Raw genomic sequence first — 43038 nt, 5'->3', positions numbered from 1 at the left:
GTGAGCCTCGGCGTGCTCCTCGTGGCGCTCGTGCACACGATCCTTCACTGGGACTGGACGACAGATACCCTCAGACGCTTCGCCGGCAGGCTCTCGGTGGCCTCCCGCTGGAACCTGGTCATCGACGGCGTCCTCTTCGTCTCGCTCATGGTCTGCATGCTCTCCGGGATCATGGTGTCTCGGCATGTGCTCATCGCCTTCGGCCTCTTCGCACCGGGCTACTTCGTGTGGAACCCTCTGCATTCCATCTCGGCGACGGTTCTGCTGGCGGCAGTGATCGTGCACCTCGCTATGCACTGGAAGTGGATCGCTGTGGCGGTGAGGAGCCGGGTGATCGATCCGATCCGGGGAAGAGTCGGGACGGATGCGGGGGAGGCGAGCGAGGATACGGTGCGCGAGGCGTCGTGACCGTATCATTTTCCTCCCCATGGCGCGTCAAGTTGGAGTGTTATTCGCTGATCCGGTACTAAATAGAGTGGCGTGATATGCGAATTTCGTGAACCCGCTCATACTGGTGACAGGACCTCTGACTTCGAGGAAGGGATGAGCTGCGGCTTGAGTAGTGTATTCGCCCCAATGGGAGTGCAAGATCTCGTGCTAAACCCGTCCCGCTGCTTGAATCAGCGCAGAGCCGATTCAAGTTGTCGTTATTGTCAACACGTATGCCCAAATGGGGCAATCCGTTTCGTAGGACAGGATGTCGTTCTCCAGCGTTCGAAGTGCATAGGTTGTGGCGTATGTATCGCTGCTTGTCCGATGGAGGCCTTTTCCTCTCGAAGTTGGTCCGAACATGAGCTGGTGGAAGCGGTCAGAAAGCGTTCCGGTATATCCGTAGAGATAACCTGTCCTAGGTTTGAGGCTGAGTACGGACCGCTTCCGGGGGCGGAAAGAACCACGGTCTGTCTGCGTGCATACTCTCCGGGCGCCCTCTTTGAGGCCGCGCTTAACTATAGCGTCATACTCAGAGTTGATGCCTGCAAGATTTGCGATTGCGTAAAAGGAAGGTCTCTTCTGAAAACCAATGTCCGCTTGGCGGATACTTGGATTGAGGCGTTGACAAGTCGCAGGGGACGTATCTCGTGCAGTGAAGGAACGGCAGCGGATTCCCTCAACGTGGGGGGCTCAGATTCCGCGCAAGAACCACCTGTGGATCTGCGTGCCCATGGTCGCGATTTCCGCGTAGGATTTGCTCGGCAGGGATCACTTCTGTTTTCGGCATTTCGTGAGGTTGAGCGTCGGTCGCACACGGCGAACCGGTCGGTCAGGCAGCGCCTTACGGCACAGCATGTACCGAAATGGAAACAGCGTTTGCGCACGACATGGCTGGGCGACAGGAGAACCGCAGGGGTTAGCACAGTCTGGCCTGCGCTCAAGGTCAATACATCTGCGTGTCTCGCTTGCGGGGTCTGCCGCCAGTTTTGTCCCACCGGAGCGATTGAACAACGTATTGAGGACGGAGAATTCAAGACCTTCTATACGCCAGGGTTGTGCGCGGATTGCGGCCTCTGTGCGATGTCCTGTACGGGACAGGCAATCGTGCGTGAATATGGCATAACGGCGGATCCATTTGAGGAGCGGGCCATCCTGAGCGAACCCGCAATCGTGTGCGAACGGTGTGGAGCCCCCACCTTTGCACGCGATGGAAGCCTTTGCCATTGGTGTGCCAGTGAGCCTAGGATCGGCGAACTGATGGAGTCGGTCAAACAGATAATGCGTGAGAGCAAAGAGAAGAAGAGTTGTGAACGATAAGCAGGGCCACGACATACAAAGCAGCGAGCTCGCTCTCTATTTCTCGCAGCAGGCCGTGGAACGTGCCAGGAGCTACCACCAATTGGCAAACATGTTGGTCTATCCGGACGACGTCATTAGGCGCTCGTTCGTCGAAGGCTCGCTTCGGGAGCAGTGTGTGCTTACGGCCCAAGAGTCGAGTGATGAGTCTCTTGCTTCATATGTCTTTCGTGCGGGAGACGTCGAGGATATTTCGAGCGAAGACCGGCGCTTTCATGAGCTGCGTGTCGAATACACCCGGCTGTTTTGCCAGACCCCTCTTGTAGTCAGCCCCTACGGTGCCGACTACGCGGAGTATCAGGGTGAAGAGCTTGCAGTACAACGCTGCTACAAACAGCTAGGTCTCGTCAGCCGCTCTGATTTTCGGGAGCGTGCTGACCATATTGCTTCCGAGTTCGACTTTCTCTTCTATCTTGCGCACGCTGAGGCACTTGCTTGGGGACAAGGCGACCACGAAGAGGCACGCGAGTGGCAGAACCTCGAACGTGATTTCCATTCAAGCCATTTGGGAGAGTTTGCAGCGAGTTTCTCCGATGCCCTCGAGTGTGCGACGTCGGTTGACTACTACGTCTTTGTTGCACATCTCATCCGCGCCGCAATTGCCGACCCGTTCTTCTTGTGACTAGCTGAAGTGTCGTGTACCGCGGCGCAGCAATGAACAGATGCTTGTGAGGGCCGCAGCCGACTCCTCGTCAAGGTGAATGCCCCTCTCGAGCAACGCCTCCGCAAGGCGCGCTTTGAGTTCTGCACACAGCGGCATCCCGCGAGAGGTCAATATCAGCAGAAGTGAGCGACTTTCAGGGCTAGCGTCCTCGTGGGCGACAAGATCATGCTTCTCCAGCAATTCAAGGGTCGGCAAGGCGATTGTCTGCGACACGCCAAGATTCGATGGTATTTCGGCGAAATCCGCTTGTTGGTCATTGGCATCATCGAGCAGTAGAAGGATGGCGACTTCGGCGACCGTGAGGTCAAGGCTCATTGCAGCGTGAAAACAAGAGCTGGCGAAGAGGTGAACAGCGCAGACTGTGCGGTAGAACCGATGCTCTTCGGCGGCTGAAGCCAGACTGTCTGGAACCGCCGCAAGGTTGGCTAGCGTGTGGATGATTCCTTCGAACGTCGATTCCGGCAGAGTTGACCACAGCGCTCGCAGCCGAAGGTGAAGTGACCCAGCGATCAGGTCGTACCGTTCGATTCCTCGGTCGGTAGGAGACAGGGAAAATGCACGGCGATCACTTCGATCGCGGGTTCGCACCGCAAGGCCGGAACGTTCGAATTGACTGCATTTCGCGGCCACCACATCGACCGGCAGATCAAACTCACCTGACATGTGGCGCATCGGCGCGCCTGCAGGAGTCAGGGTCGCCCTTGACAGGATCAGATAGTCGGCAAGGCTCATATCGCCCACTCCACGCGTTTCGTAGTCCAGCGCACGATGCACCGTGAGCATGCCGGCGAAGATTGTGGATCGGATCAGTCGTTCTGAGGCTTCCACAGAGTAGTCCCATCAGTGGAGATCCTGGCATCAGTTCCGCAAAGCATAGCAGTACGAACTCGCCGCTGGAGCGGGCGTGCGCGCTTTCGAAAACGGCAGCTGCCCATATTTTCCCTCTCAAGTCTCCTTCATGACTCGCCGATACAAGGAGAGCGAACGTGATTGGAGCGCGTACGACAACGCGTCGCACCGCCAGAGCGTCATGAAAGGCGTGGGGAGCCATGAGGACAACAGAGAGCTTGAAGGAGCGTCAGGAGACCTACAACGTTTTCTTCTTCGAGCGTGGCGAGGAGTACGGTCCATATATCGTCAAGGCGGACAGCAGGCAGCTTGCCCTTCGCATCGCGTCGACACTGTTCGGCGGAGAGTATGTGACCCGCAATCCCAACGCGTATCCGCCGCGCTACGAACAGGTGCGCCTCGTTCCCATGCGGACGGCATCCTAGAGTACGAGTGAAGGTTTGCTTGAAGTCGCGGGGGAGACAACGCGACCCAGATCCTGTAGCTTCGCTACAATGAACGTCGCAGGTCAGAAGGGCCTGCGACGTTCATTGCGTTTTCTAGGAGGCAGTTCCATGCGCACCATCAAAGTCGGCCTCATCGGACTGGGTACCGTAGGCTCGGGGGTCGTTGAGATCCTGCGGCGCCACAGAGCAGATTTTGGACGTCGCGCAGGCGTCGACATCGAACTTGTTCGCTGTGCGGATCGCAACACGGCGCGTTTCGAAGGTCTCGGCTTGGCTGAGGGCGCTTGCACGACTGATGCGACGGACGTGATCAACGACCCGGAAGTCGACATCGTGATCGAGCTCATCGGCGGAACGGGTGTTGCCCGCGAGATCGTGCTGGCCGCGCTTGCTGCCGGCAAGAGCGTCGTCACCGCGAATAAGGCGCTGCTTGCGAGCCACGGCGAGGAAGTCATGCATGCCGCCGAGGCCAACGGCGTCGAGATCCTCTTCGAGGCTTCCGTCGGCGGGGGCATCCCGATCATCGCGCCGCTCAAGCACTCGCTCACCTCAAACGAGATCCATACGGTCATGGGGATCGTCAACGGTACCACCAACTACATGCTCACCCGCATGGCGCAAAACGGGCTCGACTATGAGGCGGCACTGGCTGAGGCTCAGGCAAAAGGCTTCGCCGAGGCCGATCCCAGCGCCGACGTCGACGGCCTGGACGCCGCGGCCAAGATCGCGATCCTCGCCTCCATCGCATTCAACAGCAGGGTCGTCCTGAGTCAGGTTTCGGCCGAGGGCATCCGCACGCTGGCCCCTCAGGACATCGCATACGCCAAGGAGATGGGTTACACCATCAAGCTGCTCGCCATCGCGCGGCGCACCGCCGAGGGCATCGACGTGCGCGTGCACCCGACCATGATCCGCTCGGATCACCCTCTGGCCGCGGTTAACGGTGTCTACAACGCCATCTATGTCGTGGGCGACGCAGTGGGCGAGACGATGTTCTTCGGCGAAGGCGCCGGTTCGCTTCCCGCCGCCTCGGCGGTTGTCGGCGACCTCATCGAGGAAGCGCGCCGCCTCCAGAGCGGCTGTGCACCGCTCGTGGGTTGCACCTGTACCGAGCACCTGCCTGTGCGCGACATCTCCGAGATCGCGACCGAATACTACGTCCGCCTCGAAGTCGCCGACAAGCCCGGCGTGCTCGCCGCAGTCGCCAAGGTGTTCGGGGACCACGAAGTCTCCATCGGCTCGGTTCTCCAGAAGCGTGCCGAGAACGGCGTCGCCGAGATCGTCTACGTGACGCACCTGGCTCTTGAGGCGGATCTGCGCGCCTCGCTGGCCGAGATCACCGCACTCGACATCGTGAGCAACATCGCTTCCGTGATCAGGGTCGAGGAACTCTAGGCCATGGGAGCCGCCGTCCTCGTCCCCGCCACTTCCGCCAACCTCGGCCCGGGGTTTGACTCGTTCGGCCTGGCGCTGGACCTGTCGAACCGGTTCGAGGCCGAACTGGCAGATGCGTGGAGCGTTGAGATCGAGGGCGAGGGCAAGGGCGTGCTGCGCCAAGACAGCGAGAACCGCATCGCTGTTGCGATGCGCCTCGTGTTCGAGGCGGTGGGTCGGCCGGGCCTGAAGGCGTCGATCGGCTGCCTGAACCGCATCCCGACCGGAAGTGGGCTGGGGTCGTCGTCGGCGGCCGTGGTGGGCGGGTTGCTCCTGGCTCAGGAACTCGTGGGCGAGGAGCTCGGGCAGCAGCGGCTGCTCGACATCGCGACCGAGCTTGAGGGACATCCCGACAACGTTGCCGCCGCATTCGTCGGCGGGTTCACGGTGTGCTGGACCGACTCGGGCGCACACCGTTTCGCCCGCTTCGAACCGGCGCGCGGCCTGGCGGCCGTCGTGATCGTGGGCCGCGGCGAGCTCGCGACGCGCGACGCCCGCGCGATGCTGCCGGACGCCGTCTCGCACGCCGACGCCGCCTTCAACGTCGCCCACGCCGGGCTGCTCGCGGCCTCGATCGCGACCGGACGCCCGGAGCTGCTCGGCTCGGCGCTTGCGGACCGCCTGCACGAGCCGTATCGCGCGGCAGCGGTTGCGGACCTGCAGGCCGTGCACGACATCCTTCGCGACTCGGGTGCCGCGGGAGTCGCGCTCTCGGGTTCGGGGCCGACGGTGATCGGCCTGGTCGCGGCCGGTACCGACGAGGAAGCGCACAGAATCGCCGAGGAGGTCGCAGACCGCGCCTCGTCGCGCATCGCGGAGCTGGGGACGCGCCGAGCACCTGTTGCGCTGCGCATCGACCGGACCGGCGCACGCGTGCTGTAGGCCGTTGACCGTTTTGCCTTCACAAGGGGAACATACCTCCTGATCCCAAGTCCGGCTGCATGACCCTTTCGACCTCATTTGGAGGCGAACACAAGGCGCCATGGGAGATTCAACGATAATCGCGCACATCTCCGATCTGCACTGCGGGTCGGTGTACCATATCCCCTCGCTTGCGTCTCGAGTGGTCGACGAGCTCAACGAACTCGATCCGGACGTGGTCGTGGTTACCGGCGATCTGACGGAGATGGGCTTTCGCGCCGAGTTCGAGCGGGCGCACCGTCTTATCGATCGTATCGAGTGCGAGAACAAGATGGTACTCATCGGCAACCACGATGCCCGCAATGTGGGAGACGTCCATTTCGAGGAACTGTTCGGGGCGAGGCGCGCCGAACTCACGCTGCCGCAGATGCGCATCATCGGCTTGGACTCGAGCGAGCCCGATCTTGACACCGGGCGGGTCGGCCGTGACGCCTACCACTGGATCGAGGAACGTCTCGGCATTGCCGAGAACGAGTTCAAGGTGGTCGCCATGCATCATCATCCGCTGCCGGTTCCGGGGACCGGGCGCGAACGCAACGTGGTAAACGATGCAGGCGATTTGCTCCGGGTCCTTTCAGAAAGTGGCGCCGATCTCGTTCTGTGCGGGCACAAACATGTGCCCAATGTCTGGCGTCTTGAGGACATGCTCATCGTCAACGCGGGAACCTGCTGCACGCATCGGCTGCGGGGGCGGGTGCGGCCCTGCTACCAGATCATCGAGGTTGTCGGCCGCAGCCAAGTACGCGTCTTTCAGAAGGAGCCGTTCGTCGACGCCGAGATCGTGGGCGAGTATGGCGGCATGCATGCGCGTGCGTGCGGGTGGCGCATGGAGGAGTTCGACGAGCCGGGGGAGGACGCATGAGCCGCGCGATCGCGCTCATCGATGGCGAGCACTACCCGCCGGTCGTCCGGTTCGCGCTCGACGAGCTTCGCCGAGAAGGCGAGGTGGTCGCGGCGGTGTTCGTTGGCGGCACGGAGAAGATCGACACGCAAGGCGCGGCAGCCGCGTACGGCGTGCCGGTCATCGGAGGGGGCAGCGCGCTGGAGGCTCTGGCTGCCGCGCTCGCGAGCACCGGCGCCGACGAGGTCGTCGACCTGTCCGATGAGCCGGTGCTCACGTCTGCCGACAGGTTCCGGTTCGCGTCGGTCGCCCTCGAGCACGGCGCGTCGTACCGCGGCGCCGATTTCGCCTTCACCGCCCCGCGTGAACAGGCCGTGACGCACACACCCACGCTGGCGGTGATCGGTACCGGCAAGAGAGTCGGCAAGACCGCAATCTCGGCCTACATCGCCCGGCAGCTGACCGCCGCGGGCACGGACCTCGCCGTCCTCGCGATGGGCCGGGGAGGTCCCGCCGAGCCGGAGCTGATCCACGGCGAGCGCGTACGCCTGACCACCACTGACTTGCTGGCGCTGGCGCATACGGGTGTGCATGCCGCGAGCGACAACTACGAAGACGCCGTCATGGCGCGGGTCACTACCATCGGCTGCCGTCGGTGCGGGGGTGGCATGGCGGGGGAGACGTTCTTCAGCAACGTGCCGCAGGGTGCGGTACTAGCCGATTCTCTCGGCAAGGAACTGCTGCTGCTGGAAGGCTCAGGCGCTGCGATACCGCCGGTGCACGCGGACGCGACGATCCTGGTGATCGGCGCCGACCGAGGTGAGACATACGTGCGCGACTACTTCGGCCCATACCGCCTCGCGCGCGCCGACCTCGTCGTGCTCGCTTCCGCCGAGGAGCCGCTGGTCGACGCCGCGGCTCTGCAGCGCCTGCGCGCGGCAATCGTCGAGCAGCGCCCCGATCTGCCGGTCGTCGCGACCACGTTTCGCCCTGCCCCGATCGAACCTGTCGCCGGCCGGCGCGTCTTCTTCGCAACGACCGCACCCCGCCGGGTGATCGGCGGGCTCGTCTCGCACCTCGAAGCCGAGTACGGCTGCCAGGTGGTCGCGGTGAGCACGGCCCTTTCGGACCGGAGACGCCTTCGTGCTGAACTCGATCTGGCCGCGGGCACGTTCGACGTTCTGCTCACGGAGCTTAAGGCCGCTGCCATAGACGTGGTCGCCGAGGCGGGAGCACGCTTGGGTGTGCCGACGGTGCTCTGCGACAACGTTCCGGTCGCGGTGGACGGCTCGGACCTGGACGCACGTACGGCGAGCGTGGCTCAACTCGCTATCGCCCGTGGACTTCGGAGGAGGGGGTAGCAGACGTGGACGAATCCCATCCCGCGCCCATCAGCATCTCCGGAACGACTCACTCGCTGCCGTTCTCGAAGGGCCTGTTGGCTCAGTCGCTGACGGCCACCGGATTGCCGCCGGCTGAGGCGTATGCGATCGCCCAGTCCATCCAGGACCAGTTGCGGGCCGATCACGAAACAAGAGTCTCCCTCGAGCGGGTTCGCGAGATTGCGGCGGAGTACCTGGAACGCCTCGCTCCAGCGCAATATGCGCGGCGATATCGGCGTCTTGGCAGCATCGCGCGGCTTGATCGTCCGCTGATAATCCTGATCGGCGGTACCACGGGGGTTGGCAAATCGACAATCGCAACGGAAATCGCGCACCGGCTCGGTATCACAAGGATTTCCTCAACAGATTCCATTCGACAGGTAATGCGTGGTATATTTACTCAAGACCTCATGCCCACCATCTACGAAAGCGCGTTCTCGGCGTGGCGGGGTCTGAGAGTTCCGGTGCCGGAGGGTGCCAATCCCGTGATCGTCGGTTTTCGCGAACAGACCTCTGTCGTCACGACCGGCGTGAAAGCACTGATAGAGCGGGCGGTGCTTGAGGGAATCTCAATGGTCATCGAGGGCGTTCATCTCGTTCCAGGCTACCTTGACCCCAAACAATTCGAGGGCACGCGGGTGATTCAGCTTGTCGTGGCCGTCGAAGACGAAGAAGCACACTTGAGCCACTTCTTCATCCGGGAAACCCAAAGCAAGGGGAGTAGGCCGCAGGAGCGATATCGCTCGGAGTTCGGCAACATACGTCTGCTTGGAACGTACATCGAGGAACTTGCACGCGAGCGGGGCATACCGGTGATCTGCAGTCATGAGCTCGACAGCACAGTGGAAGACGTGCTGGAGTACGTGCTTTCTGCGGCGGAGAACGACAAAGGGCCGGGACTCGGCCTCACACAACTTTAGGAGGATCTGAAACGTGAAGTTTTTCCTGGATACGGCGGACATCGCCGAAATCGAGGAAGCAGCCAGCTGGGGCGTGCTTTCCGGTATCACCACCAACCCCACACTCTACTCCCGCGTCGGGGGAAAGCTTTCCGACTTCCCGGCTCACATCGCGCGCATCTGCTCGATCATCGATGGGCCCGTTTCTGCCGAGACGGTTGGGCTGGAGCGTCACGAGATCGTGCGTGAGGGCCTCCAGCTGGCCGAGATCGCTCCCAACGTGGTGGTGAAGGTTCCGACGATGCCGGAGGGTCTCGCCGCGACTCGTGAACTGTCCCAGCGCGGTATCAAGGTCAACATGACCCTGTGCTTCACAGTGCCGCAGGCTCTTCTTGCCGCGCGGTCCGGAGCCTCGTACGTTTCGCCGTTCGTGGGCAGGTTTGACGACATCAGTGAAGACGGTATCGCGCAGCTCGCGGATGTCGTGGGCGCCTTGAACAACTACGATTTCGGCCACCAGGTCGAAGTCATCGCCGCGTCCATCCGCAGCGCCAACCATGTGACGCAAGCGGCCCTCGTAGGCGCCGACATCGCGACGGTTCCCTTTGCAGTTCTGAAGAATCTGGTGAAGCATCCGCTCACCGATCGCGGCCTCGAATCATTCCTGGCCGACTGGGAGAAAGTGAAGAACGCATGAGCGCACGTCCTCGCAAGAGAAGCCGCCGGGGCACCGGGACACCGCAGGAAGCGGCCCCCACTCAGCAACCGGCGATCAAGCGTGAAGAACTCGAAGCCAAGACGGTGCCCGAGCTTCGCGCCATGGCTGCCGAGTTGGGCATCGACACCAAGCCGATGAAGCTCAAGAACGACGTCATCAACGCCGTCTTCTCAGCTCTCGAGGTCAAGGTCAAGTCTGAGGGCTTCATCGAGATCACCGGCATCCTTGATGTTCTGCCGGAAGGCTACGGCTTCATCCGCACGGATGGCTACCTGCCGGGTGACCACGACGTCTACGTCTCGATGTCGATCATCCGTCGAAACGAACTGCGCCGAGGTGACTACATCCTGGGCCAGGTCCGGCCGCCCAAGGACAACGAGAAGTATCCGGCGCTCCAGCGCATCGACTTCATCAACGAGCGCGAGCCCGCCACCCTGAAGGGTCGCCCACGATTCGCCGATCTCACGCCGGTCTATCCGGATGAGCGCCTGCGCATGGAGCACGGCAGGGAGTTCCTGACCGCACGCACCATCGACATGGTGGCTCCGATCGGCAAGGGTCAGCGCGGGCTCATTGTCTCGCCTCCCAAGGCCGGCAAGACGACCGTGCTCAAAGACATCGCCGCGTCAATCTCGGCGAATAACCCCGAGGTGTTCCTTATGTGCCTGCTCGTTGACGAGCGGCCCGAGGAAGTCACCGACATGGAGCGCTCGATCCACGGAGAGGTCGTCTCCTCGACGTTCGACATGCCCAGCGAGCAGCACATCGCGGTCGCCGAGCTCGTCATGGAGCGCGCAAAGCGCCTCGTCGAAAGCGGTCGTGACGTCGTGATCCTGCTCGACTCGATCACGCGTCTGGCTCGTGCGTACAACCTCGCCACTCCTGCAAGCGGGCGCATCCTCTCCGGAGGTGTCGACTCCCAGGCACTCTATCCGCCCAAGAAGTTCTTCGGCGCGGCGCGCAACATTGAATTCGGCGGCTCGCTCACGATCCTTGCGACCGCGCTCGTCGACACCGGATCCAAGATGGACGAGGTCATCTTCGAGGAGTTCAAGGGCACCGGCAACATGGAGTTGCGCCTCGACCGCGGCCTTGCCGACAAGCGCATCTTCCCGGCCATCGACGTCATCACGTCGGGTACCCGCAAGGAGGAACTGCTGCTCGAGCCGACAGAGGCGCCGTTCGTGTGGGGTGTGCGCCGCATTCTCCACGGCATCGACAACCCGGAGCGCGCCATCGACATGCTCATCAAGGGGCTTAAGCAGACCGAGAGCAACCAGGAGTTCCTCACCCGCATGGCCAAGCAGGCGCAAACCAAGGGCAACGGAATGGACTTCTAGGTCACACTCGACAAGCGGAAACCAGTGTTCCTGTAACGCCCGGAGACGGGCGTTACTTGTTTCTGGGGGCGTTTGCTTAGGGGTCGTACTCCCCGTGATGTAGGCAGCTTTGCGCCGGTGGGCTGACGCATTCTCGGGTGCGGAGTGTGATCCTAGAGAGGTTGGGGGAGTATATGGAGCGAGAGAGCTTCGATGGCTGCCCGGCATGCGAGGCTAGGTGGTCTCGGCGGCGGGCATGGAGATAATGCGGTTTCACCGCGACTGAGCTGTAGAAAAGCCATGAAGTATGCAGAAGTTGAAGATTTGACCCACACACTGACTGCTAAGAAAAGCACAGTGCGAGGCGAGATGATGCGCTACGCGCTGGTTTCGGTTCTGGCGTTGGCGGCCGATCTGGGTTCGCTCCTGTTTTTCACGGAGATTATGCATGTCCACTATTTGATTTCGGCGACGTTGGCATTTTGCCTTGGAATTGCGGTCAACTACGCGTGCAGTCGCACTTGGGTGTTCCAGCCCAGCAAGCACTCCAGACAATGGATTGAGTTCGCGATCTTCCTGTTGGTCGGTGTGACGGGTCTGGGTCTGAACAATCTGATCATTTGGCTTCTTACGGCATTCGGCCACCTCTTCTATTTCTATTCGAAGCTGGTAGCAACGGGTGTTGTGTTCTTCTGGAACTTCTTTCTCCGAAAGTACCTTATCTACAGCTCATAGTCGGGAGTGGATGTAGTGAAGGACAGGCAAACGGCGGTAATCATCGGGGCGGGCCCCGCAGGACTTACGGCCGCGTATGAGCTGCAGCGTCAGGTAGGGATCAAACCGATCATCTTCGAAGGCAGTGGGGAGATCGGCGGCATCTCAAAAACGGTGGAGTTCAAGGGAAACCGCATTGATATCGGTGGACATCGTTTCTTCTCGAAGTCGGATTGGGTCATGCGGTGGTGGGCCAACATCTTGCCGATTCAGGGTTCACCGGTATCAAATACGTTCGCACAGTATCAAGGCAGTGAGCAGAAGCGGACGGGCGAGGAAGGCCCCGACCCTGACGAGACCGATCTGGTGTTGCTGGTGCGCAGTCGCTTGAGTCGGATCTACTATGGTGGCAAGTTCTACAACTACCCGGTCACGCTTGATGCGCAGACCATCAGGAATCTCGGATTCATGCGCCTGGCGAAAATGGGCCTGAGTTACGGTGCGATCAAGCTGAAGCCTCGCCGTGAGGAGAACCTCGAAGACTTCTACATCAACAGGTTCGGCCGCGAGCTGTACGACACGTTTTTTCGTGACTATACGGAGAAGGTGTGGGGCGTGCCTGTCAGGGACATTGCCGCGAACTGGGGTGTCCAGCGCGTGAAAGGACTGTCGATTCGCGGAGCCGTGATGCATGCGATCAAGACGCAGCTCGGCCTCAAGCGCGATGACATCGGGCAGAAGGGCGTGGAGACGAGCCTGATTGAGTATTTCCTCTACCCGAAGCTGGGGCCCGGTCAGATGTGGGAACAGGTCACCAACTTGGTGCAGCAGTCGGGTGGCGAGGTGTGGATGAACCATGTTGTCACCAAGGTTCACGCCGAGCCGGGGCGAATCTTGGCGGTGGATGTGCTTGACACCGAAGCAGGCGTGACCAGCCGCGTGGAGGCGGACCATTTCTTCTCAACCATGTCGATCAAAGATCTGATCGCCGCCTTTGAGGGAGTTGAGATCCCGGACGAGGTATGCGCAATTGCGGAAGGACTTCCGTATCGCGATTTCATAACAATCGGAATACTAGCCACAGAGTTGCGGATCAGGGGCCAGGTCGGCCAGGGCAGTGATATCGTTCAGGACAACTGGATCTATATCCAAGAGCCACAGGTCAAGGTCGGACGACTCCAGATCTTTAACAACTGGAGCCCGTATATGGTTGCAGACGAAACGAGCACCTGGGTTGGCATGGAATACTTCTGCGACGAAGACGATGCCATGTGGTCGAAGTCCGATGAGGAGATGAGCAGCTTCGGCATCGCGGAGTTGGCCGAAATCGGGATCCTCGATCCGGACAAGGTGCTCGACGCCACCGTCATTCGGGTGAGGAAGACCTATCCGGCCTACTTCGGCACCTATGTGCACTTCGACAAAGTGCGAGAATTCGCCGATTCTTTTGAGAACCTCTTTCTGATCGGGCGTAATGGACAGCATCGTTACAACAACCAGGATCACTCGATGCTCACCGCAAAGGAAGCCGTTACAAATGTCGTCACCGGCCGACGAGACAAAGAGAACATATGGAACATCAACCTTGAGCAGGAGTATCACGAGGAGAAGTAGCTTGGGGACTTCGAGCAGCCCCTGTACCGTGGGTCTCGGAGGAGCCGCGTCGTGAGAATCAAACGAATCGGACAGTTCTTTGCTGCCGGTTTCTTTTTGCTTCTGGCGAAAAAACGATCAGTCGCGCTTCTGCTCGGCACGTTGGCTGGCTCAGTTCTCGTGAGATTGCCGTATATCGTGTGGCCTGCGACTGTTGACTGGGACGAGAGCACGTTCTATCTCATTGCCAGTCGAATCGTTCGCGGAGAGCTTCCGTATACCACCACGTTTGAGAACAAGTCACCTCTGACCATGGTACTACAGGCTACTCCGATGCTGTTTGGCATCACCGATCCCCATCTGCTGCGCCTGTGTGCTGCGCTCGCGCTCGGTCTGGCACTGTTCATGTTGGTGACATCATGTTTGCCAGATGCTCCGACCATCTGGCAACTGTCTCTGGCGTTGGCGGCGAGCGTTCTGTACGTCGCGATTCCCGGAGGGTTCGGCTGGATGACCGAGCTGAACATCATATTCGGGTTCTCGGTTGCGTGGCTCTTGGCATCCCGACATCTTGATGGGCGGCATGTCCCCCCAGTGCTGTTTGGTGTTGTGATTGGGCTGCTGCCTTTGATTCGGACTAACTGGGCCGTTGTCGCACTCGTCATGCTGATTGCCGTACTGGTGAGGGTATGGAAGACCGGCGGAGCTTTCAGATTGATCTTCGGTGCGGCTACTCCGACGCTTGTCGTGGTCGTTCTCTACGCAGCAGCGGGGCAGCTCCCGGCGTTGATTGCGGGCGCCGTCCGGCTGCCGGCGGCTCTGGCAACGTCAAGTGATCCCATCGGGCTGCCGGCCTACATGGGAGGACTCCTCGCCGTCGCCGTCATCCTGTTGGCGATGAGCTGGCTGGTGCGGTTGCGCCGGAGGGAACGCGGCGGCGCTGGGCGCGACCTGCTTCTGGTCGCCTTGGCCGCAGCGGTCGCCTTGGGTGCCCTGTTCCAAAGCCCTGACTACGCCCATCAGTCTCTGCAGATGGTGCCGTTTGTCCTGCTCGGCGCCGGGCGATTGACGGCGGCCCTCCTGGACGAGCGGACTTCGCGCTTCAAGTTCGGGCTGCAGATGACGGCCGTGACCCTGCTCGTTGTGTGTGCGGTGGCAATCCCAACGTACGTCGCGACATGGCGCTCTCCCAGCATCTCTGCCGCAGCTGCCTCGGAAGAGGTGATCGTCAATGCCGTGGGCAGTATCCCCGGCATAGGCGACAAGAGTGTCTGGGCAATGGACAGCCACTATCTCTACTACCGCTTGGGCAAACTCCCGATCAGCCCGATTGCGGCCCACCCATGCCTTCTGACTTCCGAACCCGCTCTTGCTGTTTACTATGGGGAACCCGTGACGGCAGCAGAGTCGATTCGCCGCATGTTTGCGCTCGACCCCGACGTGATCGTGATATCGCGATTCAGATGGTGGCCGGGGAGCTCTACGGAAGCGGACGAGGCACGGAATCTGCTTGAGACGCACTACCAAAAGGACACGAGTCTCGGTGATGGGGTTGATGTGGAGATCTGGATCCGTCAGGACACTCTTTGAGTCGATCTGCGCATTGCCTGCCCGAATACCCGGTGTTACACTAGCGCGGTTGTCCCCAAGCTTGGTCGGAAACCAAGCTCACGTATGAGGAGTTACCAGATGAAGTCAGGAATCCACCCGCAGTACGATGAAGCAATCGTCCATTGTTCTTGCGGCAACACGTTTACGACTCGCTCGACGAAGTCCAAGCTCTCCGTCGAACTGTGCTCAGAGTGCCATCCGTTCTACACCGGCAAGCAGAAGTTCGTCGACACCGGCGGACGTGTTCAGCGCTTCTCCGACAAGTTCGGTAATGCCGCTGCCTCAGTCCTGCAGAAGGAGGCCGCCGACAAGAAGGCGCGCCAGGCCGCTGCCGACGAGGCTGCAGTCGCTGCCAAGAAGATCCGCGAGGCCAAAGAAGCCGAGAAAGCCGTCGCCGCTGCGAAGGTCGACAAGGCCGCTCAGCGCGAGACCCGTGTCGACAAGTTCGAGGTCGCCGAGACCGCCGAGGTCGTCGACGCAGAGACCGCTGCCGAGTAGTTCGTGGCGCGCCGCGCATACGCTGTATAGAATGGGAGGTGGGGAGACCCGCCTCCCATTGTTTTGTCCGCTCTCGGCTTGACCGACGCAGTCGTATCGACCGGAAGACTTGGGAGTCTTGCGCATGGATGTTCGCCTGCTCTCGCACACGCCCGATCCGCAGCGCGCCATCGCCGCGGCCGCGCGGCTGTGCTACGCGCCTGTCGGCGCGGCGGAACTGCTCGAGAACATGAGCGATGACGCTGTTCGCAGAGTCCTCAAGACCATCATCGCGAGCGGCCACACCTCGGCTCTCGAGCATGCCAGCTACACGTTCGCCATCGACGGCGTGTCCCGCGCGTTGACCCACCAGCTGGTACGCCACCGGATCGCAAGCTTCAACCAGCAGTCGCAGCGCTACGTCTCCTACGCCGAGAAGCCGGTCTTCGTCGTGCCGCCGAGCGTTGCCGGCGACCCCGAGGCGCTCTCCCGGTTCGAAGCTGCGACCTCCTCGGCGTTCTCGGCGTACCGCGAGCTCATCGATTCTGGTGTGGCTCCCGAGGACGCGCGCTACCTTCTGCCAAACGCCATGGAGACCAAGATCGTCGTCACCATGAACATACGCGAGTTGCTGCACTTCCTGACGCTGCGCTGCTGCAAGCGCGCCCAATGGGAGATCCGCGAGCTCGCGCTTGCGATGCTCGAACTCGCCGAGCCAACCGCTCCCTACATCTTTCTGGATGCCGGCGCGGCATGTCGGCGCACAGCGTGTCCCGAAGGCAAGATGACGTGCGGCGACCCCTACCCGAAAGCACTCAAACGTGACTGACACGACGCAAGACTCGGCTCTCGACTTTGACGGCCCGATCACCCATACCCACATCGGCGGACAGGCGGTGCTCGAGGGCATCATGATGCGCGGCCGCTACAACTGGGCGGTCGCCGTACGCGGAGGCGACGGTGCGGTCCATGTCGAGGAACACGATCTGCCGAGCGGCTCGGCGAAGCGCGCTTGGATGCGCTGGCCGGTAGTGCGCGGAGTCGTGGCGATGGTGGAGACATTCGCGCTCGCGATGCGCGCGTTCTCGATCTCGGCCAGCCTCGCGGGCGATCCGGACGAGGAGCCTCTCTCCACGAAGGAGATCAATATCACCCTGCTTCTGGGGGTCGGCCTCGCAGTGGTGATCTTCATCCTGCTTCCGGCGGGACTCACGAACCTTGCGGTCGGATCGGCAGCCGAGAAGCCGTTCCTGTGGAGCATCGTGGACGGAGTGCTGCGCGTTGTGGCGTTCTTCGCCTATCTGTGGGCCATCGGCCGCATGAAAGACATCCAGCGCGTCTACGCCTACCACGGCGCCGAGCACAAGACGATTCACGCCTACGAGCACAATCTGCCGCTGGAGACCAAGATCATCCAGCACTATGACACCCTGCATGTGCGCTGCGGCACGTCGTTCCTGTTGATGGTGATGATCGTCGCGATCATCGTGTTCTCGCTTACACCGGTCAAGGCGATTGCGGCGGCTCTCGGCGTACATGGCAGCCTCGGATCGCTGGGTATCGCCATCCTAGCCCGTCTTGTCCTGCTGCCCGTTGTTGCCGGCCTTGCGTATGAGATCACCGTGAAGTGGGCCGGGAAGCGTCCCGACAACCCACTGGTCAAAGTGCTCCTGTGGCCAGGGCTGAAGCTTCAGCGAATGACCACCAACGAGCCTTCTGACGACATGATCGAGATCGCCGTCGCCGCCATGCAGCCGATCATAGCGCGCGAAGAGCGCGAGAAGGCGGCGTCCGCGGAGGATCCTGCACAGCAAGCAGACCTGACCTAGGCGCCTTCGCCCTCGGTGTAGCCGCTCGCGAGTTCCGCCAGGGCGTGCACGTCGAACACGGTGACGCGCTGACCCTGCACCTCGAGCACGCCGTCATCACGCAGCTTGGCGAATGCTCGCGAGAGCGACTCTGCGGTCGTGCCGAGGGCCGTTGCGAGTTCACCCTTCTTGATGCCCAGATCGACATCGAGCCCGCCGCGAACGGGCTTGCCCGTTTGCAGAGCTCGCTGGAAGAGATAGCCGGCCACACGGCTCGGCACATCGAGGGTCAGCGTGGAGACCACAGACGTGAAGTTGACCACCCGGTTTGCGAGGTCGGTGATGAGCGTTCGCGCGATGGCGGGCTCCTCGTCGAGCAGTGTGTACAACGATTTGGCGGGTACGGACGCGATAGTGCCCGACGTTGCGGTTTCTATGTTGGCGGGGAAGCGACTTTGCGCCAGTGCCGCGACGGCAGCCACCGGATCGCCGGTCTCGGCGGTCTCGAAGGTGATCTGGCGGCCGCTGGCATTCAGGTGATAGATGCGTACGCGTCCGGCGACCACCAGGAAGAAGCGTTCGGCAGCCTCGCCTTCGCTCGCGAGGACTTCGCCGCGTGCGACGTCACGCACTGTAGCGGTGGTCGCCAGGCGGGCGACGGCATCGTCGGAGGCGCTACGCCACAGCCGGCACGCCCGAAAGGCGGACCAGACATCAGGACGGACAGTGGCCGGGGCGGTCATGATGGATCCTCTCGGCGGGCGTGGCGATGGTCTTGCGGGGTCGAGTCTACCGCATTCTTCGGCACGCCTTGATGCGCGTCAAAGCGCGAGCGCGCTTCTTCATGTACCGTGCCTTCAGGGCGACAATCATCGGGAGGCTGGATTGAGCGAGCGGTTCGAGAGACGGATGGGCGAGGTCGGCGTTGCGCGCGATGCCGCGACGGTGGCCGGTCTCATGCGCATCTGGTGCGACGCTCATCATGCCGAGCGCTCTCGCGACACGGTCCGGACGCCCACCGCGCTGCTTGGCGTATACGGACGCCGGACGCCGGTGCTGTGCTCCGAGTGCCAAGCGCACCTCGCGTACGCCGAGCAGCGCCTCGTGCACTGCCCCAAGGATCCAAAGCCTTTCTGCTCCCACTGCGATATCCACTGCTACAGCGCGACCGAGCGAGAGTGGCAACGCGCGATGATGCGCTACGCGGGGCCACGTTCGATCTTCAGGGGCCATGCGCTCGAGGCGATCCGTCACATGTTTGAGGGGTGGATTGCCGGGAGACACACAGAGAGGCGTCGTCGCGAGGAGTCTTGAGAGGCGCTCTCCTCGGTTCGTGTTACGATTCACGGCTGTAGAACCTCCTCAAACATCCAAGGACTTGAAACCCTATGCGCGAGAAACTTGAGCAGATCCTAGCCGCCTACGAAGAGCTGACGTCTCGGCTCGCCGACCCGGCGGTGATGTCGGACCAGAAGGAGTACGGTCGCCTTGCCAAGGCGCACCGTGCGCAAGAGCCGCTTGCCGAGAAGGCCCGCGAGTACATCGCCGTATGCGATGAGCTTGAGCAGGCCAAGGAGGTTCAGCGCAACGAGACCGATCCCGAGATGAAGGAGTTCGCCGCCGAGGAGATCAAGGAACTCGAGCCGCGTATCCCTCAGCTTGAGGAAGAGCTCAAAGTCATGCTCCTCCCCGGGGACCCCAACGACGGCAAGGACATCATCGTCGAGATCAGGGCAGGCGCCGGCGGCGACGAGGCGGCGATATTTGCCGGCGACCTCTACCGCATGTACCTGCGCTACGCCGAGCTCCAGAAGTGGAAGACCGAGGAGATCGACTCGAGCGAGAGTGAATCCGGCGGCTTCAAGGAAGTCTCCTTCCGCGTGCGCGGCGACAAGGTGTACTCGAAGATGAAGTTCGAGTCCGGCGTGCACCGCGTTCAGCGCGTACCGGCGACCGAATCACAAGGGCGCATCCACACATCAACCGCGACTGTCGCCGTCCTGCCCGAAGTCGAGGACGTCGAGATCGAGATCAATCAGGGCGACCTGCGCATCGACGTGTACCGGGCCAGCGGCCCGGGCGGCCAGTCGGTCAACACGACCGACTCGGCGGTGCGCATCACCCATCTGCCCACGGGCACAGTCGTGCAGTCGCAGAATCAGAAGTCGCAGCTCCAGAACAAGGAAGCGGCCATGCGCGTCTTGCGCGCCCGCCTCTACGAAGTGGAGCTTGAGAAGCAACAGAGCGAGCTCGGCGCTCAGCGTCGCAGTCAGATCGGCTCGGGCGACCGCAGCGAGAAGATCCGCACGTACAACTATCCTCAGGATCGCGTGACCGATCATCGCATCGGGCTGACCGTGCACAACATGCCCGGGATCATGGCCGGCGAGATCGACGCGCTTGTCGAAGGTCTCATCGCAGCCGATCGGGCCGAGCGGCTCTCCGCAGCGGTATAGGGAATCGGCCGATGTCTCCCGAGCAGGTTTGGAGCGTCAAGGCCGCTCTCGGCTGGACGCAGACCTACCTCGCCGAGAAAGGCGACGTGTCTCCCCGCCGCAGCGCTGAGTGGCTTCTGTCCGCCGCGACCGGCCTGTCCCGCGTAGAGCTGTACGCCTACTATGATCGCCCGCTTTCGGCAGACGAGCGCACCAGCCTTCGCGAGGGAGTTCGGCGCCGCGCGGCAGGGGAGCCGCTGCAGTACGTGACCGGAGAGGTCGCGTTTCGCCACATCGTTCTCAAAGTCCGTCCCGGGGTGCTGATCCCCAGGCCGGAGACTGAGGTGCTGGTGGACGCCGGACTGCCCGCTGCACGCGAGGCGGTTGCCGCCCGGGGTGAGGCGCTTGTGGCCGATCTGTGCACAGGATCCGGCTGCATCGCGCTTTCGCTGGCCTCGGAAGTCGAAGGGGCTCGCGTGTTTGCGACCGATCTGTCGCCGACCGCCGTTGAGGTCGCCATCTCCAACGCCGAGAGGCTCGGCCTCGGGAACCGTGTGACCGTCTTTGAGGGGGACCTTTTCGCGCCGCTGCCGCAGGAACTTCTCGGCGGCCTCGATCTTGTGATCGCGAACCCGCCGTACATCCCCACATCCGACATGGCCGAGTTGCCGGCCGAAGTGGCCGGTTTCGAGCCGCATCTGGCGTTGGACGGGGGTGCCGACGGGCTGGCGATCTACCGTCGGATTCTCTCAGATGCGAGGGCATGGCTTAGGGTGGGCGGGATTCTTGCGGTAGAGCTTGATGTAAGTCGTGTGAAAACTGCAGCGCTCGAGGCTCAAGAGTGGTATGAAGAGGTAAGGGTTGTTTCTGACCTGACCGGCCGCGGGCGCATCGTCACCGCACGGTGGGGCAAGACAACCTGAACGTCTCGGTCAGGGCAGACTCAAGGAGGCGCTTCAAGATGTCAAAGACCTACCACATCGATTCGGAGAACCCCAACGCAGAAGTGATAAACCTTGCCGCCACGGTGCTCCGTGACGGCGGACTCGTGGTTTTTCCCACCGAGACCGTATACGGTCTCGGTGCGCTTTCGGATTCAAAATTTGGCGCGCAGGAGATCTTTGAAGTCAAAGTACGGCCGTTTGACCAGCCTCTGCCCTGGCTTGTAGAGAACGAAGATGCACTGGACATTTATGGGGTCGACGTCCCTGAGTACGCCCACCGGCTCGCGAAGGCGTTCTGGCCCGGACCGATCACCCTGGTTGTGAAGGCATCCGAGCGTGTCGGTCGCGATTTCCGCGCGCCCGACGGCACCATCGCGCTGCGTTCGCCGGACCATGAGGTTGTCGTTGATCTGATTCGCATGGCTGGTGGCCCGATCATCGCGACAAGCGCGAACACTCACGGCAACCCGGCGCCCGGCTCCTTTGCCGATATCGAACTCCGGATCATCCAAGCCGCCGACGTCGTGCTGGACGGGGGAGAGACGAGGCACCAACTCGCCAGCACCGTAGTCGACTGCACGGGTTCGGAGCCCAAGGTCCTGCGCGAAGGTGCGATTCCTGCCGAGGAAATTCTCGCGACGGCATCGGGCGGCAACTAGCCCGCCGAGCAGTATCCTGCGGTACAATCGGCACATTCACTGCCCGCGAGATGAGGACAGGTCTTTTCTTATGCGCGTTGTCATAGGTAGCGATCATGCAGGGTTTGACCAGAAGGAACTCATCAAGGCCCATCTGATTGCCGGGGGATACGAGGTCGCTGACGTCGGCACGGATGCCTCCGACGTATCGGTCGACTACCCCGATTTCGCCATCGCGGTGGGGACAGCTGTCGCGAACGGCGACGCCGACCGCGGCGTGCTGGTGTGCGGCACGGGCATAGGCATGGCGATCGCGGCGAACAAAGTGCGAGGAGTACGGGCCGCCAACGCGACCGTTCCGGAGTTCGCTCGGCTCGCTCGTGAGCACAACGACGCCAACGTGATCGCGGTATCGGCCCGTTTCGTGTCAGAAGCGACCAACGCCGAGATCGTCGATGCGTTCCTCGGCACAGACTTCGCCGGCGGCAGGCACCAGCAACGCGTGGACAAGATAACCGCCGCGGAATAATCCGCGGACATCAAGCGTCTTCTTAGAGAGGAAGCAACGAGCATGGCTTTGAAGTACATTCCGGCACAGGACGCGGAAGTCGCCGCCGCAATCGACGCGGAACTGGCTCGCCAGCGCGGGACCATCGAGCTCATCGCTTCCGAGAACTTCGTGTCCATGGCCGTCCTTGAGGCTGCCGGCACCGTGCTCACCAACAAGTACGCCGAGGGCCTTCCCGGCAAGCGCTACTACGGCGGCTGCGAGAAGGTCGACATCGTCGAGAACATCGCCCGCGACCGAGCCAAGCAGCTCTTCGGCGCCGATCACGCTAATGTGCAGCCGCACGCCGGCGCGCAGGCCAACATGGCCGTCTACTTCGCCGCGCTGATGCCGGGCGATACCGTCCTCGGCATGAACCTGGCTCAAGGCGGGCACCTCACGCACGGCTCGCCGGTCAACTTCTCCGGCAAGTGGTTCAATATCGTGCCCTATGGCCTGAATCCCGAGACCGAGACCATCGACTACGAAGAGGTCGAGCGTCTGGCCAAGGAGCACCGTCCCAAGATGATCATCGCCGGCGCATCGGCGTATCCGCGCATCATCGATTTCGAGAGGTTCGGCGCAATTGCGGGCGAGGTCGGCGCCGTACTCATGGTCGACATGGCTCACATCGCCGGCCTTGTCGCCACGGGCGCACATCCGTCGCCCGTGCCGTACGCCGACTTCGTGACTTCGACATCACATAAGACGTTGCGCGGTCCGCGAAGCGGTTTCGTGCTCTGCAAGGCCGAGCATCAGGCTGCGCTGGACAAGGCCGTCTTCCCGGGGCTGCAGGGCGGACCGCTCGAGCACGTCATCGCTGCGAAAGCTGTTGCGTTTGGCGAGGCGATGAAGCCGGAGTTCTCGGCATATATCCACCAAGTGGTCGTCAACGCGAAAGCCATGGGCAATGCGATGGCGGAGTGTGGCCTGCGCCTGATCTCGGGCGGTACCGACAATCACCTCCTCCTGGTGGACCTTCGGCCGGCTGACATCACCGGCAAGGACGCCGAGAAGCTCCTCGAGGAAGTCGGCATAACCACAAACAAGAACGCGATCCCCAACGATCCCGCAAGCCCGTTCGTGACAAGCGGCATCCGCGTCGGCTCACCTGCGATCACAACCCGCGGGTTCACCGAAGGCGAGGCACACACGATCGGATGCCTCGTCGCTCAGACTGTGTTCAACCGCGAAAACGCCTCGGCGCTCGATGACGTGCGCGCGCAGGTCGCCTCACTGCTCGAGAAGCACCCGCTGTACCCGGAACTCTAGGCGCACCTGCTTGCGATCACCGTCTGCCATACCTGACAAGGAGCACGAGGAGCAGCAATGGCCCAGTTCGCCGACTATGCCAACGTCACCGTCGTCGACCACCCGCTGGTTCAGCACAAGCTGACCATCCTGCGCGATGCGAAGACGGGTTCGAAGCAGTTCCGCGAGCTCGTGAAAGAGCTCGCGATGTTGGAAGCCTACGAGGCGACTCGCGGCTTCCAGCTCGCCGAGACCTCCGTGACCACTCCGGTTGCCGAGACGACATCGTATGTCCTTGCCGGCAAGAAGGTCGCCGTCATCCCGGTGCTCCGGGCGGGACTCGGCATGGTCGAGGGCATCCTCGAGCTCATCCCGGCGGCGCGCGTCGGTCATATCGGCCTGTACCGCGATCCCGTGACGCTCCAGCCGGTCGAGTACTACTGCAAGCTGCCTGAGGACATCGCCGAGCGCGACGTGCTGATCGTCGACCCGATGCTTGCAACCGGCGGCTCGGCATGCGCCGCCATCGAGTTTCTCCGCAGGAAAGGCGCCCGTGAGATCAACCTGCTCGTGATCATCGCCGCGCCCGAAGGTATCGAGGAAGTCATGAAGCACTGCGACAGCAACGTTCACATCTACACGTGCGCTATTGACGACCACCTGAACGACCACGGCTACATCGTGCCCGGTCTCGGCGATGCGGGCGACCGCCTATTCGGCACCAAGTAACCGGCAGGGGAGCCACATCATGCCGAGACCTTCCTGGGACGCATACTTCATGGCCATAGCCGAGCAGGTCTCCGGCCGCTCGACCTGTCTGCGCCGCAGTACCGGCGCGGTGCTGGTCAAAGACAAGCGCATCCTGGCCACCGGCTACAACGGCGTTCCGGTCGGTCTCGCGCACTGCGAGGACGTCGGCTGCATCCGGGAACAGCGCGCGATCCCTTCCGGCAGCCATCATGAGCTCTGTCGCGGCATCCATGCCGAGCAGAACGCCGTGATCCAGTCGGCCAAGTACGGTATCGCGATGGATGGTGCGACCGCCTACTGCACGCACCAACCCTGCGTCCTATGCGCGAAGATCTTGCTGAACGCCGGTGTGGTCGACATCGTGTTCCGCGAGCCGTATCCCGATCCGCTCTCGGAGGCCCTGCTTGCCGAGGCCGGCGTGATACCCCGTCGCTTCGCCGCCGAGGACGCCGAGTTGTGAGCATCCGCCACTATGCATTCCTGGCGCTCGTAGCAGCTGTCGTCACACTGCTTGTGACGCCCCTCGTGCGATGGCTCGCGCTCAAGCGGGGATTGGTGCACTACCCTGGTCGCCGAGACGTGCACACCAAGCCGGTACCCAGACTTGGCGGAGTCGCGATTTTCGTCGGAGTTCTAGCTGCTATCGCCGTCCAGGCCCTTGGCGAGATATATCTCGGCTGGGGTGGCACCATCACGGGTGGAGGCACCGTTCAAACGAAGATGGTGGGGGTACTCCTCGGTTTTGCAGTCATCTTCATGGTTGGACTGATCGACGACCTCAAATCGCTGTCGCCGGGCTGGAAGTTCCTTGGCACGCTTGTGGCCGCGACGGTGCTGGTCGTATCGGGCCTGAAGATTGAATACATCGGCAATCCGTTCGGCGGCGGTCTGGTCGCGCTTGGGATCCTTGCGGTGCCGATAACGATCGTCTATGTCGCGGCCTTCTCCAACATCATCAACCTGATTGATGGTCTTGATGGTCTGGCTGCGGGCATCACTGCGATCGCCGCCATGAGCCTGCTCGTTATTGCTGCTCAAGGCAACCGCCTTGAGGCCGCGGCTGTGGCTGCGGCTGTGATCGGCGCGTCGGTCGCGTTCCTTCGCTACAACTTCAATCCGGCGTCGATCATCATGGGCGACTCGGGGGCGCTGTTTCTCGGGTTTGCGCTCGCCAGCATATCGCTGATGGGCGTTCTCAAGTCGACGGCCGCCATCGCCTTGGCGGTACCGCTGTTGATCGTCGGTGTACCGATCTTTGATACGGCGTCGGCCATCGTACGCCGGCTTGTGCACCGCCGCCCGATTCACGAAGCCGACAAGGGCCACATCCATCACCGTCTACTCGGCCGTGGGTTCAACCAGCGGCAGACCGTTCTCATCATCTATGTGTGGTCTGCCGCGCTGGCTGTTGGGGGCTGGGCCGTCAGGTATGCGACGACGTCGCTCAAAGTGGCTGCGGTTGTGGCGCTGTTCGGCATCACAGGTTTCATGGCCTATTGGCTGGGCCTCTTCGAGATCGCGCAGCATTCAGACGGCGATACGCGAAGCGACGAGTAAATATGTCTTCTTCATTCGGTGAAGAAGTCGAGAATGTGTTGTGGCAGCGCAGTGGTTCGGTTACTATAGCCGTGCCGTCGGCCGTTGCAGGCTGGCGACTCCCGGAAGCGTGGGTATGGGTAAGGGTCGAAACCGGAGCTGGTAAGTGCTAGTGCAACTTCTCACGACGCCATGGTTTGCTGTGCCGTTTGGACTTGCGATCGGTCTTGGTTTGCTGGCTCCACTCATCTGGTCTACTCGACTGCCCGCGCGGGGGAAATCTGACATTGGGTTCATTGTGGTCATGGGCGCCGTTTTTGGCGGCATGATCATCGCCTTTATACTGCTGCTTGGCTACCGCATGATAGCGCCAGCAGGGTCCGCATACTTCGGGCTCTCTCTGGTCGGTGCGTATGTGCTGGCAACCGGGGTGTACACGGTTATCAGCATCATGAGGTATGCCAAGCCGGGCAACGAGTTGCCGAAAGAGACGAGGAGATAGCGCGTGGAGGGTACAGCATCGGCTGGGCATAGCCCGTTTGATCTCTTGCCTGGCAAAGTCGAGGAGCTACTCCATTCTCTGAGCACTCTGAACGTGAATGGTGAGGCCTACGGGTCGACCCAGTTCGTGCTCACCAACTACATCTTCTTCATGATCTTGGCGTTGATCCTGATGGGGGTTGTCGTCTTCTTCGCCGTGAAGAAGCTTTCGCTCGTACCAAAGAGCAGGCTGTCAAACGGTGTCGAGGCGCTCACGGAGTTCATCCGCAACGACATCGCCGCCTCGCAGATTGGCCACGGAAGCGACAAGTACTTCCCGTTCCTGGCAACGGTCTTCTTCTTCATCCTCTTCAACAACATTCTGGGTCTCATACCTGGCTTCAAGCCCGGCACCGGCACCATGGGTGTCACTGTGGCTCTGTCCACGGTGGTCTTCGGCGTCTTCAACACAGTCGGGGTCAAGGAGCAGGGCTTCATCGGCTACATGAAGAGCTTTGCCCCCAAGGGCGTCTTCTTTCCGATCAACATCCTGGTCTGGGCGATTGAGGTTCTCTCCGCGTTCCTCAGGGTGCTCACGCTCTCAGTCCGTCTTTACGCGAACATGTATGCTGGGCATATCATCCTCGGCATCTTCGCGATTCTGACGGCGCTGTTCACCGAGCCGCTCATCCTGGCGATCGAGACGGGCAGCGGGCTGGGAGGCGCGACAGTCGGTGCGGTTCCGACGATTCTCTGGATCGTCCTGATGACCGCGCTCTACGCGATGGAAGTCCTCGTCGCGGTATTGCAGGCTTACGTGTTCACGCTCTTGAGCGCCGTCTACATCGGCATGGCCGCGCACGAGCACTAGCATCGGCACGATCGCCGGCAAGGCTGCCGGCGTCATGAATAGTTGGAAAGTAGTCCAGATCAAGAAGGATCTGGACCGGTAACGAGGAGGAATTGTGAACGTAATCGGTTACGGTCTCGCCGTCATCGGCGCTGGTCTGGCCATCGGTCTCGCGGGCGGACAGGCTGCGTCGGCAACCGCTCGCCAGCCTGAAATGGCAGGTCGTGTCTTCACCCTGTTCATCCTGTCTGCCGCCTTCTCTGAGGCGCTGGCGCTACTCGGATTCGTGCTTGCCCTCATCGTGAAGGCCGCCTAGTCCGGCATCTTTCCTTCGTGCACTGGAGGTAGTGTGCCGTGAAAGCGATCATCCCGAACATAGCAGAGTTCATACCGGCTCTGATTGCGTTTGCCCTGATTTACCTGCTGCTCAACAAGTTTGCGTGGCCGGCTTTGCTCGGCATGCTCGACAAGCGCGCCGAGACGATTCGCGAAGGTTTGGAGCGTGCCGAGTCCGCAAGGATTGAGGCCGAGCGCCTTCTCGAGGAATACAGGCTCACGATGGCCGAGGCTCGCAAAGAGGCTGGTGCGATTCTGCAGCAGGCGAAGCAGTCTGCCGAAGTCACTCGCGTCGAAGCGTCGACCAAGGCCCAGGCCGAGTACGATGCGCTGCTGGTGAAGGCACGGGAGGCCATCGAGGGCGAGAAGCGCGCCGCGATCGCTGAACTGCAGAGTTCCGTTGCGGATCTGACGGTGGCTGTGGCCGGCAAGCTGATCGGCTCCGAGCTGAGCAAGGAAGACCACCTGAAGGTTGTCGAGAAGTACCTTGCGGAGGCGGGGAGCCTCAATGCGAATTAGCAGGACGCTCGGTAAACAAATCGTAGGAACCTATGCGAACGCGCTGTTTGACGCGGCCGCCAGTGAGGGCGTCGTCGACGAGGTGCACATGCAGCTCGATGCGGTCGTGAGGCTGGTGCGCAGCAGCGCGCCTTTGCGCGACGCCGTGCTCGATGCCGCCGTTCCGGCGGCCAAGCGCGCCGCAACCGTTCGCGGAGTGTTCTCCGGCCTGAAGTCGGCCGTTGTCGACACGCTCGTCATCATGGCCGAGCGTGGGAACTTCGACCTGCTTTCGCGGGTCACGGAAGAGTACGGCCGAGTGGCCGAGGAGAAGCGCGGCATTGTCGCAGTCGACGTGACAACGGCGGTCGCCCTCTCTGAAGCACTTCGTGAGTCGATCATCAACAAGTTCGCTGCCGATCTCGGCAAGGGCGTCGTCCTGCGGGAGAAGGTGGATCCGGCGATCATCGGCGGGATCATCTTCGATGCTCACGGGCAGCGGATCGATGCCAGCATTGCATCACAACTGGAGAGTGCCCGTCAGGTGCTCTCGACCGCACACACTGGAGGTGAAGCGTAATGGCGGAAATCACCGCCGGTACTATCGATGCGGTTCTGCGGTCGCAGTTGGACGCGATCAGCACGAGCGTCGAGTCTCGCGAGATCGGAACCGTTTCTCAGGTCGGCGACGGTATCGCTCGCGTCGAGGGGCTTCGAGGCGCTATGGCCGGAGAGCTGCTGGAGTTTGAGACCTCGGACGGTTCTTCCGTCATGGGTCTGGCTCTGAACCTCGACGAGCATGACGTCGGAGCCGTTCTTCTCGGCGACTTCATCAAGGTCAAAGAGAACGACACCGTCAAGACGACCGGCAAGATCGTTCAGGTTCCTGCAGGTGAGGCATTCCTTGGCCGCATCGTAGGACCGCTCGGCAACCCGCTCGACGGCAAGGGTCCGATCAAGGCCGACGGGTATCGAAACGTCGAGCACAAGGCCATCGGCGTCGTCGAACGTCAGGCAGTGCACGAACCGTTGCAGACCGGCATCATGGCCGTCGACTCGATGATCCCCATCGGGCGTGGTCAGCGCGAGCTGATCATCGGCGACCGCCAGACCGGGAAGACGGCCATCGCCGTCGACACGATCATCAACCAGAAGGGTCGCGGCGTCATCTGTGTGTATGTCGCCGTAGGCCAGAAGGCTTCCACCGTAGCCGCTGTCGTGGAGACGCTTGCCCAGTACGGCGCGATGGACTACACGATCATCGTATCGGCCACCGCAGCCGACTCGGCTCCTCTTCAGTACATCGCACCGATGGCGGGTGCCGCCATCGCCGAGTACTTCATGTACACGGGTGCCGATGGCAAGCCAGCCAACAAGGACAATCCCGGTCGTGCGACGCTGTGCGTCTATGATGACCTTTCCAAACAGGCCGTCGCTTACCGCCAGATGTCGCTCACCCTTCGCCGCCCGCCGGGACGCGAGGCCTACCCCGGTGACGTCTTCTACTTGCATAGCCGTCTTCTTGAGCGTGCCGTCAAGATGAACGATGAGCTTGGCGCGGGTTCCATGACCGCTCTTCCGATCATCGAGACTCAGGCCGGCGACGTTTCGGCCTACATCCCCACGAACGTGATTTCCATCACCGACGGTCAGATATTCCTGCAGTCGGACCTCTTCTTCAGGGGCGTGCGTCCCGCCATCAACGTCGGTATCTCTGTTTCCCGCGTCGGCGGCGATGCGCAGATCAAGGCGATGAAGCAGGTCGCGGGAACGCTGCGTCTGGACTTGGCTTCGTACCGCTCGCTGGAGGCATTCGCACAGTTCGGTTCGGACCTGGACAAGGCTACGCAAAACCAGCTCAACCGCGGCGTTCGTATGGTCGAACTTCTCAAGCAGGGAAGATTCGCTCCGATGCCGGTCGAGAATCAGGTCTTGTCGATATTCGCCGGCTCCAAGGGGTTCCTCGATGACATTGCGGTGAGCGATATTCTCTCGTTCCGAGATGGACTGGTGCAGTACGTACGTACCTCACACGCCGATCTCCTCAGCACGATCGCGTCAGAGAAGAGGATCTCCGACGAGACCGATGCCAAGATCAAGACCGTCATCACTGAGTACAAGCGCCTGTTCGCTTCGGACAGCGCCGGCGACGTCGCCGTGGCCGCTGCGGCCACGGGCAACTAGGGGCGCATGCTATGGCGACTCTGCGGGACATCAAGAACCGGATAACGAGCGTCCAATCGACGCGGCAGATCACGCGCACCATGGAAATGGTGGCGACTGCCAAATTGAAAAGAGCGCAGAACCGGATCGAAAGCGCGAGGCCCTATGCCCTTGCGATGGCCGAGGTGTTGGGAAACCTCGTTCGATACGTGAGTGACGCCAGCCACCCGCTGCTTGAGGTTCGCGACGATCGTCGCCGCATCTGCGTCGTCTCGATCGTGTCCGATAGAGGGTTCGCCGGAGCTTTCAACAGCAACATCATTCGCATGACGGAGAGGCTTCTGAAGGACTGCGCGGAGCAGGGCATCGAGGCGGAGCTGATCACGAGTGGGAAGAAGGCACTGGCCTATTTTCGTTACAGAGGCGTGGAGCCGGCTATTTCGCAGGTGGGGGTATCCGGTCAGCCCGGCATCACAGACGCGCGTATGATTGCCGATCACGTGATTTCGGAATACGAGGCAGGCGCGATCGACGCCGTCTATGTCCTGTTCAATCGCTTCAAGAACGTCGCTGATCAGGTGCCTGAGACGCATCAGCTTCTTCCCGTGGAGTACAAAGCGCTCCAGAAGGCCGAGGCGGACGTCGAGGCGGCGGGCGGTTATCGGGAGTATGTCTTTGAGCCTTCGAGTTCTGAGGTTCTCAACGAATTGCTTCCTGCGTACGTAGAGGCGCTGATCTACCGTGCGATGCTCGAATCCGCTGCGGCCGAGCAGGGTGCGCGCCGCACGGCGATGAAGTCAGCGACCGACAACGCGTCTGACATGATCACTACGCTGACGCGCAGCTACAACCGGGCGCGGCAGGATGCGATTTCGACGGAGATCGCCGAGATCGTCGGCGGGGCCGCAGCGCAAGGAGACCAGAGTTAGATGGCAGCTACAGAGAAGGATTCAGCTATGAACGTTGGACGCATCATTCGCGTCGTAGGTCCGGTCATCGACGTCGAGTTTCCGGCGGACAGCATGCCTGCGATCTACAACGCCCTCACGATCGACGGCGCGACGGAGATGGGCGAGATTCATCTCATCCTCGAAGCCGAGCAGCACTTGGAAGGCGGCGTCGTGCGTACCGTCGCCATGGACTCGACGGACGGAGTGACCAGGGGCATGGAGGTCGTCGACACCGGCGCCCCCATGCAGATGCCGGTTGGTCCTGAGACCCTCGGCCATATCTGGTCTGTGACCGGCAAGTGCATTGACGGCGATACCGTTGAGGTCAAGCAGACCTACCCGATTCACCGATCCGCACCGTCCTACGAGGAACTCGAACCCAAGACCGAGATCTTCGAGACCGGCATCAAAGTCGTCGACCTGCTCGAGCCCTACATCAAGGGCGGCAAGACGGGTCTGTTCGGCGGAGCCGGCGTCGGCAAGACGGTCATCATCATGGAGCTCATCAACAACCTCGCGATGGCGCATGGTGGTACGTCGGTGTTCACGGGCGTGGGCGAGCGCACTCGAGAAGGCACGGCTCTGTGGACCGAGATGAAGGAGTCCGGAGTCATCGACAAGACCGTTCTCGTCTACGGTCAGATGAACGAGCCTCCCGGAGCGCGTCTGCGCGTAGGCCTGGCGGGATTGACTGCCTGCGAGTATTTCCGCGACCAGGGTCAGGACGTACTCCTCTTCATCGACAATATCTTCCGCTTCACCCAGGCCGGTTCTGAGGTGTCCGCACTTCTGGGCCGCATGCCGTCCGCGGCCGGATACCAGCCCACGCTGGCCACCGAGATGGGCGACCTGCAAGAACGTATCACGTCGACCAAGACCGGATCGATCACGTCGGTCCAGGCCATCTACGTTCCGGCTGACGACATCACCGACCCGGCGCCTGCCACCGCGTTCACTCACCTTGACGCTACCACGGTTCTGTCTCGAAGCATTTCCGAGATGGGCATCTACCCGGCCGTCGATCCGCTCGAGTCGACATCGCGTGCACTTGACCCGGCCGTGGTAGGCGAGGAGCACTACCGCGTCGCGCTTCAGGTACAGCGGATTCTGCAGAAGAACAAGGACCTTCAGGACATCATCGCGATTCTCGGCATGGACGAGCTTTCCGAAGAGGACAAGCTCACAGTAAGCCGGGCCCGCAAGATGCAGCAATTCTTGTCTCAGCCTTTCTTCGTGGCATCGCAGTTCACCGGCATGGAAGGCAAGTACGTCAAGCTCGAGGACACCATCAAGGGCTTCGACATGATCGCTTCCGGTCAGTGCGACGATATGCCTGAGCAGGCCTTCCGCTATGTTGGCACCATCGAAGACGCATTTGAGAAGGCCGCTGTCCTGGCTGCTCAGGGCTAAGGAGCACACATGGCAACGCTTCTCTGCGAAATCGTGACCCCGGAGTCCATCCTCTATACCAATGAGGTGCAGATGGTGGTGGCAATGACTACCGGTGGCGAGGTCGGCATCCTGCCGATGCACGTCCCGTTTGTCGCTGTGCTCGCTCCGGGCGAAGTCCGACTCCGTTTTGGCGACTCGGCATCCGACTGGGAGTTCTTCTCTGTCTCGGGCGGCTATCTGCAAGTCCAAGAGGATCGGGTCATCATTCTGGCGGATGATGCAATTCACGTCTCTGCGATCGATGGGGCGCGTGCCCGCGAGTCGGTTGAGCTCATCAAGGCGCGCTTGGAGGCTTTGCCCAGCGAAGCTGAACGGGAGCGTGCCGAGATGATTCGGGACCTGAATTGGGCCGAGACCCAGGTCAGGCTTGCCGAGAAACACAATCGCGGCTAAAGGGTTCACATGTCTTCGAACTTCACGGGGCGGATACGCGAAAGCGCATCTGCCCCGTCTCTCTTCTGCCTGACCAAGGTCTCGCATGTGTTTTGGTCACGAAAGCGTGACGCAGTCGGCGAACAGTGGGCGAGTACGGTATCCTGATCGGCATGGAATCCATCATCATTCGCGGGGGTAGACCCTTGCGCGGAGAAGTCCGCGTCGAAGGAGCCAAGAACTCCGCGCTCAAGCTTATGGCCGCCGCGCTGTTGGCGCCGGGCATGTCGAGGATCACAAATGTTCCTCAGATTGCAGACGTCGACGTCATGGCCGAAGTACTGTCGGGGCTTGGGGCGCGTGTGACCCGCACCGATCATGCCATTGAGGTCGATGCGACCGAGGTTTCCGGTTACGAGGCCCCCTACGAGATGGTAGCGCGAATGCGCGCGTCGATCTCAGTACTGGGTCCGCTCGTTGCCCGATGTGGGCGCGCGCGTGTGGCGATGCCGGGCGGATGCAACATCGGGTCGCGCAAGATCGACATCCACGTGCGCGGATTGGAGACTCTTGGCGTCGAAATAACCGCCGGCCATGGGTACATCGATGCCGTGGCGCCAAGTGGCGGGTTGCGCGGTGCGCATGTCGCCTTGGATTTTCCGAGCGTCGGCGCAACGGAGAACCTCCTCACCGCGTCTTCCGTCGCGCATGGCAGGACGGTGATCGAAAACGCTGCGCGTGAGCCCGAAATCGTCGATCTCGTTGATTTTCTCAACGCCATGGGAGCCAGAATCCACGGTGGAGGTACGTCGACGATAACGGTTGATGGCGTTACGGCGCTGCATCCTGTTACCCATCATGTCGTCGGCGATCGGATTGAGGCGGGCACCTTCATCGTGGCGGCGGCGCTGTCCGGCGGACCCGTGACCGTTAGCGGATTCGATCCTACGCACATCGAACTCTTCCTCACCAAGCTCCAGCAGTCCGGTTGCTCGGTGGACGTTCTGCCCGACGGAGTCTGCGTCCAACGCACGGGTCCTGTCCGGCCGGTCGATGCACAAACGCTGCCGCATCCCGGATTCCCAACGGACATGCAAGCTCAGTTCATGGCGCTCATGTCAATTGCCGAGGGCAACAGCATCATCACCGAAAATGTCTTCGAGAACCGCTTCATGTTTGCCGATGAGCTTGGCCGCATGGGCGCCGACATCCGCATCGAGGGACATCATGCCCTCGTCAGAGGGGTCGCCCAGTTGTCGGGGGCGCCCGTCAAGAGCCCGGATCTGCGAGGGGGCGCTGCTCTGGTCCTAGCAGCTCTCGTCGCTGACGGGGAGACGCTGGTTGGCGACGTGTATCACATCGACAGGGGATACGAGCGGTTCGTTGAGAAGCTTGCCGCACTTGGCGCCGACATTGAGCGCCGGGATCTGATCGCGTAGAGAAGGGTGTACTGATGCTTGACCGTTCGCAGATTCAGACGATTATCCCTCATCGCGATCCGATGCTCTTGGTGGATCGCATCCTGGAATTCGAACCGGGTGTTTATGCGATCGGAGAACTTGACGTCACCACCTCGGCGTTCTGGGTTCCCGGGCACTTCCCAGACTACGCAGTCATGCCGGGAGTCCTGATAGTCGAGGCCCTCGCTCAGGCCGGGGCGGTAGCGCTTTTGTCGCTGCCGGAAAACGCAGGAAAGATCGGCTTCTTCGCGGGAATCGACAAAGTTCGCTTCAAGAAACAGGTAGTCCCAGGCGACGTTGTGCGACTTGAGTGCCGTATTACCAAGATGCGTGGCAGCATCGGCTTCGGTGAAGCGAAAGCTCTGGTGGACGGCGCCTTGGCGTGCTCGGGTGAGCTCATGTTCGCAATACAGTAGAGCGTAGTGACCGTGACCGCTCGTCGGCTTGTCGGCTATGATGTCGAGGCTGGTTCTTAGCACTGTTGACACACGGATCGTGAATCGCCTGCCCAAGGCTCGCGGAAGCGGTTCGCTATCGTCTGATCATGGAGGTCTGACGCCATGTCCGCATACATCCATCCCACCGTTTTGAAGAATCCCTCATACTCTCCCGCGCCTTTCACAATCGTGGATGAAGGGGTCGCCCTGTTCAAAGGCGTTGTGACAGGCTCTTTCGTCCGGATACGCGCCGGAGCGAAGCTCAGAGAAGGCTGCGTGCTCGGCGATCATGTCACGGTGTTCGAGAACGCCGATCTGGGCGCCGGCTGCGTTGTCGCCGATTTCGCAGCGGTCGGCAGGTATCCCGAAATTGCGGACGGCGAGCCGCTGGCGGGGCTCATAGTCGGCGAAGGAACCCTGATCGGTAGCCACACTATCGTGCTGGCGGGAAGCGAAATCGGCACTGAATGTGTGATCGGCGACGGGGTGATTCTGGGTCAGCGCTGCCGCTTGGGGGACCGGGTGGTGATCGCGGCCGGGGTCGTAGTCGGGCCCGATGCACACATTGAAAGCGACACTGCCATTCAGGGTGGCACAGGCATCGCTGAGAAGGATGCCGCTTCTGCGTGAAGACAGCCGGTAACGGCTTGACCACACGAAGAGTTGAAGCGGGCAAGTGCGAGGAAAATATACAGACCAATCTCGGACTGAAGCTTGGCTAGCGTCTTGACGCAAAGCTTCGGCCAATACAGCGAGGAGTGGCATGGGAAGGCATACTGCAGGGCGTGGTTCGGATGAAGGGGCCAAGAAGCCGCCTCGTCGTGGAGCAGCGGCTCAGCGAGGTTCTCTGGAGCGCCTGACTTCCGATCGGGCTCGCCGGCAGGCATTGCGAGTCGATTCCCCCCAAGCTCGGCACGCTTCGCTTGAGAGTGCACCTCCTCGCCTGCGCGCTGAACGCGACCGTAGGCGCACTCGCAAGAAGCGAACGCTGTTGATTGTCTCACTCTCTGTCCTCGCGCTTCTTCTGGTGGGAGCCGGCGGCGTTTGGGTCTACATGAAACGCATTGAGTCGACCATGCAACAGGGCATGGCTGTTCAGCAAAAGGAGATAGATGCTCAGCTGACGGCTGCCACACCGACGGAACCATTCAATGTGCTGTTGCTGGGCACCGATGGCCGCAAAGGCGAAACGTCTTATCGTTCAGACACGGTCATGCTCGCGCATATCGACCCGGTGGCGAAAAAGGTCTGGATTGTCTCGATACCCCGCGATACGAAAGTGGCGATTCCCGGCCATGGGCAGGACAAGATCAACGCGGCTCACACTTATGGAGGGGCGGCGTTGACTATCCAGACGGTGAAGGAGTTCACCGGACTGCCCATCAACTACTACATGGAAGTCAACTTCGAAGCGTTCCAGAAGGCGGTTGACGCCCTCGGCGGGGTTTGGGTTGACGTCCCGGTCGCCATCAACGATTCAGAGGCCGATGGCACCACCAACAAGACCGCATCAAAGGTTGCCGCAGGCTATCAGCTGCTTGACGGCGCACATGCGCTTACCTTCGTTCGAGCGAGACATCAGTTCGTCGATCAGGACTTCGCTCGCATGAGGAACCAACAGCTGTTCCTCAAGGCGCTGGCCGATCAGATGACAAAGGCGCAAAACATCAGCAAGATCCCGTCGATTGTCTCGGCTGTGGCGCCCTATGTGACCACGAACATGTCCTTGGTCGATATGGTCAAGACGGCGCAGGCGCTCAAGAGTGCGGGGAGCCAGAACGTCTACACGGCGACTGTCACCGGTTCCTGGAGCTCACCGTACATCATTCCCGACCTTACGGTACTGAACAAGCTGATGGGGGACATAAAGGCGGGAAGAAGCTTCGATTCCACCTCCACCTCTACAGCAGGCGCCTCAACGACTGCCGCGCCGGCAAAGCAGCCGGCTGACGTATCGGTGACCGTGCTCAATGGCGCGGGAATCGCCGGTGTTGCCGGACAGGCGTCCGCGATACTGAGAGCTCAAGGATTCCCAATCGCGAGTGTCGGCAACGCAAGTCAGAACGTATACACGCAGACACTGGTGATCTATAAGACCGACTCCAGCCTGGCAGCACTGGTGGCTTCGTACCTTCAGCCCGGAACGAAGCTAGTGGAAAGCAGGGGGATGTACACGTTCTCGTCGGATGTGCTTGTGGTTGTGGGTAAGGACTGGAACCTGAGCAAGGTTCCGACTGTGCCCGTGAATACAAACTAGGCATAACAGGCCATGAAGCATATTGAGATCATGGAGTCTCGGGTAGACGTCGTCAGTAGCCAAGAGCTGGCGAGGTTGATGCATGAGCGTCTCAAGGGTGTAAGTGCCATTCAGATATCGAAGATCAACACAGAGATGTTGCATCGAGCGATGCACAACGAGCGTTTCCGCGATTCGTTGGGTGACTCGGATCTCAACATTGCAGACGGGCGCGGCGTTCTCCTGGCGGCCAGATACCTGTCTTTGCCGGTCTCGGCCAGCCAGGTCTTACGATGCCTCCAGGCCGTGTGGCAGATGGCACGTTGCAGTGTGGCCATCGTATCGAACTCAAGCTTCATCGCCGAGCCCATCGCCGAGAACATCCCGGGCGTCGATGCGCTGAAGCTGATGCTGCGGTCTGCCGAGCAGGCCGATTCGGGAGTATTCTTCTTCGGGGCGCACCAGAGCGATCTCGATGCGGCCGTCAGCAGCATCCGGAGCGAAATGCCGGATCTGAGGATCTCCGGCGCACTGGATGGATACGGATTCCAGTCGGATCCGTCCGTCGATCCTGTTGAGATTATCAACGGAACTGACGCCAAGTTGCTGATTGTCGCCTTGGGATCTCCACTCCAGGAATATTGGATCCGAGACAATCTTGCCGGTCTGAAAGGCATCCGTGTTGCCGTCGGAGAAGGCGGGTCGCTGGCGTTTCTTGCAGGCACCCAGAAGCGGGCACCGAAATGGATGCAAGATGCCGGCTTGGAGTGGCTATGGCGGACGCTGGCCAACAAGTCGCTCACTCACCAGACCGGCAGCAGGGTCGGGCGTGTATGGAATGCAGTGCCGGTCTTCATGTGCGAAATGGTAAGGTGGAAGGCAGTTCACGGGGCGATCAGAGTCGAAGCGGACGCATGAAACGCATAGCGATTGTCTATTCCGGGGCAAGGCACTGGGGGGGCGTCGAAACGTATCTTGAGTCTCTGTTCAAGAACGTCGACGCATCCAGGGTCGATGTGATGCTGCTCTCTCTCGGTCGTTGGCCGCTCAGCGACAGGCTCAAAGACAGGGCGGTGCTTTTCTCGGAGTCCCGTCTCCGTCCCAAGACGGTAGTCGAACTCCGGAAGTACCTCGTCGACAACGGTTCCGATCTGGTCGTCTCGCAGGGAACTGTGGCCAACGCCTATGCACGCGCGGCTGCTTGGCTAAGTGGTATCCCCAGCTTGGTGACGGTACACAGCATCCGCGAATCCGACTACTCCAGCCCGATCGTCTCGGGACTGTATGCCTTGATCGATCAGATTTCGAGGTTTCCGACCCGAACCTACATTGCAGTCTCGAACCATGTGCGTGGATATCTGATCGACGCAGGGATCGATTCAGCGCGAATCAAAGTCATATACAACGGTGTCGGCTTTCAGCCGGAGACGGGTGCCGCCGTTCGTCGGCAATTTGGCGAGGGTGGGGAAGTTGTCATCGGATCGATCGGCCGGCTCCACACCACGAAGGGCTACAGCAACCTGATTCGCGCGGTCAGCCTGCTGGGAGAGGCTCGCTGGAGGCTGGAGATCGCCGGCGAAGGGGACGAAAGAGGCGTTCTTGAGAGGGAGATCGCCGAGCTGGGCCTCTCGGACAAGATCAAGTTGCTTGGCCACGTTGACGAAATCTCGGAGTTGTTCGTCCAGTGGGACATCTACGTTCAGCCATCGGTCATGGAGGGTTTCGGCCTGACGGTCGTTGAGGCGATGCTTGCCGGCAAGCCGGTGGTAATCACCCCGGTCGGCAGCCTGCCGGAACTCGTGGCAGACGGGCGGACCGGCGTAGTGGCGAAGAGCACGGCGCCAGAGGCGATTGCGGTAGCTCTGGAGCGGCTCATTCACAACCCTGAGATGGCTTGCGAGCTTGCGCAGGCCGGCAAAGACGAGGCGCAGAGGCGGTTTGCAGTCTCGAAGTGGGTAGAGGAGACGCAAGACGCATATCTGGAGGCCGCACGATGAGCAGCGCAGCGGATGAACTTGAACCGGTTGAGGTTGCGATAATCCTCGGCTCGGGATTCTCCCGTATAGCCGAGCGGATCGGCTCGCCCGCAGTCATTCCGTTTGAGGACATCGAGGACTTCCCTTCGCTGCGGCGCTCGGTGCTTGGTCATGCGGGACGTCTGGTCGTGGGGACTCTCGGCGGACGGCGGGTCGCTGCGTTCCAGGGTCGGCTGCACGGATACCAGGGCTACTCGGCGTTCGAGGTGGCCGCGCCCGTGCGCGTCGCCGCAAGTCTGGGCGCGAAGGTTCTGCTGGTCACCAACGCAGCTGGTGCGGTGTCTGCCGATATCGCGCCGGGAGAGATCGTGCTCCTGAGCGACCAGCTCAATTTGACGTGCGGCAATCCGCTCGTCGACCAAGAGGCCCTATCGCTCACGCCGCAGTTCGTCTCGATGCGCGAAGCGTTCGATCCGGAACTGCGCACGATCGCCTTGCAGTCCGCAGTCGACGCCGACGTGGCGATGCGGTCCGAGGGCGTCTACGCCGGGCTTCTCGGCCCCAGTTACGAGACGGCCGCTGAGGTCCGCATGCTGCGGACTTTGGGTGCCGATGTCGTCGGCATGTCCACGGTGCATGAGGTCATCGCGGCACGTGCGCATGGGCTGCGGGTTCTCGGCTTGTCGCTTGTCACCAACGCGGCGGCAGGGGAGGGACTTTCGCACGCCGACGTACTTGAGATGGGCCGCGCGAACGCTGTGCGAGCCGAGACGCTCGTCCTTGCTATACTGCAGCGGCTATCCGGCACGCTGTGAATACGGATCTAGAGGAGTTTTGAAGTGAACCATCATGTGAAGGATCTCTCTCTTGCCGACACCGGCAAGTCACGCATCGAATGGGCCGACCGCGACATGCCCGTGCTGGCTTCCATACGCGAGCGTTTCGAGGCCGAGAAGCCGCTTGACGGCATTCGCGTGAGCGCGTGCCTCCACGTGACCACCGAGACCGCGAATCTCATGCGCACTCTTGCGGCCGGCGGCGCCGACATCGTGCTGTGCGCCTCCAACCCGCTGTCCACGCAGGACGATGTGGCTGCGGCGCTTGTGAGGCACTACGGCATCCGCACGTACGCGATCAAGGGCGAGGACACACCCACCTACTACGCACACGTCGACGCGGCGATCGACCACAAGCCGCAGATCACGATGGATGATGGCGCGGACGTCGTCGGCCGCATCCATGCCGAGAGGCCCGAGGCGCTTGCCGATGTGATCGGCGGCACCGAGGAGACTACGACCGGCGTGATCCGTCTGCGCGCCATGGCCGCCGACGGGGCGCTCAAGTTCCCGATCGTGTCGGTCAACGACGCCAACACGAAGCATCTCTTCGACAACCGCTACGGAACCGGTCAGTCCACTATCGACGGCATCATTCGCGCGACCAATCGTCTGATCGCCGGTCGCACGCTGGTCGTCTCGGGCTATGGCTGGTGCGGACGTGGCGTCGCCATGCGGGCCGACGGCTTGGGCGCGAACGTCGTTGTTTGCGAGATTGACCCACTCAAGGCGCTTGAGGCGGTCATGGACGGCTACCGCGTTATGCCGAGCGTGAAAGCCGCTGCGATCGCCGACATCTGGGTGACGGTGACCGGCGACATCAACGTGATCGACTCTCCGGCGTTCGCCGTGATGAAGGACGGCGCGATCATCGCCAACTCCGGCCACTTCAACGTGGAGATAAACATCCCGCATCTGCGTGAGAAGGCCGTGTCGGTCCGCGAGGTGCGCCCGCTTGTCGAGGAGTTCACGCTCTCCGACGGCCGCGTCATCTACCTGCTTGCCGACGGGCGCCTCGTCAACCTCTCATGCGCCGAGGGGCACCCCGCGAGCGTCATGGACATGAGCTTCGCAAACCAGGCGCTTGCCGCCGAGTACATGGTCGCCAACGCCGCGGCGCTCCTCCCCGGCGTCTACCCGGTTCCGGCCGATATCGACGCGGAGATCGCCAAGCTCAAACTCGCCACGATGGGCGTCGAGATCGACACCCTCACCGCCGAGCAGGAGCACTACCTTGCCAGCTGGCAGGAAGGCACCGTCTAGCAATGGGAGCCGAGAGTATCCCGCGTACAATCTGGTGGACCCGCGATGAGGCATCGGGCCACGTTGCTGTCCAGCTGATCGACCAGACGCGCCTGCCCTTGCAGGGAGACATTCTTTCCTGTGCGACGGTGGAGGGTGTCTGCCTCGCGATCGGGTCGATGGCCGTCCGAGGTGCGCCTGCGCTCGGCGTGGCCGCCGCACTGGCACTTGCGCTGTGGACCGAAAATGAGTCCGAAGCTGCCGACACGGTCGAAGCGTATCTCGCGGGCCTCGAGGCCGCCGCTTGCCAAGTGGCGGCAACTCGCCCGACGGCAGTCAACCTTGCGTGGGGCGGGCAGCGCATCCTGAAGGTCGCGCGCGACAACGCGGACCTCGGCCTTGAGGCGCTGAAAGCCCTAGTGGTCCAGGAAGCCCTCAACATGGCCGCCGAGGACGAGGAGCGCAATCGCAGCATCGGAGCATGTGGCGCCGAGCTTCTGCCGCTGGGATGCCGAGTGCTGACGCACTGCAACGCCGGTTCGCTGGCAACCGCGTACTTCGGCACTGCGCTCGGCGTGGTGTTCGCGGCTCACGAGCAGGGCAAGATTGCGCACGTCTGGGTCGATGAGACCCGTCCGGTGAACCAAGGAGGACGACTGACGCTGTGGGAGTTGCGTCTTGCGGGTATTCCCTCGGCGCTGATAGTAGATAGCGCCGCGGCGATGGTGATGAAGCAGGGACTCGTGGACGCTGTCATCGTTGGCGCCGACCGCATCGCGGCCAACGGCGATACGGCGAACAAGATCGGCACCTACGGTCTTGCCGTGGCCGCACGTGCGCATGGGATTCCTTTCTACGTTGCGGCGCCCACATCGACCATCGATCTCACGCTGGAGTCCGGCGACGAAATCGTCATCGAGCAGCGCGATCCCCGTGAAGTCACCGGGTTCACCGTCTCGGGCACCTTCGAGGCCGATACGACGACCGCCAATCGAGCCTTCGACGCTCTGACCGAAGAGGGCCCCTACGAGTTATCTCTCCTGCGGGGACACCAGATGGTGATTCAGCGCAAAGGGGGAGCGTACGCGTTCGACGCATGGTTCCGGATGACCCCTCCCGGCGCAGAGGTGTACAACCCGGCATTCGACGTCACTCCGGCTGAGTACATAACCGCCTTCGTGACCGAGCGCGGTGTTGTGCGCCCCGAGCCGGATTATGCGGCGGCCCTCTGTGCCACGTGTGAGGGTTCCGGCGCGATGCATGAACTCGGCGGGGAGAGCGCGGAGTCCTGATGACCAGCGGCACCGTCATGTCGACAGTGCTGGTGTTCGTAGGCATCGTGCTGCTCGGGGCGCTCCTGCGGGCGTTTCGCGTGCTGAAGGCCGAAGACACGCGGCCGATCAATGCGATCATCGTCTACGTATGTCTACCTGCGTTCATCTTCCGCGCGATCCACGGCGTCTCCCTCAACTCCGACCTGTGGATTGTCGTTGCCGTCGCTTGGGCTGTGTTCGCGGTGATGCTCGCACTGGCATGGCTTGCCTCCCGGCTGCTGCGGCTGCCTCGAAAGCAGGCCGGAGCCTTCATGATCGCAGCCGCCCTGGGTAACACGGGCTACATAGGGTACCCGTTGACCGAGGCACTTCTCGGCAAGGATCAGCTTCCTGAGGCGGTGTTCTACGATGTGTTCGGCACCGTCGCGGCGCTCGTGCTGGTGGGATTCCTGGTCGCTCAACGGTTCGGTCAGGAAGAAGGTAAGCGCGGACGCATCAACGTGCTGCGTGAGTTCCTGAGCTTCCCCGCCGTGATCGCGCTCGCCGTTGGACTGGTGATGAGAGGGGTCTGGATTCCGACGCCGGTAAGCAACGGTTTAGAACTGCTCGGCACAATGGTTGCGCCGCTCGTGATGTTGTCTGTGGGGCTGTCGCTTTCGGCACACGTATTCGGGCGCATGCTGAGGCCGTTATCAGTGCTGGCTGTGATGCGGCTGCTTGTAGCTCCTGCGATCGCGCTCGGCATCGGGGCACTCGTGTTTGCCGCCGACGGTCCCGCGCGGGTGACGGTGCTTGAGGCCGGGATGCCGACGATGATGCTCACGCTGGTGGTCGGCGAGCGGTTTGGGCTTGATACCGATTTTCTAGCGTCGGCGATTCTGGTGACGACCGCCGGCGCCGCGGTCACGCTG

At 61.6% G+C, this 43038-nt stretch carries 47 protein-coding genes; 45 read left to right on the top strand and 2 right to left on the bottom strand.

Annotated elements, in window-relative coordinates; all coding sequences use genetic code 11:
- The 3 genes from HGA39_08470 to HGA39_08460 all read left to right on the top strand — a co-directional run.
- The coding region (locus HGA39_08470; GenBank protein NTW29378.1) for a DUF4405 domain-containing protein at positions 1-408 on the top strand (408 nt) is incomplete at its 5' end.
- A gap of 147 nt (positions 409-555) precedes the next feature.
- Complete coding sequence (locus tag HGA39_08465; GenBank protein ID NTW29377.1) at positions 556-1749, top strand: 4Fe-4S binding protein; 1194 nt, start codon at positions 556-558, stop codon at positions 1747-1749.
- The gene (locus HGA39_08460; protein ID NTW29376.1) at positions 1739-2410 is read left to right on the top strand and encodes a molecular chaperone TorD family protein; all 672 of its coding nucleotides are present in this window, start codon (positions 1739-1741) and stop codon (positions 2408-2410) included. Before HGA39_08465 ends, HGA39_08460 begins: the two co-directional genes overlap by 11 nt.
- Here HGA39_08460 and HGA39_08455 read toward each other — a convergent pair whose 3' ends face one another.
- On the bottom strand, positions 2411-3280 hold the full coding sequence (locus HGA39_08455) for a hypothetical protein (protein ID NTW29375.1): 870 nt from the start codon (positions 3278-3280) through the stop codon (positions 2411-2413).
- A gap of 221 nt (positions 3281-3501) precedes the next feature.
- Here HGA39_08455 and HGA39_08450 point away from each other — a divergent pair, with 221 nt between their 5' ends.
- The 14 genes from HGA39_08450 (at position 3502) to HGA39_08385 (ending at position 17485) form a co-directional block, all read left to right on the top strand.
- The gene (locus HGA39_08450) at positions 3502-3726 is read left to right on the top strand and encodes a hypothetical protein (GenBank protein NTW29374.1); all 225 of its coding nucleotides are present in this window, start codon (positions 3502-3504) and stop codon (positions 3724-3726) included.
- Between the two features lie 129 nt (positions 3727-3855).
- Positions 3856-5142, top strand: a complete 1287-nt coding sequence (locus HGA39_08445; GenBank protein NTW29373.1) for a homoserine dehydrogenase — start codon at positions 3856-3858, stop codon at positions 5140-5142.
- Positions 5143-5145: 3 nt separating this feature from the next.
- Entirely contained in the window at positions 5146-6063 is a 918-nt protein-coding gene (gene thrB, locus HGA39_08440) for a homoserine kinase (GenBank protein ID NTW29372.1), read from the top strand.
- A 100-nt stretch (positions 6064-6163) separates the two neighbouring features.
- Entirely contained in the window at positions 6164-6964 is an 801-nt protein-coding gene (locus HGA39_08435) for a metallophosphoesterase (GenBank protein ID NTW29371.1), read from the top strand.
- On the top strand, positions 6961-8304 hold the full coding sequence (locus HGA39_08430) for a 2,3-diphosphoglycerate synthetase (GenBank protein NTW29370.1): 1344 nt from the start codon (positions 6961-6963) through the stop codon (positions 8302-8304). Before HGA39_08435 ends, HGA39_08430 begins: the two co-directional genes overlap by 4 nt.
- Positions 8305-8309: 5 nt before the next feature.
- The gene (locus HGA39_08425; GenBank protein NTW29369.1) at positions 8310-9245 is read left to right on the top strand and encodes a 2-phosphoglycerate kinase; all 936 of its coding nucleotides are present in this window, start codon (positions 8310-8312) and stop codon (positions 9243-9245) included.
- A gap of 13 nt (positions 9246-9258) precedes the next feature.
- Complete coding sequence (fsa, locus tag HGA39_08420) at positions 9259-9921, top strand: fructose-6-phosphate aldolase (GenBank protein NTW29368.1); 663 nt, start codon at positions 9259-9261, stop codon at positions 9919-9921.
- Positions 9918-11282, top strand: coding sequence for a transcription termination factor Rho (locus tag HGA39_08415; GenBank protein NTW29367.1), 1365 nt, complete (start codon positions 9918-9920; stop codon positions 11280-11282). The genes fsa and HGA39_08415 overlap by 4 nt, the downstream gene beginning before the upstream one ends.
- Positions 11283-11474: 192 nt before the next feature.
- Positions 11475-11996: a GtrA family protein gene (locus HGA39_08410; protein ID NTW29366.1), complete on the top strand. Its 522-nt coding sequence runs from the start codon at positions 11475-11477 to the stop codon at positions 11994-11996.
- A 6-nt stretch (positions 11997-12002) separates the two neighbouring features.
- On the top strand, positions 12003-13589 hold the full coding sequence (locus HGA39_08405; GenBank protein NTW29365.1) for an NAD(P)/FAD-dependent oxidoreductase: 1587 nt from the start codon (positions 12003-12005) through the stop codon (positions 13587-13589).
- Positions 13590-13640: 51 nt separating this feature from the next.
- Entirely contained in the window at positions 13641-15158 is a 1518-nt protein-coding gene (locus tag HGA39_08400) for a hypothetical protein (GenBank protein NTW29364.1), read from the top strand.
- Between the two features lie 99 nt (positions 15159-15257).
- A complete protein-coding gene (gene rpmE / locus HGA39_08395; GenBank protein ID NTW29363.1) occupies positions 15258-15677 on the top strand; it encodes a 50S ribosomal protein L31 in 420 nt (139 codons plus the stop codon).
- Positions 15678-15801: 124 nt separating this feature from the next.
- Complete coding sequence (locus tag HGA39_08390; protein NTW29362.1) at positions 15802-16485, top strand: FAD-dependent thymidylate synthase; 684 nt, start codon at positions 15802-15804, stop codon at positions 16483-16485.
- An 82-nt stretch (positions 16486-16567) separates the two neighbouring features.
- On the top strand, positions 16568-17485 hold the full coding sequence (locus tag HGA39_08385) for a DUF1385 domain-containing protein (protein ID NTW29361.1): 918 nt from the start codon (positions 16568-16570) through the stop codon (positions 17483-17485).
- Here HGA39_08385 and HGA39_08380 read toward each other — a convergent pair.
- Entirely contained in the window at positions 17482-18207 is a 726-nt protein-coding gene (locus HGA39_08380) for a Crp/Fnr family transcriptional regulator (protein ID NTW29360.1), read from the bottom strand. The genes HGA39_08385 and HGA39_08380 overlap by 4 nt on opposite strands.
- A gap of 142 nt (positions 18208-18349) precedes the next feature.
- On the opposite strand from HGA39_08380, the gene HGA39_08375 reads away from it, so the two are divergent.
- The 28 genes from HGA39_08375 to HGA39_08240 form a co-directional block, all read left to right on the top strand.
- Positions 18350-18778, top strand: coding sequence for a nitrous oxide-stimulated promoter family protein (locus HGA39_08375; GenBank protein NTW29359.1), 429 nt, complete (start codon positions 18350-18352; stop codon positions 18776-18778).
- A gap of 74 nt (positions 18779-18852) precedes the next feature.
- Complete coding sequence (prfA, locus tag HGA39_08370; GenBank protein NTW29358.1) at positions 18853-19920, top strand: peptide chain release factor 1; 1068 nt, start codon at positions 18853-18855, stop codon at positions 19918-19920.
- Between the two features lie 11 nt (positions 19921-19931).
- Complete coding sequence (prmC, locus tag HGA39_08365; protein ID NTW29357.1) at positions 19932-20822, top strand: peptide chain release factor N(5)-glutamine methyltransferase; 891 nt, start codon at positions 19932-19934, stop codon at positions 20820-20822.
- A 38-nt stretch (positions 20823-20860) separates the two neighbouring features.
- On the top strand, positions 20861-21502 hold the full coding sequence (locus HGA39_08360; protein NTW29356.1) for a threonylcarbamoyl-AMP synthase: 642 nt from the start codon (positions 20861-20863) through the stop codon (positions 21500-21502).
- A 70-nt stretch (positions 21503-21572) separates the two neighbouring features.
- A complete protein-coding gene (rpiB, locus tag HGA39_08355; GenBank protein ID NTW29355.1) occupies positions 21573-22010 on the top strand; it encodes a ribose 5-phosphate isomerase B in 438 nt (145 codons plus the stop codon).
- A gap of 42 nt (positions 22011-22052) precedes the next feature.
- Positions 22053-23300, top strand: a complete 1248-nt coding sequence (locus HGA39_08350) for a serine hydroxymethyltransferase (protein NTW29354.1) — start codon at positions 22053-22055, stop codon at positions 23298-23300.
- A 57-nt stretch (positions 23301-23357) separates the two neighbouring features.
- Positions 23358-24008 (top strand): uracil phosphoribosyltransferase, encoded by a 651-nt coding sequence (gene upp / locus HGA39_08345; protein ID NTW29353.1) that lies wholly within the window; start codon positions 23358-23360, stop codon positions 24006-24008.
- Between the two features lie 19 nt (positions 24009-24027).
- The gene (locus tag HGA39_08340) at positions 24028-24489 is read left to right on the top strand and encodes a cytidine deaminase (protein ID NTW29352.1); all 462 of its coding nucleotides are present in this window, start codon (positions 24028-24030) and stop codon (positions 24487-24489) included.
- Positions 24486-25586 (top strand): undecaprenyl/decaprenyl-phosphate alpha-N-acetylglucosaminyl 1-phosphate transferase, encoded by a 1101-nt coding sequence (locus HGA39_08335; protein ID NTW29351.1) that lies wholly within the window; start codon positions 24486-24488, stop codon positions 25584-25586. Before HGA39_08340 ends, HGA39_08335 begins: the two co-directional genes overlap by 4 nt.
- 145 nt (positions 25587-25731) lie before the next feature.
- Positions 25732-26067, top strand: coding sequence for a hypothetical protein (locus tag HGA39_08330; protein ID NTW29350.1), 336 nt, complete (start codon positions 25732-25734; stop codon positions 26065-26067).
- A 3-nt stretch (positions 26068-26070) separates the two neighbouring features.
- On the top strand, positions 26071-26916 hold the full coding sequence (atpB, locus tag HGA39_08325) for a F0F1 ATP synthase subunit A (GenBank protein ID NTW29349.1): 846 nt from the start codon (positions 26071-26073) through the stop codon (positions 26914-26916).
- A gap of 94 nt (positions 26917-27010) precedes the next feature.
- Entirely contained in the window at positions 27011-27211 is a 201-nt protein-coding gene (locus tag HGA39_08320) for an ATPase (protein ID NTW29348.1), read from the top strand.
- A gap of 38 nt (positions 27212-27249) precedes the next feature.
- Positions 27250-27750, top strand: a complete 501-nt coding sequence (atpF, locus tag HGA39_08315) for a F0F1 ATP synthase subunit B (protein ID NTW29347.1) — start codon at positions 27250-27252, stop codon at positions 27748-27750.
- Positions 27740-28309 carry an ATP synthase F1 subunit delta gene (atpH, locus tag HGA39_08310; protein NTW29346.1) on the top strand — a complete coding sequence of 190 codons (570 nt, stop codon included), beginning with the start codon at positions 27740-27742 and terminating at the stop codon, positions 28307-28309. The genes atpF and atpH overlap by 11 nt, the downstream gene beginning before the upstream one ends.
- The gene (locus tag HGA39_08305) at positions 28309-29913 is read left to right on the top strand and encodes a F0F1 ATP synthase subunit alpha (GenBank protein NTW29345.1); all 1605 of its coding nucleotides are present in this window, start codon (positions 28309-28311) and stop codon (positions 29911-29913) included. Before atpH ends, HGA39_08305 begins: the two co-directional genes overlap by 1 nt.
- Positions 29914-29924: 11 nt before the next feature.
- The gene (atpG, locus tag HGA39_08300) at positions 29925-30821 is read left to right on the top strand and encodes an ATP synthase F1 subunit gamma (GenBank protein ID NTW29344.1); all 897 of its coding nucleotides are present in this window, start codon (positions 29925-29927) and stop codon (positions 30819-30821) included.
- Complete coding sequence (gene atpD, locus HGA39_08295; GenBank protein ID NTW29343.1) at positions 30822-32252, top strand: F0F1 ATP synthase subunit beta; 1431 nt, start codon at positions 30822-30824, stop codon at positions 32250-32252.
- A gap of 9 nt (positions 32253-32261) precedes the next feature.
- Positions 32262-32687: an ATP synthase F1 subunit epsilon gene (gene atpC / locus HGA39_08290; GenBank protein NTW29342.1), complete on the top strand. Its 426-nt coding sequence runs from the start codon at positions 32262-32264 to the stop codon at positions 32685-32687.
- A 152-nt stretch (positions 32688-32839) separates the two neighbouring features.
- Entirely contained in the window at positions 32840-34105 is a 1266-nt protein-coding gene (gene murA / locus HGA39_08285; protein ID NTW29341.1) for a UDP-N-acetylglucosamine 1-carboxyvinyltransferase, read from the top strand.
- 14 nt (positions 34106-34119) lie between these two features.
- A complete protein-coding gene (fabZ, locus tag HGA39_08280) occupies positions 34120-34542 on the top strand; it encodes a 3-hydroxyacyl-ACP dehydratase FabZ (protein ID NTW29340.1) in 423 nt (140 codons plus the stop codon).
- A 144-nt stretch (positions 34543-34686) separates the two neighbouring features.
- Complete coding sequence (locus HGA39_08275; GenBank protein ID NTW29339.1) at positions 34687-35193, top strand: hypothetical protein; 507 nt, start codon at positions 34687-34689, stop codon at positions 35191-35193.
- Between the two features lie 361 nt (positions 35194-35554).
- On the top strand, positions 35555-36820 hold the full coding sequence (locus HGA39_08270) for an LCP family protein (protein ID NTW29338.1): 1266 nt from the start codon (positions 35555-35557) through the stop codon (positions 36818-36820).
- 12 nt (positions 36821-36832) lie between these two features.
- Positions 36833-37717 (top strand): WecB/TagA/CpsF family glycosyltransferase, encoded by an 885-nt coding sequence (locus HGA39_08265; protein ID NTW29337.1) that lies wholly within the window; start codon positions 36833-36835, stop codon positions 37715-37717.
- A complete protein-coding gene (locus HGA39_08260; protein ID NTW29336.1) occupies positions 37714-38796 on the top strand; it encodes a glycosyltransferase family 4 protein in 1083 nt (360 codons plus the stop codon). Before HGA39_08265 ends, HGA39_08260 begins: the two co-directional genes overlap by 4 nt.
- Positions 38793-39590, top strand: a complete 798-nt coding sequence (locus tag HGA39_08255) for a purine-nucleoside phosphorylase (GenBank protein ID NTW29335.1) — start codon at positions 38793-38795, stop codon at positions 39588-39590. Before HGA39_08260 ends, HGA39_08255 begins: the two co-directional genes overlap by 4 nt.
- A gap of 24 nt (positions 39591-39614) precedes the next feature.
- Positions 39615-40874: an adenosylhomocysteinase gene (locus HGA39_08250; protein ID NTW29334.1), complete on the top strand. Its 1260-nt coding sequence runs from the start codon at positions 39615-39617 to the stop codon at positions 40872-40874.
- A gap of 2 nt (positions 40875-40876) precedes the next feature.
- On the top strand, positions 40877-42145 hold the full coding sequence (gene mtnA / locus HGA39_08245; protein ID NTW29333.1) for an S-methyl-5-thioribose-1-phosphate isomerase: 1269 nt from the start codon (positions 40877-40879) through the stop codon (positions 42143-42145).
- Positions 42145-43038 (top strand): AEC family transporter (locus HGA39_08240; GenBank protein NTW29332.1); only part of this gene is annotated, 894 nt, incomplete at its 3' end. The genes mtnA and HGA39_08240, both read left to right, overlap by 1 nt.

Source organism: Coriobacteriia bacterium, assembly GCA_013336165.1.
Classification (GTDB): domain Bacteria; phylum Actinomycetota; class Coriobacteriia; order Anaerosomatales; family JAAXUF01; genus JAAXUF01.
The sequence above is the reverse complement of the archived record's forward strand: the minus strand, read 5'-3'. Positions and strand labels throughout refer to the sequence as shown.

Excerpts from the sequence above, each read along its gene's own strand:
- HGA39_08450 (NTW29374.1), top strand. The coding sequence starts at position 3,502 with ATGAGGACAACAGAGAGCTTGAAGGAGCGTCAGGAGACCTACAACGTT.
- HGA39_08445 (NTW29373.1), top strand. The coding sequence starts at position 3,856 with ATGCGCACCATCAAAGTCGGCCTCATCGGACTGGGTACCGTAGGCTCG.
- thrB (NTW29372.1), top strand. The coding sequence starts at position 5,146 with ATGGGAGCCGCCGTCCTCGTCCCCGCCACTTCCGCCAACCTCGGCCCG.
- HGA39_08435 (NTW29371.1), top strand. The coding sequence starts at position 6,164 with ATGGGAGATTCAACGATAATCGCGCACATCTCCGATCTGCACTGCGGG.
- HGA39_08430 (NTW29370.1), top strand. The coding sequence starts at position 6,961 with ATGAGCCGCGCGATCGCGCTCATCGATGGCGAGCACTACCCGCCGGTC.
- HGA39_08415 (NTW29367.1), top strand. The coding sequence starts at position 9,918 with ATGAGCGCACGTCCTCGCAAGAGAAGCCGCCGGGGCACCGGGACACCG.
- HGA39_08410 (NTW29366.1), top strand. The coding sequence starts at position 11,475 with ATGGCTGCCCGGCATGCGAGGCTAGGTGGTCTCGGCGGCGGGCATGGA.
- rpmE (NTW29363.1), top strand. The coding sequence starts at position 15,258 with ATGAAGTCAGGAATCCACCCGCAGTACGATGAAGCAATCGTCCATTGT.
- HGA39_08390 (NTW29362.1), top strand. The coding sequence starts at position 15,802 with ATGGATGTTCGCCTGCTCTCGCACACGCCCGATCCGCAGCGCGCCATC.
- HGA39_08385 (NTW29361.1), top strand. The coding sequence starts at position 16,568 with ATGATGCGCGGCCGCTACAACTGGGCGGTCGCCGTACGCGGAGGCGAC.
- HGA39_08380 (NTW29360.1), bottom strand. The coding sequence starts at position 18,207 with ATGACCGCCCCGGCCACTGTCCGTCCTGATGTCTGGTCCGCCTTTCGG.
- prfA (NTW29358.1), top strand. The coding sequence starts at position 18,853 with ATGCGCGAGAAACTTGAGCAGATCCTAGCCGCCTACGAAGAGCTGACG.
- prmC (NTW29357.1), top strand. The coding sequence starts at position 19,932 with ATGTCTCCCGAGCAGGTTTGGAGCGTCAAGGCCGCTCTCGGCTGGACG.
- HGA39_08360 (NTW29356.1), top strand. The coding sequence starts at position 20,861 with ATGTCAAAGACCTACCACATCGATTCGGAGAACCCCAACGCAGAAGTG.
- rpiB (NTW29355.1), top strand. The coding sequence starts at position 21,573 with ATGCGCGTTGTCATAGGTAGCGATCATGCAGGGTTTGACCAGAAGGAA.
- HGA39_08350 (NTW29354.1), top strand. The coding sequence starts at position 22,053 with ATGGCTTTGAAGTACATTCCGGCACAGGACGCGGAAGTCGCCGCCGCA.
- upp (NTW29353.1), top strand. The coding sequence starts at position 23,358 with ATGGCCCAGTTCGCCGACTATGCCAACGTCACCGTCGTCGACCACCCG.
- HGA39_08340 (NTW29352.1), top strand. The coding sequence starts at position 24,028 with ATGCCGAGACCTTCCTGGGACGCATACTTCATGGCCATAGCCGAGCAG.
- atpH (NTW29346.1), top strand. The coding sequence starts at position 27,740 with ATGCGAATTAGCAGGACGCTCGGTAAACAAATCGTAGGAACCTATGCG.
- HGA39_08305 (NTW29345.1), top strand. The coding sequence starts at position 28,309 with ATGGCGGAAATCACCGCCGGTACTATCGATGCGGTTCTGCGGTCGCAG.
- atpG (NTW29344.1), top strand. The coding sequence starts at position 29,925 with ATGGCGACTCTGCGGGACATCAAGAACCGGATAACGAGCGTCCAATCG.
- atpD (NTW29343.1), top strand. The coding sequence starts at position 30,822 with ATGGCAGCTACAGAGAAGGATTCAGCTATGAACGTTGGACGCATCATT.
- atpC (NTW29342.1), top strand. The coding sequence starts at position 32,262 with ATGGCAACGCTTCTCTGCGAAATCGTGACCCCGGAGTCCATCCTCTAT.
- murA (NTW29341.1), top strand. The coding sequence starts at position 32,840 with ATGGAATCCATCATCATTCGCGGGGGTAGACCCTTGCGCGGAGAAGTC.
- fabZ (NTW29340.1), top strand. The coding sequence starts at position 34,120 with ATGCTTGACCGTTCGCAGATTCAGACGATTATCCCTCATCGCGATCCG.
- HGA39_08275 (NTW29339.1), top strand. The coding sequence starts at position 34,687 with ATGTCCGCATACATCCATCCCACCGTTTTGAAGAATCCCTCATACTCT.
- HGA39_08265 (NTW29337.1), top strand. The coding sequence starts at position 36,833 with ATGAAGCATATTGAGATCATGGAGTCTCGGGTAGACGTCGTCAGTAGC.
- HGA39_08260 (NTW29336.1), top strand. The coding sequence starts at position 37,714 with ATGAAACGCATAGCGATTGTCTATTCCGGGGCAAGGCACTGGGGGGGC.
- HGA39_08255 (NTW29335.1), top strand. The coding sequence starts at position 38,793 with ATGAGCAGCGCAGCGGATGAACTTGAACCGGTTGAGGTTGCGATAATC.
- mtnA (NTW29333.1), top strand. The coding sequence starts at position 40,877 with ATGGGAGCCGAGAGTATCCCGCGTACAATCTGGTGGACCCGCGATGAG.